This window comes from Rathayibacter sp. AC451, from assembly GCF_979253095.1.
This window is the reverse complement of record NZ_CEEDBD010000001.1, coordinates 1,025,734-1,083,404: the sequence shown is the minus strand read 5'-3', so window position 1 is coordinate 1,083,404 and position 57,671 is coordinate 1,025,734. Positions and strand designations below refer to the sequence as shown.

Below are 57,671 nucleotides of genomic sequence, written 5' to 3'. Positions count from 1 at the left end.
GGCGAGCTGCGGCTGCACGGCGCGGCGCTGCAGTGCCGCATCACGACCGAGGACCCGGCGGCCGGATTCCGGCCGGACACCGGCCGCATCACGACCTACCGCTCGCCCGGCGGCGGCGGGATCCGGCTCGACGGCGGCACGATCAATCCGGGCGCGCAGATCAGCCCGCACTTCGACTCCATGCTCGCGAAGCTCACTTGCCGCGGGCGGGACTTCGAGGCGGCCGTCGGACGCGCCAAGCGCGCCCTGGCCGAGTTCCGGATCCGCGGCGTCTCGACCAACATCCCGTTCCTGCAGGCTGTGCTCGAGGATCCGTCCTTCGCGGCCGGCGACCTCAGCACGTCCTTCATCGACGAGCGGCCGGGACTGCTGGCCGGCCGGGAGTCCCGTGACCGCGGCACGAAGCTGCTGACGTGGCTCGCAGAGGTCACGGTGAACCAGCCGCACGGCGCCCGTCCGCCCGGACTGCCGCCCGTCGACAAGCTGCCCGCCGTCGATCTCTCCGCACCCGCGCCGACGGGGTCGCGTCAGCGCCTGCTCGAACTCGGCCCGCGGGGGTTCGCCGCCGCACTGCGCGCCCAGACGGCGCTCGCGGTCACCGACACGACCTTCCGCGACGCCCACCAGTCGCTGCTCGCCACCCGGGTGCGATCGCGCGACCTCGTCGCCGCGGCACCCTCGGTCGCCCGGCTGACGCCGCAGCTGCTGTCGGTCGAAGCGTGGGGCGGGGCGACCTACGACGTCGCGCTCCGCTTCCTCGGCGAGGACCCGTGGGAGCGGCTCGACGCCCTGCGCTCCGCGCTGCCCAACGTCGCGATCCAGATGCTGCTGCGCGGGCGCAACACCGTCGGCTACACGCCCTACCCCACCGAGGTGACCGACGCCTTCGTCCAGGAGGCCGCGGCGTCGGGCATCGATGTCTTCCGCATCTTCGACGCCCTCAACGACGTCTCGCAGATGCGTCCCGCGATCGACGCCGTGCTCGCCACCGGCACCACCCTCGCCGAGGTCGCCGTCTGCTACACGGGCGACCTGCTCGACCCGGCCGAGAACCTCTACACGCTCGACTACTACCTCCGCCTGGCCGAGCAGATCGTCGAGGCGGGAGCGCACGTGCTCGCGATCAAGGACATGGCGGGTCTGCTGCGGCCCTACGCCGCCGCGCGCCTCGTCGAGGCGCTGCGCACCAGGTTCGACCTCCCGGTGCACGTGCACACGCACGACACTCCGGGCGGCCAGCTCGCGACGCTCCTCGCCGCGGCGGAGGCGGGGGCCGATGCGGTCGACGCCGCCTCGGCTCCGATGGCGGGCACCACCAGTCAGCCGTCCCTGTCGGCGCTCGTCGCCGCGCTCGCGCACACTCCTCGCGACACCGGGCTCGATCTCGGCGCCGTCTCGGACCTCGAGCCGTACTGGGAGGCCGTCCGTCGGCTCTACCGCCCGTTCGAGTCGGGCCTGCCGGGCCCCACCGGCCGCGTCTACCGCCACGAGATCCCGGGCGGTCAGCTCTCGAACCTGCGTCAGCAGGCCATCGCGCTCGGACTCGCCGACCGGTTCGAGGTCGTCGAGGACCTCTACGCCGCAGCGAACGGGATCCTGGGCCGCGTGCCGAAGGTGACCCCGTCGTCCAAGGTGGTCGGCGACCTCGCCCTGCACCTGGCCGCGGTCGACGCCGATCCTGCCGACTTCGCCGAGAACCCGCAGAACTACGACATCCCCGACTCCGTCGTGGGATTCATGGCCGGAGAGCTCGGCGAGCTCCCCGGCGGCTGGCCCGAACCCTTCCGCTCGCGGGTGCTCGAGGGGCGCGACGTCCGGATCGCAGTGGCCGACGTGTCCGAGCAGGACCGCGCGGTGCTCGGCGGCGATGACGCGGCAGCGAGGCGCGCGACGCTGAACCGTCTGCTGTTCCCCGGTCCGTCGGAGCAGTTCCTCGGCGTGCGCGAAGCGTACGGCGACGTGTCGGCGCTCGACACGGCCGACTACCTCTACGGCTTGCGCCAGGGGGAGGAGCACGTGGTCGAGATGTCGCGCGGCGTCCGGCTCTACGTCGGCCTCGAGGCCGTCGGCGACGCGGACGACCAGGGGATGCGGACCGTGATGACGACGCTCAACGGGCAGCTCCGTCCCGTGTTCGTGCGCGACAGGACGATCACGGTCGAGACCACGAGCGCCGAGAGGGCCGATCGCTCCGATCCCGGCCAGGTCGCCGCTCCCTTCGCGGGTGTCGTCACGCTCAAGGTCGCGGTCGGCGATCGCATCGCAGCCGGCGCCGCCGTCGCCACGATCGAGGCGATGAAGATGGAGGCGGCCATCACGACGCCCGTCGCGGGCACCGTCCGCAGGCTCGCCGTGCCGGCGACGCAGCAGGTCGACGCGGGCGATCTGCTCGTCGTCATGGACCCCTCCTAGCAGCCGGGGCCCGGGCACTCCAAGGCCCGGCGCCCCGGAAGGGGGCGCCGGTACACTGACCGCAAGCGGAAGGAGGCTCGTTCGCATGGATGAGCGCAACGACGAACAGCCCGACACCGGCACCGGTCCCGTTCCCCGCACCGCGCTCGACGCGGCGAGGGACTCGGCGCAGTACGTGCCGCGCGCCAGCGACACCGCGCCCACGCGGATCCCGGACGGTGTGCGGCTGGATCCGCCCGCCCCTCCGCTGCGCCGCTCGACCGCTCCGGCGCCCGTCGACGACGACTCCGTCGACGTGGGGACCTTGGGCATCCCCTCCGCGCCCGCTTCCCGCTCCGCCGGGATCCTCCCGCCGGAGCCCGCTCCGGCCGACCCGGGTGGAGCGGTTCGACCGGTCTCCGCAGGCTACGCCGCGCGCGACGAGGTGTCGGTGCTGCCCGGAGACGGCGGCGAGCGCCCTCGCGGCCGCGGCGAGGCGCCGGCGGCGGCTCCCGCCGCCGAGGCGCTCGCGAACGAGCAGAGCCGGGCGGCCACGCGCCGCGACCGCCTGCGCGCCGAGACGGCGACGTCGACCGGCACCGCCTCGACGCCCGAGTCGTCCTCCATGCTCACGCCGGACCGCCTCCTCGAGGTCAACCGGCGCACCCGCCCGGCACCCGTCGGCGGCTGGAACCGCTTCGTCTACAACGTCACCTTCCACGCCGTGAATCTGGGCGACTCCGGCAAGGTGCAGGCGTGGAAGGCCATGGACGAGCGGATCGGACGCCAGTTCGAGGGCGGGACGCGCTTCGTGCCCGTCATGACCCGCAAGGGCGGCGTCGGCAAGACGACGGTGACGACCCTGCTCGGCATGGCCCTGGCGGACTCCCGGGAGGACCGCATCATCGCCGTCGACGCGAACCCCGATCGCGGGACCCTCGCGGAGCGCGTGCCGAAGCAGACGCGCTCGACCGTCCGCGACGTCGTGAACAGCGCGTCGGGCGTCTCGGGATTCACCGACTTCTCGACGATGGTCTCCCGCGACGAGACCCGGCTGGACGTCCTCGCCTCCGACACCGACCCGATGCTCTCCGAGGCCTTCGACGAGGACGACTACAACGTGGTCGCCGATCTCGTCGAGCGCTTCTACTCGATCATGCTCACCGACTGCGGCACGGGCATCGTGCACTCGGTCATGCGCGCGACCCTCCAGCGGGCCGACACCGTCGTGATCGTCTCGGGCGGCAGCGTCGACGAGGCCCGCCTCGCGTCCGAGACGCTGACCTGGCTCGACGCGAACGGATACGGCGATCTCGTCAAGAACGCCGTCGTCGCCCTCAACACCGCGACCCAGGGCACGAGCCTGGTCAAGCTCGAGGAGATCGAGTCGCACTTCCGCTCGCGGGTGCGCGACATCGTCCGCATCCCCTACGACCCGGTGCTCGCCGCCGGCTCCGTCGTGAAGTGGGAGCAGCTGCGTCCGGGGACGAAGGAGGCGGCCCGCCTGCTGGCCGCGCTCGTCGTCGAGGGCATGCCGGTCCGGCGTGCCTGACGCGGCCGTGGAGCAGTCGTCGGAAGAGCTCGCTGCGGCGGAGGAGTTCGACCTCATCGTCATCGGTGCCGGCTCGGGCAACTCGATCGCCGGTCCCGAGTACGACGACGCCCGCGTCGCTCTCCTCGACGACGGCGAGTGGTTCGGCGGCACCTGCCTGAACGCCGGTTGCATCCCGACCAAGATGTTCGTGCACGTGGCCGACGTCGTCACCGACGTCGACGAGGGCGGGCCCCTCGGCGTGCGCGGGTCGCTCGCGCGGCCCGAGTGGGCGGCTGTGCGCGACCGGGTCTTCGGCCGCACCGACACGATCAGCCGGGCGGGCCTGGAGTACCGCGACGAGCGATCGCCGAACGTGACGGTGCTGCGCGAGAGCTTCGGCTTCGAGTCCCTGGGCGACGGTGCCCGTCCGCACGTGCTCGTGAGCGCGAGCGGCACCCGGATCAGCGCTCCCCGCGTGGTCGTCGCCGCAGGATCCCGCCCACGGCCCCTGCTCGCCGCCTACTCGCCCGACCCGCGGATCCACGACTCGTCGTCGATCATGCGGCTCGACGACCTCCCCGAGCGCCTGGTGATCCTGGGCGGAGGGGCCGTCGCGGTCGAGTTCGCGCACGTGTTCTCCGCCTTCGGCACCGCCGTGACCTTGGCGGTCCGCAGCGACCGCCTGCTCCGCTCGCTGGACGAGGACATCGCGCGCCGCTTCACCGACCTCGCCCGCGAGCGCTGGGACGTGCGCACGGAGGTGACCGCCGAGCAGGTGGACGCCGGCGACGACGGACTCGTCGTCACGTTCAGCGACGGAACCCGCGTCGAGACGGACGTCCTGCTGGTCGCCCTCGGCCGCGACCCCAACAGCGACACCCTCGCCGCGGCGGCCGTCGGCATCGATCTGCATGCCGACGGCCGCATCGCGGTCGACCCGGAGCAGCGCGTGCTCTCGGGCGGCGCTCCCGTCCCGGGCCTCTACGCGCTCGGCGACGTCTCGTCCGAGTGGCAGCTCAAGCACGTCGCCAACCACGAGGCGCGGATCGTCGCCCACAACCTCCTCCACCCGGACGAGCCGATGCGCAACACGCTGTCGCCCGTGCCCGGCGCGATCTTCGCGCATCCGCAGATCGCGCACTTCGGTCTCACCCTGGCGGACGCCGAGGAGGCCGGCCTCGCCGCGATCTCCGTGAGCCAGGAGTACCGCACGACGGCCTACGGCTGGGCGCTCGAAGACGAGTCGAGCGTCTGCGTCCTGGTCGTCGGTCTCGACGGCGCCCTGCTCGGCGCCCACCTCATGGGTCCGCAGGCGAGTATCCTCATTCAGCCGCTCGTCCAGGCCGCCAGCGTCGGACGCGGTGTCCACGGACTCGCCCGCAGCCAGTACTGGCCGCACCCGGCGGCGAGCGAAGTCGTCGAGAACGCCCTCCTGAAAGCGGAGGAGGCCCTGAGGGAGCGCACCACATGACCGAACGCCAGATCCGCATCTTCGGAGATCCCGTCCTGAAGACCCCGTCGGCCCCCATCGACGCGATCGATGACGGGATCCGCGGACTCGTCGAGGACCTCGTGGACAGCGTCCGCCCTGCCGGCCGAGCCGGCGTCGCAGCACCGCAGATCGGCGTCAACTTCCGCGCCTTCAGCTACAACGTCGACGGCGTCATCGGCTACGTCCTCAACCCCGAGATCATCGAGCTCAGCGGCGACCCGCAGCCCGTCGACGAGGGCTGCCTCTCGGTCCCGAACCTCTGGTACCCGGCGATCCGCTACCCCCACGCCAAGGTCCGCGGCACCGACCTCGACGGCAACGAGGTGATCCTGGAGGGGGACGGCCTGATGGCCCAGGCTCTCCAGCACGAGTGCGACCACCTCGACGGCCGCCTCTACCTCGACCGCCTGTCCAAGGAGGACCGCCGCGCCGCCATGAAGGACGTGCGGGAATCCCCCTGGTTCTGAGTTGATCGGACGCCCGTCCCTGCCGGGCGTCGCGCAGTCGGCTCGGTGAGGTGGTCGCGTTCTGCAGAGCGTGTTGCGTCCGCCGACGGGAAAGCGCTGAGACGCGCTTTCCCGGATACGGCTGCACCTTCGGGGAGCCGGTCCCTGCCCGGCTCCCCGCGGTCGGCTCTTCGAGGTGGTCGCGGTTCGCAGAGCGTGTTGCGTCCGCCGACGGGAAAGCGCTCGAACGCGCTTTCCCGGATACGGCTGTGCCGTTGGGGAGCCGGTCCCTGCCCGCCTCCTCGCGGTCGGCTCGGTGAGGTGGTCGCGTTCTGCAGAGCGGGTCGCGGACGCCGACGGGAAAGCGCTCGGACGCGCTTTCCCGGATACGGCTGCATTTTCGGGGAGCCGGTCCCTCTCCGACTCCGTTGGTGCTCGGGGCGCGGACGTGATTTCGCGCGTCCGGCGGACTGTGGAGGAGAGGGGGGCGCTTCGTCGAGGGGGTCCTGCCTGCTGATCGAGTAGCCCGGGCAGCGGGCGTATCGAGATCCCTGTGTCCAGGACGGGTGTGGACCGAACGTGACGGGCTCTCCGGAGGCGCCGCCGTCTCCGGCGAGGCGCGATGCAGCGTCTTCCCGTCGGCGGTCGCGACCCGCTCTGCGAATCGCGGACGCTCGCGCGAGACTACCGCGACCGCGGGCGGGCCGGCGGCCTCAGCGGAGCGAGATGCCCTCGGTGGCCGGCGCGGCGGAGTACAGCGCCGAGACGGTGGTCGCGTAGTCCGAGAGGATCACCGCGCGCTTGATGCTCATCTTGGGCGTCAGGTGGCCGCTGGCCTCGGTGAACTCGGTCGGCAGGATCACGAACTTGCGGATGGACTCCGCCCGCGAGACCGCGGTGTTCGCGTGGTCGACGGCCCTCTGGATCTCGGCGAGGACCGTCGGATTGACCGCCGCCGCGTCGAGCGTCAGCTTCGGGTCCTGACCGTTGTTGCCGAGCCAGGTCGGCAGCATCTCGCTGTCGAGCGTCACGAGGGCCGCGATGAACGGGCGCTGGTCGCCCACGACGACCACCTGACCGACGAGCGGATTCGCGCGGATCGGATCCTCCAGCGCAGCCGGCGCGACGTTCTTGCCGCCCGCCGTGACGATGATCTCCTTCTTGCGCCCGGTGACGCGCAGGTAGCCGTCCTCGTCGAGCGAGCCGAGGTCGCCGGTCCGGAACCACTCGCCGTCGAACGCCTCCGCGGTCGCCGTCTCGTTGTTCCAGTACCCGCCGAAAACGCAGATGCCCCTGACCTGGATCTCGCCGTCGGCGGCGATCCGGATGGAGGCGCCGGGCATCGCCGGTCCGACGGTCCCGATCTTGAAGAGCTCGGTGCGGTTCACGCTCGCGGGAGCGGTGGTCTCGGTGAGGCCGTAGCCCTCGAGGATCTTGATCCCGAGGCTGTGGAAGAAGTGACCGAGCCGGTCGCCGAGGGGTGCGGATCCGGAGACGGCGAATCGCACGTTCCCGCCCATCGCCGCGCGGAGCTTGGAGTACACGAGCCGGTCGAAGAGGAGGTACTGCAGCTTGAGGGCGAGCGGCACGGACCCGGCCTCGACGGCGACGGAGTGGGCCACCGCGACATCGGCCGCACGGCGGAAGATCTTCCCCTTGCCTCCTGCCTCCGCCTTCTGCTCGGCAGAGTTGTACACCTTCTCGAAGACGCGGGGCACGGCGAGCAGGAACGTCGGCTTGAACGAGGCGAGCGAGGGCAGCAGCTGCTTGGTGTCGGCCTGGTGGCCTACCTTCACGCCGCCGTGCACGCAGAGCACCGAGATGAAGCGCGCGAAGACGTGCGCGGTCGTGATGAAGAGCAGCGTCGAGGCGCCCGGCTGGTGGATCAGCTCGGTCAGCGCCACCGCGGAGTTGCGGCTGAGCTCGACGAAGTTCGAGTGGCGGATGATGCAGCCCTTGGGGCGGCCCGTCGATCCGGAGGTGTAGATGATCGTCGCGATGTCCGAGCCGGTGGCCAGCGAGCGGCGGCGCTCGATCTCGGCGTCGGGCACGTCGACCCCCGCGCTGCGAGCTTGTCGAGGTCGCCGAGGCCGATCTGCCAGGCGATCCGGACGTCCGGGACGTCGGCGCGGATCTCGTCGAGTCGCGCGAAGTGGTCGGCCGTCTCGACGATGACCGCGTGCGCCCCCGAGTCGGTGAGGTTCCACTGCACCTGGGCTGGGGAGGAGGTCTCGTAGATCGGCACGAGGATCGCGCCGGCAAACCACACGGCGAAGTCGATGAGCGTCCACTCGTAGCGGGTCTTGCAGATCAGCCCGATCTTCTCGCCGGGCTCGATGCCCGACGCCACGAGGCCCTTCGCGAGTGCCGTGACCTCGTCGAGGAACTCCTGCGCGGTGACGTCCCGCCAGCCTCCGCCCTCCGGCACGCCGAAGAGCACGCGATCGGGTGTCTCGCGGACCCGGTCCAGCAGCAGGTCCGCAGTGTTGGCCTGCGGATCGGCGGCCACCACGGCGGGCGAATCGAACTGTTCCACGGCAACTCCTTCGGTACCTGACGAACGTCGAGCCCACTCTATCGGCGGGATCGAAGCTGTGGATCCGTTCAGGGTAACGATCGGGGCCGTCCCTCCCGCGCGACTCTCCGGGCAGGCCTCCCGCCGCCCCGGTGATGCCCGCGGTCACTACACTCGATCTGGTCGCCGGAGCAGGCGGCTCCACCGGCGCCTCGCGCCGACGGCGGAGGGAAGGCGGTTCGCGTGCACGCGATCGGGATCGACATCGGCGGCACGAAGATCGCGGGAGCGCTGGTCGACGAGTTCGGCGCCATCCTCCGCGAGGACCGTCAGCCGACGCCCGCCGGGCATCCCGAGCTGATCGTCGACGTCGTCGTCGAGATGGTCGAGCGCCTGCGCGACGGACTCCCCGCCGGTGACGTCGCCGCGGTCGGAGTGGCGGCGGCCGGGTTCATCGACGCGTCGCAGTCGATCGTCTACTACGCCCCGAACATCAACTGGCGCAACGAGCCCTTCCGCGAGAAGCTCTCGGCCCGCATCGACCTCCCGATCATCATCGAGAACGACGCCAACGCGGCCGGCTGGGCCGAGTTCCGCTACGGCTCCGGGCGCCTCGTCAGCGACATGGTCATGCTGACGATCGGCACCGGGGTCGGTGGCGCGATCGTCATCAACGACCGCCTCCTGCGCGGCGGCTTCGGCGCCGCGGCCGAGGTCGGGCACATGCGCGTCGTCCCCGGCGGCCTGCCCTGTGGCTGCGGTGCGCGCGGCTGCATCGAGCAGTACGGCTCCGGACGCGCACTGCAGCGCTTCGCCGGTGAGCTGGCCGACGCCGGCGGGATCGGCCAGGGCATCGCCGACGCCCGCGCCCGCAACGGCGGCGAGCTGAACGGCCGCATCATCTCGGACCTCATCGTCTCGGGCGATCTCGGCGCCCTCGCCGCACTGCGCCAGCTCGGCCACTGGCTGGGCGAGGCGGCGGCGAGCCTGTCGGCGGTCCTCGATCCGCAGCTCTTCGTGATCGGCGGGGGAGTGGCCCAGGCCGGCGACCTGCTGCTGGATCCGATCCGCCAGGCCTACCTCGACAACCTCCCCGCGCGGGGCTACCACCCCGAGCCGGAGTTCCGCATCGCGGAGCTCGTGAACGACGCCGGAGTCGTCGGCGCGGCCGACCTCGCCCGGCTCCACGCCGAGTCGCTCTGATCCCGCCCCCACCCCTTCCCCCGTCGACCCGCCCACGCTGAGGAGCCGCACGATGTTCTACTGGTTCATGAAGCACATCGTCGCGGGACCGCTGCTGAAGACGATCTTCCGGCCCTGGGTGGTGAACGCCGATCGCGTGCCGAAGACGGGCGGAGTGATCCTCGCCAGCAACCACCTGTCCTTCATCGACTCGGTGTTCCTCCCACTGGTGATCGACCGCAACATGGTGTTCCTGGCCAAGAGCGACTACTTCACCGGCAAGGGCCTCAAGGGCTGGGCGACGAAGATGTTCTTCACCGCCACCGGCATGCTCCCCATCGACCGCTCGGGCGGCAAGGCCTCCGAGGCCTCGCTCAACACGGGTCTGCGGGTCCTGGCGCGCGGCGAAGCCCTCGGCATCTATCCCGAGGGCACGCGCAGCCCTGACGGCCGGATGTACCGCGGACGCACCGGCGTCGCGCGCATGGTCCTCGAGGCGCGCGTGCCCGTCATCCCCGTGGCGATGGTCGACACCGCGCGCATCATGCCGATCGGCAGCCGCCTGCCCAAGCTCGGCCGGATCGGCATCGTCTTCGGCGAGCCGCTCGACTTCAGCCGCTTCGAGGGCATGGAGGGCGATCGCTTCATCCTGCGCTCCATCACCGACGAGATCATGTACGAGCTCCTCGCCCTCAGCGGCCAGGAGTACCTCGACGTGTACGCGACCTCGGTCAAGGAGAAGCGCGCCGCGCTCGTCCGCTGACCGCCCGCTGTGCGCGGGACGCCGCCTCTCCGGAGGCCTCCCGCGAGGCGATATGCTCGTCAACCGCTGCCGTCCGTCCGGGCGGCACCCGCTCGCGCGCCGCTCGGCGCCCGTCAGAACCAGGAACCCCCGTGGTCATCGATCCGAACGAACCGTACGTCCTCGCCGCCCCCTCCGTGGTCGCCGGCCTGGACTATTGGCGCGAGCTCGAGATCAAGCAGCAGCCGCAGTGGCCGGACGCGGACGCGGTCAGCGCCGCCTCGGCTGAGATCGCGGCGCTGCCGCCCCTCGTCTTCGCCGGCGAGGTCGACCAGCTGCGCGAGCGCCTCGGCGCCGCCGCGCGCGGTGAGGCCTTCCTGCTTCAGGGCGGCGACTGCGCCGAGACCTTCGCGGGAGCGACCGCCGACCAGATCCGCAACCGCGTCAAGACGGTCCTGCAGATGGCCGTCGTCCTCACCTACGGCGCGAGCATGCCCGTCATCAAGATGGGTCGGATGGCCGGCCAGTTCGCCAAGCCGCGCTCGAGCGATCTCGAGACCCGCGGCGACGTCACCCTGCCGGCCTACCGCGGCGACATCGTGAACGGCTACGACTTCACTCCGGAGTCGCGCACCGCCGACCCCCGTCGGATCGTGCAGGGGTACCACACGGCCGCGTCGACGCTGAACCTCATCCGCGCCTTCACGCAGGGCGGGTTCGCCGACCTGCGCCTCGTGCACTACTGGAACAAGGGCTTCACCGAGAACCCGCAGAACCAGCGCTACGAGCAGCTCGCCCGCGAGATCGACCGCGCAGTCAAGTTCATGGTGGCGTGCGGCGCCGACTTCGAGGGCATGAAGCGCACCGAGTTCTACACGGGTCACGAGGGCCTGCTGATGGACTACGAGCGCCCGATGACGCGCATCGACTCGCGCACCGGCACCCCGTACAACACGTCGAGCCACTTCATCTGGATCGGCGAGCGCACCCGCGAGCTCGACGGAGCGCACGTCGACTTCCTGTCGCGCGTGCGCAACCCGATCGGCGTGAAGCTCGGTCCGTCGACGAGCCCCGAGACGATGCTCGAGCTCATCGACAAGCTCGACCCGGATCGCGAGCCGGGCCGTCTCACCTTCATCACCCGCATGGGTGCCGGGAAGATCCGCGACGCTCTGCCGCCGCTGCTCGAGGCGGTCAAGTCGAGCGACGCGCTGCCCCTCTGGGTCACCGACCCGATGCACGGCAACGGGCTCACCACGCCCACCGGCTACAAGACCCGTCGTTTCGACGACGTCGTCGACGAGGTCAAGGGCTTCTTCGAGGCGCACCGCGCCGCGGGGACGCACCCGGGCGGCATCCACGTCGAGCTCACCGGCGACGACGTCACCGAGTGCCTCGGCGGCTCCGAGCAGATCGACGAGGCCACCCTCGCGACCCGCTACGAGTCGGTCTGCGACCCCCGCCTCAACCACATGCAGTCCCTGGAGCTCGCCTTCCTGGTCGCCGAGGAGCTCCGGCAGCGCTGACCCGCGGGAGGGGCGCCCCGGCGCCCCTCCCGCGCGGTCGGCTCCGCACCACGGCCGGCCCTCGCGGCGTGTCTCGTTGGCTTCCGTTGGTCGAGTAGCCGCGCAGTGGCGTATCGAGACCCTTCCCCCTCCGGAGCTCTCCGATCTCGATACGCCCTCTCCGAGGGCTACTCGATCAGCAGAAGACGGTCCGCCGCCCACGCCCGCCCCGGCCCCGCTGAGGCCCGAGCCACCCGGATCGCCGCGCCCTTCGAGGCGAACGCGTGAATCGCGTTCCAGCGATTCGCGCTAGCCGTTCGCGACCCGCTCTGTGGAACGTGACCATCCCGAGCTGCCGACCGCGGCGATGGCGGCGAGGACGCCATCGCGATACGTACGGCGAACGGGTGAATCGCGTGTCAGCGATTCGCCCTAGCCGGTCGCGACCCGCTCCATGGAACACGGCCATCCCGCGAAGCCGACCGCGGCGACGGCGGCGAGGACGCCATCGCTGACAGCTACGTCGTGATGGTGATCGACAGCTGGACCGAGGTGCCGCGCTGCACGGGCTCGCCTGCGGGGTCGGACTGCGCCGTCACCTTGGTGATCTCGTTCGGTGCGGCGTCGATGAGCGCGCCGAGGGTCGAGAGGGAGTAGCTCCACGTCAGGTCGACGGCGTCGAGGGCGGCTTTCGCCTCGTCGCGGGTCATGCCCACGACGTTCGGCACGGCGACCGGCTCCGGCCCCTTCGAGACGACGACCGAGATCGTCCCGCCCGTGGTCGCCGGCGACTCGGGGTTCGCCTGGATCAGCACGACCCCGGCGGGGACGGTGTCGCTCCAGTCGTCACCGCTGCGGTCGAGTGCGAGTCCGGCCGCCTTCGCGGCGGCGGTGGCCTCGTCGACGCTCAGGCCCACCACGTTCGGGATCGCGCCCAGGCTGACGGTCATCGCGATCGTCGACTGCTCGGACAGGGTGGCGGGGAGTTCCGCGCCGTCGGGGAGCGAAGCCGAGATCACCCGTCCGGCGTCGACGTCCGAGTCGAAGACGCGGGTGGTCTCGCCGACGACGAAGGGCGCGCCGGTGATCGCGGCCGTCGCCTCCTCCTCGGTCAGGCCGGCGAGGGCGGGGACCTCGAGCTGCCGGGGACCGCTCGAGACGACGAGCGTCACGACCGAGTCCTTGTGGATCGCCTCGTCCGGCGCCGGATCGGAGCTCATCACCGTGCCGGCCGGGACCGTGAGGTCGGACGCCTGCTGCTGCTCGGCGCGCAGCCCGCTCGACTCGATCAGTGCTGCGGCCTCCTCCTGCGGGAGCCCGACGACGCTCGGGATGGTGCGCAGCGCGCCCGGTCCCTCGCCGAACCAGTACGCCGTTCCCCCGCCGATCAAAGCAAGCAGGATCACGGCGACGAGCAGCACGAGGCCGCGGCGGCGACGGACCCTCCGTTTGGAGGCGAGGCGCGCCACGGCGGTCTCGTCGTCGTCGTCCAGCTGCTCCTCGCCGGCCGCGCCGTCGAAGACGGCGGTCTGCCCGGGGGTCGCAGGGTCGAACGGAGCGGCCGTCGCCGGAGTCGTCTCGGGGAGCGGAGTGACGGCCTGCGTGTCCGCGACGCGCCGGTCGGTCGGCGTGATGCCCATGAGGCGCTCGGCCTCGAGCAGCTGCGCGAGCATCACTCCGGCGTCGCGAGGCCGCATGTCCGGGTCGCGCTCCGTCGCCCACAGCACGAGCTCGTCGAGCGAGCTCGGCACGGAGGGAACCTTGGCGCTGGGATACGGGACGGAGTCGTTGGCGTGCTGGTAGGCGATCTGCATCGGCTGCTCACCCGTGAAGGGCTGCTCACCGGTGAGCATCTCGTAGATCATGATGCCGATGGCGTAGATGTCGCTGCGGGTGTCGGCGGTGCCGCGGGTGACGAGCTCGGGGGAGAGGTACGCGATCGTCCCCAGCAGCGCCTGCCCCGACGCGGTGTTGGCGGAGGCGGCCCGGGCGAGGCCGAAGTCGCCGATCTTGATGCGACCGTCGTCGGCGAGCAGCACGTTCTCGGGCTTGAGGTCGCGGTGCAGGATCCCCGCGCGGTGAGCCGCGGCGAGGCCGGACAGGACCGAGTGCATGATGTCGACGACCTGCTGGGCCGTCAGCCTGCCGCGCTCCTTCAGGAGGTCGCGCAGGGTGATTCCAGGCAGGTACTCCATGACGAGGTACGCCATGTCCGAGTCCTGGCCCTGGTCGAAGACGCTCACGACGTTCGGGTGCGCCAGTCGGGCGGCGGATCGCGCCTCCTGGACGAAGCGGTTCTTGAAGGTGGCGTCGTCCGACAGGTGCCCGTGCATCACCTTGATGGCCACGCGGCGCTCGAGGCGCTGGTCGGTGGCGAGGTAGACCGTCGCCATGCCTCCGCGCGCGATCCTCGAGCGCACCTCGTACCGGCCGTCGACGAGACGGCCGAGGAGGGGGTCGAGCTGGCTGGTGGTCACGCGACGAGTCTAGGCAAGACCGTTCGGCGATCCCGTGTGCAACGCGGGAGCGGCCTCCCGACCTCGCCGGGACGGATGGCTTGGAGGCGCCGCACTGCCGTGGCAGTCTTGACCGGTGACCGACTCGTCCGCTCCCGCCCCCTCGACCGCCTCCGAGATCGAGTGGCTGACCGTCCCCGATCTCGTCGAGATCACCGGCCTCTCCGTCAGCCGCGTGCGCCGCCTCCTCGAGGAGCGCCATCTGCTGGGGACCCGACGCGACGGCAAGCTCGTCGTCCCGTCCCTCTTCCTCCGTGACGGGGAGCCGATGTCCGAGATCCGCGGTACGGCGATCCTGCTCTCCGACTCCGGCTTCTCGGACGACGAGGCGGTCGAGTGGCTGCTCTCGGAGGACGATGCACTGGGCACGAGCCCCGTGCTCGCCCTGCGCGCCGGTCGCAAGGCCGAGGTCCGCCGCGTCGCCCAGGCTCTCGCCTGATCGATCGCGTCCGGCCGACGTGCCGGGCCTCGAGCGGAGGCGCCGAGGCGCCTAGGCCGTGCGGACGCTGACGCGGTCCGCCAGTTCGCGCAGTTCCGCCACACCCTCCGGCCGCAGCGGAGCGCCCGGCAGCGCCGCCAGTGCCGACTCGACGTCGCGCTCGATGCGCTCCTCGAGCCGGTCGAGGGCCCCGCTTCCGGCCACGATCTCCTGAGCCAGCGCGATGTCCTCGGCGCTCGCGTCGCCGCGCCCGACGACGGCGTCGAGCTCGGCCCGGGCGGAGTCGGACGAACCGGTGCGGGCGAGGCCCAGCAGCACGGTGCGCTTGCCCTCGCGGAGGTCGTCTCCCGCGGGCTTGCCGGTCAGTGCCGGGTCGCCGAAGACGCCGAGCACGTCGTCCCTCAGCTGGAAGGCGATGCCTAGCGGTAGGCCGAAGCGGCGCAGCGCGTCGATCTGGGCGTCGTCGCCGCCCGCCAGCGAGCCGCCGATCGCGAGCGGCGCCTCGATGCTGTACTTCGCGCTCTTGTAGACGACGACCCGCTCGGCGCGCGCGAGGTGCTCGTCCTCCGCGTGCCCGGCCCAGGCGCTCTCCTCGAGGATGTCGAGGTACTGGCCCAGCGTCACCTCGGTGCGCATCAGGTTGAACTCCGCCCGGGCCCTCGCCGCGCTCGGCCGGTCCTCGAGCGCCCATTCGGCGTCCGCGAAGATCTCGTCGGACCAGACCAGCAGCAGATCGCCGAGCAGGATCGCGGAGGAGCGGCCGAACTCGTCCCCGGAGCCCGACCACCCTCCGTCGGCGTGCATCCCGGCGAAGCGGCGGTGCGCCGCCGGCGCCCCTCGCCGGGTGTCGGAGTTGTCGATCACGTCGTCGTGGACGAGGGCCGCTGCGTGGAACAGCTCGAGTCCCGCTCCGACGCGCGCGACCGGGTCCGAACCGCTCCGATGCGCCTCGCTGGAGACGGCGGAGACGGCCGTCCAGCCCGCCTCGCAGAAGCGCGCGCGGAACCGCTTGCCCCCGCTGAGAAAGTCCCGCGAAAGGTCGCCCAGGGCGGAGACGTCCTCTCCTATGGAGCGCAGAATTGGCGTGCGCCCGGCGAGGAATCCCTCGATTCGGAACTGGACGCGGTCGACCAGACGAGTGCTGTTGTTCACCCGACCAGCCTATGCATCCGAGGCGTCTAGCGCCTGTGCCGGGCTCGGTCTACACTGAAGCGCCACCCGCCCGGTCGAGCACACCGTGCCGCCAACCTGACGCCGTTCCGAAGAGGAACGGCGTCGCACCCTTGAAGGGGTCAAGATGCCGCTTTCGGAACACGAGCAACGGCTCCTCGACGAGATGGAGCGCAACCTCTATCAGAACGACGCCGATTTCGTGGCGGCCGTCAGCAAGGGGCGCGGCGGCACCAACTACCGGGCCCTGGTGCTCGGCATCCTCCTCTCCCTCGTCGGTCTCGGAGTCCTCGTCACCGGCGTCATCGTCGCCCAGCCGCTCGTCGGCGTCGGCGGGTTCGCGATCATGCTCGCGGGCGTCGTCGTCGCCATGCGCCCGGCGCCGGGTGGAGCCGAGGAGCCCGGTCTCCCTACCGTCGGCCGCACCTCCAAGCCCCGCTCCTCGAGCAGCCGGTCGGGCTCCACCTTCATGGACCGCTTGAACGAGCGATGGGACAACCGCGGCGACGGTCGCAGCTGACCGCCGCTCCGCACCACCCACAGGGTCGATCCTCACGGATCGGCCCTTTTTTCATGCCCGCGGACTCTCCGGGAGCGCACTCCTCCTCCCTTCCGCACCACGCACGGGGTCGATCCTCAAGGATCGGCCCCTTTCTGCTCCCCGCGGACCGCTGCGGAGCGATACATCCCTCCACTCCGCTCCACCCGCGTTCCTGCCCGGGAATACGCGGATGACCGGGGGTGAACGCGCTGAGCCGGCGCGCCGTGAGGGTTGTGGGTGGGGCGAAGTGGAGTACTGTGGAGGACACACCATCCTTGGCCGGAAGAAGTGGGGGGCAGTCCGTTGTTCCTCGGCACCTATTCCCCCAAGCTCGACGAGAAGGGCCGCGTGATCCTCCCCGCCAAGTTCCGAGACGAGCTCTCCTCCGGAGTCGTCGTCACGCGCGGCCAGGAGCGGTGCCTCTACGTCTTCAGCCAGAGCGAGTTCGAGACGATGCACGAGAAGATCCGTCAGGCGCCGGTCACGAGCAAGCAGGCCCGCGACTTCCTCCGCGTCTTCCTCTCGGGGGCGAGCGCCGAGACCCCCGACAAGCAGAACCGGGTCACGCTGCCCGCGCCGTTGCGCGCCTACGCGGGCCTGGACCGCGACCTCACCGTCATCGGAGCGGGCAACCGCGCCGAGATCTGGGCGCAGGACGCCTGGGACGCGTATCTGACCGAGCAGGAGTCCGTCTTCTCCGACACCCAGGAGGAGGTGATCCCCGGACTGTTCTAGCTCCTGCCGCGCGACTCCCAGCCACTCGGCGCCCGGACGCACCTTCCCCGGTGTCCGGTCGCGAGATGGATGGGGATCGGGCAGCAGGAACAGGACGGCGGGACCGCCATGGCAGACGACTCCGAGAAGAAGCAGGTGCGCCCGACCGAGGAGCGCCACCTCCCGGTGCTCCTCGAGCGCTGCGTCGAGCTCCTCGCTCCGGCGATCGAGCGCGACGGCGCGGTGCTGGTGGACGCGACGCTGGGCATGGGCGGCCACTCGCTGGCCCTGCTCGAGCGCTTCCCGGGGCTCCACCTCGTCGGCCTCGACCGCGACCCCGAGGCACTCGAGCTCGCCGGCGAGCGGCTCTCGGCCCACTCCTCCCGCATCGACCTGGTGCACGCCGTCTACGACGAGCTCCCCGACGTGCTCGACGAGCTCGGGATCGACGAGATCGACGGCGCGCTGTTCGACCTCGGCGTCTCGTCGCTGCAGCTGGACGAGACCGAGCGCGGCTTCTCCTACTCCAAGGACGCTCCGCTGGACATGCGGATGGACGCGACCGCGCCCCTGACCGCGGCGAGCATCCTCGCGGAGTACGACGAGGGCGCGCTGCGCCGCATCTTCCACGAGTACGGCGAGGAGCGCCTCGCCCAGCGCTACGCGAAGCGCATCGTCGAGGCGCGTGGCGACGCGCCGATCGAGCGCTCCGGCCGGCTGGTCGAGATCATCCAGGCGGCGACCCCGGTCGCGATCCAGCGCAACGGCCATCCGGCCAAGCGGGTCTTCCAGGCCCTGCGCATCGAGGTCAACCAGGAGCTCTCCGTGCTGGAGCGCGCGATCCCCGCCGCGCTCGACCGCGTCGCCGTCGGCGGCCGGATCGTCGTCGAGGCCTACCAGTCGCTCGAGGACCGCATCGTCAAGCGCGCGCTGCAGGCCGCGTCGTCCTCGACCGCTCCCGCGGGGCTCCCCATGGAGCTCCCCGAGCACCGACCCGAGTTCCGCCTCGTCATCCGGGGCGCCGAACTCGCCTCCGACGAGGAGAAGACCCGCAACCCCCGAGCAACACCCGTGCGTCTGCGCGCGGCCGAGAGGATCAGGAGGACCGCGTGAGCGCCACCGCCGTCATCGACCCCGCCGTCATCGAGCCCGCCCGCACCGCGAGGCCGGACGAGCAGTCGCCCCGCCCGCGCATCGAGGCGGTCCCGACCGCCGCCGGCGCGCCGCGACCCAAGCTCGTCTACGGCATCGTCGCCGTCGCCGGCCTCTTCGCGATCATCGTGATCCAGCTCCTCGTGAGCGTCGGGCTCTCGCAGGGGGCGTACCAGATCGCCGCGCTGCAGACCGAGCAGAAGACGCTCACCCGCAGCAACGCCGAGAAGCAGGACGCGGTGGACACTCTCAGCTCCCCGCAGAACCTCGCGACCGCGGCGCAGGGGCTGGGCATGGTGGCGAACACGGCTCCCGTCTACCTCCGCCTGTCCGACGGAGCGGTGCTGGGCGACCCCGCCTCGGCCGCCTCGAGCGAGGTCGGCACGGCCGGTGCCGCGGCACTCGTCCCCAACGCGCTCATCCTCCCGGCCGGTGCCGCCGCGACTCCGGTCGACGCGAGCGCGTCCTCCGCGGCTGGAGGAACCTCGGCCGTACCGTTGCAGGGCGAGCTCCCCGCGCCCCTGACGCACTGACGCCTCCCGCACGGCCCGCCTCCCGCTACGACACGACCGACGGCGGCGATCCCGCCAGGACGAAGAAGGACACCGCAGCAGTGAGACAGAACCGCTCGAGCAGACGCCGCACCGCCGTCACCTTCGTCGTCATCGCCGCGGTCGTGGGACTGTTCATCGGCAAGCTGGTCGACATCCAGATCGTGCGGGCCAACGAGCTGACGGACGCCGCGGCGCTCAGCCAGTCCAGCAGCAGCGTCACCTACGGCACGCGCGGATCGATCGTCGACCGCTCGGGAGCCGTCCTCGCCGACACGACGACCCGGTACCGCCTGACGACGTCGCCCCGCAACGTGGGGGAGTTCCTCCGCGAGATGCCCGACGGCCAGGACGTCGTCGTGAGCGTCGACCAGGCCGCGTCCGAGATCGGCGCGATCACCGGCCAGAGCGTCGAGCAGATCAGGACGCTCGTCGACGCCGCGCTCGCGAAGGACGCGAAGGCCAACTACCTGATCCTCTCCGAGGGCCTCGACCTCGAGGCGTACCAGAAGCTGCTCGCGCTGGAAATCCCGTGGACCTTCTTCGAGACGCAGCAGGGCCGCACGTACCCCAACGGGGCCGTCGCCGGGAACCTGATCGGCTACGTGGGGGCGGACGGCGCCGCTCAGGAGGGCGTCGAGTACACCGAGAACGCCTGCCTCGCCGGGAAGAACGGCTCCGAGAGCTTCGAGCGCAGCGCCGACTTCGTCCGGATCCCCGGCAGCACCGTGGCCGAGACCCCCGCGGTCGACGGCGGGCAGGTGCAGCTGACGATCGACTCCGACCTGCAGTACTACGCGCAGCAGGTGCTGTCGCAGCGCGTCGCCGAGGTCGGCGGCAGCTACGGGATCGTCGTGGTGCAGGAGGTCGAGACGGGCAAGCTGCTCACCGTGGCCGAGACCCCCACGGTCGACCCCAACGACGTCTCGGCGAGCGCCCCCGCCGACCGCGGGTCGCGCGCCTTCCAGAGTCCGTTCGAGCCCGGTTCGACGTTCAAGCCGATGACCGCGGCCATGCTGATCGACAAGGGACTCGCGACGCCCACGACCCACGTCGTCACTCCGGACACGTTCGAGAAGAACGGCGCCTCGTTCAGCGACGACTTCGCGCACACCCCGACGAACTACACCCTGACGGGGATCCTCAAGGACTCCTCGAACGTCGGCATCGCGACCATCGGCTCGAAGCTGTCCGCGCAGGACCGCTACGACTACATGCTCAAGTTCGGACTCAAGGCGCCCACCGCGGTCGGGTACCCCGGCGAGTCCGGCGGACTGCTCAGCGACTACCAGGTCTGGGACAACCAGACGAACTACACCACCATGTTCGGCCAGGGAGTGTCCGCCACCGCGATCCAGGTCGCCGGCATCTACCAGACGCTGGGCAACGGCGGGGTGCGCCTGCCGGCGCAGCTGGTCGCCGGCTGCACGACCGCCGACGGCACTGTCATCGACGTCCCCGACACGACCGGCACCCAGGTCGTCTCCGCCGGTGCGGCGCAGGACGTCGTCGACATGCTGCAGACGCACTACACCGACGGCTGGCTGGCCGACTACATCCACGTGGACGGCTACAACATCGCGACGAAGACCGGAACGGCTCAGCAGCCGGACGGCGACGGAGGGTACTCCTCCAGCTACACCGTCTCGCTCGCCGGGCTCGCTCCGGCGGAGGACCCGAAGTACGTCGTGACGGTCACCATCGCCGATCCGGTTAAGATGAACACGTCCCAGGCGACCGCCCCCGTCTTCCAGCAGGTCATGACCCAGGTGCTGAAGACGAACCGGGTGGAGCCGTCGACGGTCCCCGCCGTGAACTACCCCACGACGTGGTGATCGCACCACCACGAGAGAAAGAGCGGGCATTGCACGTCACTCGCCCGCAGTCCTCCCTCCGACCGGAGCACCCGGTCCCGCGGTCGCTGTCGCAGCTCGTGGCCGAGTTCTCGCTCGGCACGGTGCCGGGAGTCGACGGGGTCGAGGTCAGCGGCGTCACGCTCGACTCCCGGCAGGTCGAGGCGGGCGACCTGTACGTCGGCATCGCGGGGCGCAAGGTCCACGGCGCGGCCTTCGCCGCCGACGCCGCCGCCTCCGGAGCCGTCGCTGTGCTCACCGACCCCGAGGGCGCCGAGGCCGCGTCGGCGAGCGGACTCCCCGTCCTCGTCACGCCCGATCCCCGCGCAGCCCTCGGCGACGTCGCGTCCTGGATCCACCGCACCCGCGAGGACGTGCCGACGCTCTTCGGAGTCACGGGCACGAACGGCAAGACCAGCGTCGTGTACCTGCTCGACGCCCTGCTCCGGCGCCTCGGCGTCGTCTCGGGCCTCAGCTCCACCGCGGAGCGCCGCATCGGCGACGTCGCGGTCGCGAGCTCGCTGACCACCCCCGAGGCGACCGAGCTGCACGGACTCCTCGCGCGGATGCGCGAGTCGGCCGTCCGCGCCGTCTCGATCGAGGTCTCGGCCCAGGCGTTGACCCGGCACCGCATCGACGGCGTCGTGTTCGACGTGGTCGGCTTCACGAACCTCAGCCACGACCACCTCGACGACTACACCGACATGGCGCAGTACTTCGAGGCCAAGGCCGACCTGTTCCAGCCCGATCGGGCCCGACGCGGAGTCGTCACCGTCGACAGCGCCTGGGGCCGGGAGCTCGCCGAGCGCTCCCGGATCCCGATCGCGACACTCGCGAGCTCCCCGGTCGTCGGCGAGGCTCCGGCCGTACCGGCCGACTGGGCGATGACCGTCCTCGAGAGCACCGCCGACCGCACCGTGTTCCGTCTGGACGGTCCGGACCACCGCTCGGTCGAGGTCGCCGTCCCGCTGATCGGCTGGTACATGGCGGCGAACGCCGCGCTGGCGATCGTGATGCTGGTCGAGTCCGGCTTCGACCTCGAGGCCATCGCCCACGTCCTCGAGGACGGCCGTCTCGACGTATACATTCCCGGTCGCGCCGAGCGCGTCTCGGGAGACCGCGGCCCCCGGGTCTACGTGGACTACGGGCACACGCCGGACGCGTTCCAGAACGCACTCGAGGCGCTGCGGGCGCTGACGCCCGGCCGCCTCGTCATGGTCTTCGGCGCCGACGGCGACCGCGACGCGACGAAGCGCGCCGACATGGGCGCCATCGCCGCCCGGCTGTCCGACGTCGTCGTCGTCACCGACTTCCACCCGCGCTGGGAGGACCCGGCCGCGATCCGCGCCGTGCTCGTCGGCGCGGCGCGGGAGGCGGTGCCCGACAGGGAGATCCACGAGATCCCCGACCCGCGCGCCGCCGTGCGCGCCGCCCTCGCGCTCGCGCGCGAGGGGGATTCGATCCTCTACGCCGGACCCGGACACGAGGACTACCAGGAGGTTGCAGGAGTGCACATGCCGTATTCGGCCAGGGACGACGTCCGTCAGGCTCTGCGCGAGGCGGGCTGGCTCTAGATGATCGCCCTCACTCTCACCGAGGTCGCCGAGGCCGTCTCCGGGCGCCTCCACCTCGCCGGCCCCTCCTCGACCGCCGCGACAGCGGTCGACGGCGCGACCGAGACCGACTCCCGCGAGATCCGTCCGGGCGGGATCTTCGTCGCCAAGCGCGGCGAGCACACCGACGGGCACCTGTTCGCGCCGGCGGCCGTCGAGAACGGCGCGGCCCTCCTGATCGTCGAGCGCCCGCTCGACCTCGACGTGCCGCAGGTGCTGGTCGACGACTCCGTCCAGGCGCTCGGCGCCCTCGCGACCGAGGTCGTCCGGCGCGTCCGCGCACTAGGCGGCCTGACGGTCCTCGGCGTGACCGGCTCGAACGGCAAGACGACGACCAAGAACCTCCTCCGGACGATCCTCGAGCGCGTCGGCGAGACCGTCGCCCCCCGCGGATCCTTCAACAACGAGGTCGGCGCGCCGATCACGATGCTGCAGGTGTCGGAGTCGACGCGCTTCCTCGTCGCCGAGATGGGCGCCAGCGCCGTCGGCGAGATCCGCCGCCTCGTGCGCATGGCGAAGCCCGACGTCGGCATCGTCCTCGCGGTGGGCCTCGCGCACGCCGGCGAGTTCGGCGGCATCGAGCGGACCCTCGAGGCCAAGACCGAGATGGTGGCCGACCTCACCGCCGACGACATCGCCGTGCTGAACTCCGACGACGGCCGCGTGGCGACCATGGCCGGCCGCACCGCGGCCCGCGTGCTGTGGTTCGGTCGCGGCGAGCGCGCCGACGTGCGCGCGGTCGACGTCGAGCCCTCCGCCGAGGGCACCCGCTTCGCCATCGAGGTGCGGGAGGGCGAGGGCCGCGAGGCCGGGCGCGCCGAGCTGCTCCTCAGGGTCCTCGGCGAGCACCACGTGATGAACGCCCTGGCCGCCACTGCCGCCGCCCTCTCGGTCGGCGTCCCGCTGCCCGCGATCGTCGAGGCGCTCTCGACCGTCACCCTCGCGGAGCGCTGGCGGATGCAGGTGCTCGGCGGTCAGGACGTGGTCGTCGTGAACGACGCGTACAACGCGAGCCCCGACTCCACCGCCGCGGCACTGCGCACTCTCGCCCAGATCGCGAAGCCGGGAGGCCGCACCGTCGCCGTCCTCGGCGAGATGAGCGAGCTGGGGGAGTGGGCCGACGAGGAGCACGAGCGCGTCGGCCTGCAGGCCGTGCGCCTGAACGTCTCGCAGATCGTCGTCGTCGGCGCCCGCGCCCGGCGCATCCACGTGGCCGCCGAGCGCGAGGGCTCGTGGAGCGGCGAGTCCGTCTTCGTCGACACGGCCGACGACGCGTACGCGTTCCTCGACGGCTATCTGCAGACCGGCGACACCGTCCTGGTGAAGTCCTCGAACTCGGCGGGGCTTCGATTCCTCGGCGACCGACTGGGGGAGCGACACCGATGAGAGCACTCCTGATGGCGGGCGCCTTCTCCGGCGCCTTCACCCTCCTGCTGACGCCCCTGTTCATCCGGCTCTTCCACCGGCTGCAGTGGGGCCAGTTCATCCGCGAGGACGGGCCGCAGTCCCACCACGTGAAGCACGGCACCGCCACGATGGGCGGCATCGTCATCATCATCGCGACGGTGGCGGGCTACTTCCTCGGCATGCTGTTCGGCAACCGCGCCGTGGCCCCCTCGGCGCTCCTGGTGCTGTTCATGATGGTCGGACTGGGCTTCGTCGGGTTCATCGACGACTTCCTCAAGACCCGCAACCAGCGCAGCCTCGGCCTCGGCGGCTGGGCGAAGATCGCGGGACAGGTGATCGTCGCCGCGGCCTTCGCCGTGATCGCCATCCTGGTGCGCGACCAGAACGGTCTGACGCCCGCGTCGACGTCGATCTCCTTCATCCGAGACCTGCCGTTCGACTTCGCCGCTCTCGGCTGGATCGGCATCGGGCTCTTCGTGCTCTGGATCTGCGTGATCGTCACCAGCACCTCGAACGGAGTCAACGTCGCCGACGGCCTCGACGGCCTCGCCACGGGATCCTCGATCCTCGCGATCGGCTCCTACGTGATCATCGGCTTCTGGCAGTCGAACCAGTGGTGCTACGACGCCCAGCTCAATCCCGAGGTGGCCGACAAGTGCTACCAGGTGAGCGATCCGTTCGACCTGGCGATCATCGCCGCGGCGATCTCGGGCGCGCTCGTCGGGTTCCTCTGGTGGAACACCTCGCCGGCGCAGATCTTCATGGGCGACACCGGCTCGCTCGGCCTCGGCGGCGCACTCGCCGCCCTCGCGATCCTGACCCGCACCGAGCTGCTCGTCATCCTCATCGGCGGCCTCTTCGTCATCGTCACCGGCTCGGTGATCGTGCAGCGGATCTACTTCAAACTGACCCGGGGCAAGCGCATCTTCCTGATGAGCCCGCTCCACCACCACTTCGAGCTCAAGGGGTGGGCCGAGATCACCGTCGTGGTCCGCTTCTGGATCATCGCGGGCATCTTCGTGGCCGCCGGTGTCGGGCTCTTCTACCTCGAATGGCTCTCCCTGGCATGACCAATCCCGCACGCGCCGAACGGCTCGACTCCCTCCGCAGCTGGAACTCGGACTGGCGCGGGCTCCGCGTCGCGGTCCTGGGGCTCGGGGTGACCGGCTTCTCCGTCGCCGACACGCTGACCGAGCTCGGCTCCGACGTCCTGGTCCTCACCGACCGGGCCGACGAGGAGCGCGAGCGCCTGCTCGAGGTGATCGGAGCCCGGCTGCACCGCGCGGACGGCCTCGACACCGTGCCCGACGAGCTGATCGACTTCGACCCCGAGCTCGTCATCGTGTCGCCGGGCTTCCGGCCGACGCACCCGATCGTCGAGTGGACGCTCGCGAGGGGGACCGGTCTCTGGGGCGACGTCGAGCTCGCCTGGCGCGTGCGCGACAAGGTCGTCCGGGCCGACGGGACGCCCGCGGACTGGGTGCTCGTGACCGGCACGAACGGCAAGACGACGACCGTGCAGCTGACGGCGACCATGCTGGTCGCTGGCGGCCTCCGCGCGGCTCCGTGCGGCAACATCGGGATCCCGGTGCTCGACGCGGTGCGCGATCCGCAGGGCTTCGACGTCCTGGTGGTCGAGCTCTCGAGCTACCAGCTGCACTACCTCGGCGCGATCGAGCCGATCGCGTCGACCTGCCTCAACATCGCCGAGGACCACCTCGACTGGCACGGCACCTTCGAGGCGTACCGCGATGCGAAGGCCAAGGTCTACACGGGCACGCGGGTCGCCTGCGTCTACAACCGGGCCGACGCGGCCACCGAGCAGATGGTGCTCGACGCGGAGGTCGTCGAGGGGGCCCGGGCGATCGGCTTCGGTCTGGGAGTCCCCGGGCCGAGCGACTTCGGCATCGTGGACGGGATCCTCTGCGACCGGGCGTTCCTCGAGGACCGGCGCACGAGCGCGATCGAGATCGCGACCGTCGACGAGCTGGCCGCGCGCCACCTCGCGGCACCGCACATCGTGCAGAACGTCCTCGCGGCCGCCGCGCTGTCCCGCGCGTGCGGCATCGAGCCCGGCGCGATCCGCCGCGCGCTCGCGGTCTTCGAGCTCGACGCCCACCGCATCCAGGTCGTGGCCGTGCGGTCGGGGGTCACCTGGATCGACGACTCGAAGGCCACCAACCCGCACGCGGCCGACGCGTCGCTGCGCGCGTATCCGTCGGTCGTCTGGCTGGTCGGCGGTCTGCTCAAGGGCGTCGATGTGGACGCTCTCGTGGCCTCGCACACGACGCGACTGCGCGGTGCCGTGGTCATCGGAGTCGACCGCGTCGCGGTCCTCGAGGCATTCCGACGACACGCCCCCGAACTCCCCGTGACCGAGGTGGTCCCGGATGACACTGAGTCGGTGATGCAGGCGGCCGTCGAGGCCGCGGCGGGCTTCGCCCGAACCGGCGATGTCGTCCTGCTCGCACCCGCCGCAGCATCCATGGACCAGTTCCGCGACTACGCGGAACGGGGCCGGTCGTTCGCTGCGGCCGTCGAGAAGCACCTGGGAGGAGAGGCCGATGACCGCTCCGACGACGAGCCGGATGCCGGGCCGCTCGCGCGCTGACGCCGGGAAGCCGAAGGACCGGGAGCGGACCGGCGCGCGCACCGCGCGCATCGTCCTCTCGAAGGTCTTCGCCTCCGAATCGCCGAACTTCTACCTCCTGTTCGGCACCACCCTCTTCCTCGTGCTCTTCGGGCTGACGATGGTGCTCTCCTCCTCGTCGGTGACGTCGTTCCGATCGAGCTCCGACTCGTTCGGCGGCTTCCTCCGGCAGGGCATCTTCGCCGTGCTCGGCGTGCCGCTCATGCTCCTCGTGTCGCGCTTCCCGATCGCACTGTGGAAGCGCGTGACGTGGCCGATGCTCATCGTCGGCTGCATCCTGCAGATGCTGGTGCTCTTCACGCCTCTGGGATACGCAGTGGGAGGCAACAAGAACTGGCTGTACCTCGGCGGCTTCACCATGCAGCCCTCCGAGGTGCTCAAGCTCGCCCTCGTGCTGTGGCTGGGCCTCGTGCTCGAGAGGCGGCTGCGCTTCAAGCAGGACTGGCAGCACGCTCTCATCCCGGTGCTCCCCATCGGCGGCTTCGCCCTGTTCCTCGTGCTGCTCGGCGGCGACCTCGGAACCGTGATGATCATGGCGGGGATCCTGCTGGCGGCGCTCTTCTACTCCAACGTCCGGCTGCGGATCATCCTGCCGATCGTGCTGATCGGAGCGGTCGTCGCAGTGCTGTTCGCCATCTCGACCGAGAACCGCCGCACCCGCATCTTCTCCTTCCTCACCGACTGCTCCGGCCCCGGGCAGTACGAGACGTCCTGCTGGCAGCCCCTGCACGGCACCTGGGCGATGGCGTCCGGCGGCGTCTTCGGCGTGGGGCTCGGCAACTCCAAGGCGAAGTGGTCGTGGCTGCCGGCCGCCGACAACGACTACATCTTCGCGATCATCGGCGAGGAGCTCGGGCTGATCGGGGCGGTCGTCGTCCTCGCGCTGTTCGTCGTGCTCGCCGTCGCCTTCTTCCGCATCATCCATGCCGCGACCGACCCGTTCGTGCGGGTCACGACGGCGGCGGTGATGGTCTGGCTCATCGGCCAGGCCTTCGTCAACATCGGCGTGGTGCTCGGGGTCCTGCCGGTCCTCGGCGTCCCCCTGCCGCTCATCTCCTCCGGAGGCACCGCCCTGCTCAGCTCACTGCTCGCCATCGGCGTCGTCCTCTCCTTCGCGAGGACCCAGACCACCGGATTGCCGCACCTCGGCGCCGCCCGCCGCGCAGGCAAGGCGGAGGCGGAGTGACCCGCTACCTGCTCGCGGGCGGCGGCACCGCCGGGCACGTGAACCCGCTGCTCGCGACCGCCGACGAGATCCGGGCCCGCGACTCGGGCGACGAGGTGCTCGTGCTCGGCACCGCGGAGGGGCTCGAGGCGCGCCTCGTCCCGCTGCGCGGCTACGAGCTGTCCGTGATCCCGCGGCTGCCGTTCCCGCGTCGCCCCGGCGCCGCGGCGCTGCGCTTCCCGGGCGCCTTCCGCGGGGCGCTGGACGGCGTGGTGCGCACGATCCGCGAGCGCAGGATCGACGCGGTGGTGGGATTCGGCGGGTACGCGTCCGCTCCCGCGTACCTCGCGGCGCGGCGAGCCGGCGTGCCGTACGTCGTGCACGAGGCGAACGCCCGCCCCGGCCTCGCCAACCGCCTCGGCGCCCGCGGCACGCGCTCCGTCGGAGTCGCCTTCGAGGGCACCCCGCTGCCGCACGCGACGACGGTCGGCATGCCGCTGCGCCGCGAGATCGCCGATCTCGACCGCCCTGCCCGACGCCACGAGGGCGTCGCCGCGTTCGGGCTCGACCCGGCCCGGCCCACGCTGCTCGTCACGGGCGGCTCCCTCGGTGCGCGGCGGATCAACGCGACCGTGCACGCCGCGGCCGCGTCGGTCCTGGCGACCGGCTTCCAGATCCTGCACATCACGGGTGACCGCTCCGAGATCACCGACCCCGGCCTCGACGGCTACCACCTGATCCCGTACTGCGACCGGATGGATCTCGCGCTCTCGGCCGCCGACCTCGTGGTCTCGCGCGCGGGCGCCGCCACCGTGAGCGAGCTCAGCGCGCTGGGGCTCCCCGCCGTCTACATCCCGTACCCGGTGGGCAACGGCGAGCAGCGCTTCAACGCCCGCGGCGTCGTGGACGCCGGGGGCGCGGTGCTCGTCGAGGATGCGGCCTTCCTCCCCGGCTGGGTGCAGGGGGAGCTCGTGCCCCTCCTCGAGGACGCCGGGCGCCGCGACGAGATGGGCCGTCGCGCCGCGACGGTCGGCGTCCGCGACGGTGCGGAGCGCCTCGTCGACCTCATCGGATCGGCGCTCCGCGCACCCCGCTGACCCTTCTCCGCCGGGCTCCGAGGAGCCCTCCCGCACACCGTCTACACTGATCCGGCGCCCTGCCCGCGGCCCTCGGCCCGGGTGCCACCGAGACGCCGAAGACCCGAAAGCGAGACCCCCGTGATCAAGCCCGACCTCGGCATCACCGTCCCCGACCAGCTCGGATCGGTGCACTTCATCGGCATCGGCGGATCCGGCATGAGCGGCATCGCGCGCCTCTTCCACCACGCCGGCCACCGCGTCACCGGATCGGACGTGCGCGAGTCGCACCCGATCGAGCAGCTGCGCGAGCTCGGCATCCCGGTCGCGATCGGACACGACGCGGCGAACCTGGGCGATGCCGAGGCGGTCGTGGTCACCTCGGCCCTCTGGCCCGAGAACCCCGAGTACGTGCTCGCCCAGGAGCGGGGGATCCCCGTGCTGCACCGCTCGCAGGCGCTCGCCTGGCTCGTCCGCGGGCACCGCCTCGTCGCGGTCGCGGGCGCGCACGGCAAGACGACGTCGACCGGCATGATCGTCACGGGTCTACTGGGTCTGGACGCCGATCCGAGCTTCGTCAACGGCGGCATCATCGAGAGCCTCGGCACCTCGTCGGCGGCGGGCTCGGGCGATCTGTTCGTCGTCGAGGCGGACGAGTCGGACGGGAGCTTCCTGCTCTACGACACCGCCGTCACCCTGATCACGAACGTCGACCCCGACCACCTCGACCACTACGGCTCGCTGCAGGCCTTCGAGGACGCCTTCGTCACCTTCGCCTCGAACGCCGGCGAGCTCGTCGTCATCTCGTCGGACGACCCGGGTGCCGTCAAGGTGTCCGAGAAGCTCGAGGGCAAGCGGGTCCTCACCTTCGGCGAGGCCGAGGGAGCGGACGTGCGCGTCGTCGACCTCGAGCTCGTGGGCCCGGTCGGCTTCACCGTCGAGTTCGAGGGGCGCCGCTACTCCGCGCGGCTGCGCATCCCCGGCCGCCACAACGCGGTGAACGCCGCGGGCGCCTTCGCCGTGCTCGTCGGTCTCGGCTTCGATCCCGCCGCGTCGCTCGAGGCGGTCTCGGCCTTCGGAGGGACCGAGCGCCGGTTCGAGCTGCACGGCTCGGTCCGCGGCGTCAGCGTCTACGACGACTACGCGCACCACCCCACGGAGGTGGCCGCCGCCTCTCTGCCGCGCGCACCGTCGTGGGGGAGGGGCGCATCATCGCCGTGCACCAGCCGCACCTGTACAGCCGCACCCGCCTCTTCGCGAAGGAGTTCGCCGAGACGCTCGAGCGCTACGCCGACGAGACGATCGTGCTCGACGTCTACGGCGCCCGCGAGGACCCGGAGCCGGGAGTGACCGGCGAGCTGGTCAGCGGCAAGTTCGCCGACGCCTCGCGCGTCTCGTTCGTCCCGGACTGGCAGGAGGCCGCCGAGCGGACCGCTCTGATCGCCCGTGAGGGCGACTTCGTCATCACCCTCGGCTGCGGCGACGTGTACCGGATCATCCCGCAGGTGCTCGAGTCGCTTCGCACCGGCGAGGACGCCGCGGTCGCCCGATGACCACGACGCCCTTCCCGGCCCCCCGGGGGCGACGGGCGTGAAGCGGCCGGAGGGGGTCCGCCGGCCGGCACCCGTTCGCGCGGAGCCCCGCGAGAAGACGCCCGCGCCGGCGTCGAGCGGCGAGCCGACGGAGCCGATCCGCATCGTCGCCGCGCCGCCCGCCGCGCGCCTCCCGCGTCCCGAGGCCCGTCCGCAGAAGGGGGCCTCCGGCTCGGACGACGAGTCCGCCGTGCCCGTCGTCGCGACGGAGCTGCGTCGTCCCGCGGCGGCGGCCGGACCGAGGGGTCGGCCCGCCGCTCTCCTGAGCCGTCTGCGCGTGCCGGGGTCCGAGCAGCGCACAGTAGCCCGCGCCGCCCGCGAGCGGCGGCGCTTCGAGCGCGGAGAGGTGCGGCGCTTCACCAAGCGGGCCCGGCGACGGCGCCTCACAACCCTCGCGATCGCGGGTTCGCTCGTGCTGCTGGCGATCGTCGTCGCCGTCGCCGCGTACTCGCCGCTCATGGCGGTGCGGACGATCGAGATCTCGGGCACGTCCCGCGTCGACTCGGGCGCGCTCCAGGAGTCCCTGTCCGATCAGCTCGGCGTGCCGCTGACTCTCGTGGACCGCGAGGCGGTCGGCGAGGAGCTCGGCGCCTACCCGCTGATCCAGAGCTACTCCCTGCAGACGCGGCCCCCGAGCACCCTCGCCGTGTCGATCGTCGAGCGCACCCCCGTCGGCGTCCTGCAGAACGGGACCCGCTTCGATCTCGTCGACTCGGCGGGCGTCGTGATCGAGACCGCCGACGCGGCGCAGGCCGGGTACCCCGCGCTGACCACGCCGTCCGGAGGCGCGACCGGCTCGGCGTTCCACTCCCTCGCCCGCGTGCTGCTCACGCTCCCCGCAGGCCTCGACGGGCAGGTGACCGCGGCGACGGCCACGACGGGCGACGACGTGACCCTGACCCTCTCCAACGGCGCCGTCGTGATGTGGGGAGGCCCGGACCGCTCGGCTCTCAAGGCTGTGGTCCTCGAGAAGCTGATGGCCGCGACCGACCCGGCGACCGTGACCTCCTACGACGTCTCGTCGCCCGCCGCGGCGGTCGTCGCCCAGCGCTGATGCGCCCCTCGCACCGATCCGCCGGGCGGTTTGCCGAATGCGGGCGTGTCTGTCGCGAGGCGGAGCGGACTCCGCCTACCGTCGAACCACAACCCCAAATGCATACTCAGCATAACTTTAAGCCTCAACTACAGGTTTAAGGTTCAGCCCGGAGGCCGGACACGTGACTTCAAACCAGAACTACCTCGCCGTGATCAAGGTCGTCGGCATCGGCGGCGGCGGCGTCAACGCCGTGAACCGCATGATCGAGCTCGGCCTCCGCGGAGTCGAGTTCATCGCCATCAACACGGATGCGCAGGCCCTGCTGCTCAGCGACGCCGACGTCAAGCTCGACGTGGGCCGCGAGCTCACCCGCGGGCTCGGTGCGGGCGCCGACCCCGAGGTCGGCCGTCGTGCCGCCGAGGACCACGCGGAGGAGATCGAGGAGGTGCTCGCGGGCGCCGACATGGTCTTCGTCACCGCGGGCGAGGGCGGCGGAACCGGCACCGGCGGCGCTCCCGTCGTGGCGCGCATCGCCAAGTCGATCGGAGCCCTGACCATCGGCGTCGTGACGAAGCCCTTCGGCTTCGAGGGCCGTCGCCGCCAGACGCAGGCCGAGGCGGGTGTCGCGACGCTCAAGAACGAGGTCGACACGCTCATCGTCGTCCCCAACGACCGCCTCCTCGAGATCAGCGACCGCGGCATCTCGATGCTCGAGGCGTTCGCGACCGCCGACCAGGTCCTCCTCGCGGGTGTCCAGGGCATCACCGACCTCATCACCACCCCGGGTCTGATCAACCTCGACTTCGCCGACGTCAAGTCGGTCATGCAGGGCGCGGGATCCGCGCTCATGGGCATCGGGTCCTCGCGCGGTGCGGACCGCGCCATCAAGGCGGCGGAGCTCGCCGTGGCGTCCCCGCTGCTCGAGGCCAGCATCGACGGCGCGCACGGCGTGCTGCTCTCGATCCAGGGCGGCTCCAACCTCGGCATCTTCGAGATCAACGACGCGGCCCGTCTGGTCCAGGAGGCGGTGCACGCCGAGGCGAACATCATCTTCGGCGCCGTCATCGACGACACCCTCGGCGACGAGGTGCGCGTCACGGTCATCGCGGCCGGCTTCGACGGCGGGGAGCCCGGCGGCCAGGCCCCCGCGGCCATCGCCCAGCCCCGCGCCCAGCAGAGCGCGCCGGCCGAGTCGTCCTCGGAGCCCGCTCCGGTCGCCGCCGCCGCTCCCGCCGCCGGGTCGATCTGGTCGAGCACCCCCGTCGCCGCCCCCGCCCCGGTCGCCGACCCGTCGTTCGACGACGACGACAGCGACCTGGACATCCCCGACTTCCTCAAGTAGTCGCCGTGTCCGATCCCGAGCTGGCCGAGCGCTGGTCCTCGGTGTCCGAGCGGGTCGTCGACGCGGCCCGCTCGGCCGGTCGCGATCCCGGTGAGATCACGACCATCGTGGTCACGAAGTTCCACCCGGTGCGGCTTATCCGCGACCTCCTCGAGCTGGGCGTCGTCGACTTCGGCGAGAACCGGCACCAGGAGGCGCAGGAGAAGGCGGCCGAGCTCGCCGGCACTCCCGCGCGCTGGCACTTCCTCGGGCAGCTGCAGAGCAAGAAGGCCCGGCAGGCTCGCCGCTACGCCTCATCGGTCCACTCCGTCGACCGGCTCGCGCTGGTCCCGCTGCTGGATGCGGGAGAGGACCCGCTCGACGTCTTCCTCCAGGTCAACCTGACCGACGATCACGAGCGCGGAGGAGCGGCACCGGACGACGTCGAGCCGCTCGCCGAGGCGCTCTCCGCGGCCCCGCACCTCGTCCTGCGGGGCGTGATGGCGGTCGCTCCGCTCGGCGAGGACCCACGCCCCGCGTTCGCTCGGCTGCGCGGCCTGTCCGAGCGCGTGCGCGCCGTCGAGCCCTCCGCCACCGCGGTGTCGGCGGGCATGTCGAACGACTTCGCGGAGGCGATCGCGGAGGGCGCGACACACCTGCGAATCGGATCGGCAATCACCGGCAATCGCCCCGCCCGCACGTAATCTCGTCGTGACCCACTAGTGGGAGCAGACACGACACGGAGGACACAGATGGCCAACCCGCTGAAGAAGACGATGGTCTACCTCGGACTCGCCGATGAAGAGGTCGAGTACGAGCGTGCCGACACCGTCGAGGCGGCTCCGACCACGGCCCACCGCGCCCCGGTCTCCCCGGTCCAGCCGGTCCCCCCGGTCGAGCCGACCCCGCAGCAGCCCCGCGCGACGGTCACCCCGCTCCGCAAGCCCACCCCCCAGACCCCGAAGGCGACGGCCCACGCCGAGATGAACGAGATCCTCACCGTCCACCCGAAGCAGTACCGCGACGCGCAGGTCATCGCGGAGAACTTCCGCGACGGCATCCCCGTGATCATCAACCTCTCGCAGATGAGCGACGCGGACGCCCGCCGCCTCATCGACTTCGCGAGCGGCCTCTCCCAGGGCTTGTACGGCCGGATCGAGCGCGTGACGAGCAAGGTCTTCCTGCTCTCGCCGTCGCACATCACGGTCGCCGGCGATTCGGCCTCCGCCGAGAGCGACGCCGACGCGTCGTTCTTCGCGAAGTCCTGACTCCAGGGAGCCCTGGCCCGCGGTGAACTCCGTCCTCTCGCTCCTCGGGAGCGTCCTCTACTTCGTCCTGCTCCTGTACTTCTTCGCCATGTGGGCGAGGTTCGTGCTCGACCTGGTCCGGGTCATCCGACGAGACTGGCGCCCCCGCGGAGCCGGTCTCGTCGCCGCGGAGACCGTCTACACGGTCACCGACCCGCCGATCGCGTTCTTCCGCAGGCTCATCAAGCCCGTGTCGATCGGCCCCATCGCGCTCGACTTCGGCTGGAGCCTCACCATGCTCTGCGTCATCGTCGGCATGTACATCGCGACCTGGCTCCAGGCCGCCTGACGCCCTCGGCGGATCCGCCCCTGCGGCGGATCCGCCTTCTGCACATCCTGGGCGGTGCCTGGATCAGCGCTGGTCCCTGTATCGTTGGCGGCGACCGGACGTTCTCCGCGGTGCTCGCACTGCGCCGCGTTCACGAAGTTGCTAGCTTTAGTCGAACGTTGATAAACGTGTACCTACTTGAAATCGAAGGTGGAAAGCCATGGCGCTCACTCCCGAAGATGTTGTCAATAAGCGGTTCCAGCCGACCAAGTTCCGCGAGGGCTACGACCAGGACGAGGTCGACGACTTCCTCGACGAGGTCGTCGTGGAGCTGCGTCGCCTGAACCAGGAGAACGAGGAGCTGCGCCAGAGCCTCGCCTCCGGCGGTTCCGACGCTCCGCGCGACGCGGCCCCCCGTGAGGCCGCTCCGGCTCCTGTCGTCGACGAGACGCCCGCTCCCGAGCCGGAGCCCGAGCCCACCCCGGCTCCCGCGCCGGTCGCTGCTCCCGCCGCCTCCCAGTCGGCCCCGGTCGACGAGGCCGAGAGCTCCAGCGGTCTGCTGCAGCTCGCGCGCCGCCTCCACGAGGAGCACGTCCGCGAAGGCGCCGAGAAGCGCGACGCCCTCGTGGCCGAGGGCCGCGCCACCGCCGCGCGCCTCGTCGCCGAGGCCGAGGCGAAGCAGCGCCAGCAGCTCGCGAAGCTCGACGAGGAGCGCGCGACCGTGGAGCACCGCATCGACGAGCTCCGCACCTTCGAGCGCGAGTACCGCCAGAAGCTGAAGAGCTACATCGAGGGTCAGCTCCGCGAGCTCGACGTCCAGCCGGTCTCGGCGGAGTCGTCCTCGTTCCCCGGCTTTGGGGCGTAGCACCACCGCAGCGAACGTCAGGCCGAGGGTGCTCGTCACCCTCGGCCTCGTTGCGCTCGCGGTGTTCGCGATCGATCAGATCGCGAAGCACCTGGTCACGACGAACCTCACCCTCGGCGAGGACGTCCGCGTCCTCGGAGACGTGCTGATCCTCCACTACGTCAAGAACCCCGGCGCCGCGTTCTCGCTGGCCAGCGGCTCGACCTGGATCTTCTCGATCATCGCGGCATGCGTGGTCGTCGCCGTCATCTGGTTCGCCCGCCGCATCCGCTCCTCCGCGTGGGCCCTGTTCTTCGGCCTCCTGCTCGGCGGGACGCTGGGCAACCTGTTCGACCGGCTGTTCCGCGAACCGTCCTTCGGCCTCGGGCACGTCGTCGACTTCCTGTACACGCCGTGGCTCCTGCCGGCGATCTACAACATCGCCGACATCGCGATCTGCTCGGCGATGGCGATCTTCGTCGTCCTGAGCCTGCGCGGGGTGAACGTCGACGGCACGCGCACGACGAAGGCGAGCGAGGCGGCGGCGAACGCCGAGGCCGCGGAGCCCGCCGTGCACGACTCCGAGCCGCGGACCGGCGCCTGATGGTGCAGTCCCGCTCGCTGCCCGTCCCCGACGGGCTCGACGGCCTGCGCACGGACGCGGCCGTCGCCAAGCTCCTCGGCTTCTCCCGCACCTTCGCGGCCGACGTCGCCGAGGCCGGGGGAGTGAGCGCCGACGGCCGCGTGCTCGACAAGAGCGACCGCGTCGTCGCCGGCTCCTGGCTCACGGTCGAGTGGTCTCCCCGTGAGGAGCCGCGCATCGTCCCGATCGCCGTGCCCGACCTCGGCATCGTCCACGACGACGACGACATCGTCGTCATCGACAAGCCGGTCGGAGTGGCCGCGCATCCCGCCGTCGGCTGGGAGGGGCCCACAGTGCTCGGCGCCCTCGCCGCAGCGGGCTTCACGGTCTCCACCTCCGGAGCCGCCGAGCGCGCGGGCATCGTGCACCGCCTCGATGCCGGCACCAGCGGTCTCATGGTGGTCGCGAAGTCCGAGCGGGCGTACACGCACCTCAAGCGCGCCTTCCACGACCGCACGGTCGAGAAGGTGTACCACGCGGTCGTGCAGGGCCACCCGGATCCGCTGGCCGGCACGATCGACGCCCCCCTGGGGCGTCATCCCTCGTCGGACTGGAAGTTCGCGGTCCGGTCCGACGGCAAGCCCTCCGTGACCCACTACGAGACCATCGAGGCCTTCCCATTCGCCTCCCTGCTCGAGATCCATCTCGAGACCGGTCGCACCCACCAGATCCGGGTGCACATGGCCGCTCAGCGCCACCCCTGCGTCGGCGACGCGATGTACGGCGCCGATCCGACGCTGTCGGCTCGGCTGGGTCTCACCCGGCAGTGGCTCGACGCGGTGCGCCTCGGCTTCGCCCATCCGGGCACGGGGGAGTGGGTCGAGTTCGAGGCGTCCTACCCGGACGACCTCGCCCACGCGCTCGCGGTGCTGCGCGGCGAGTGAGCGGAGGGAGCGATCCGTCGCTCCCCGCCGTCCTGCCGCGCTCGCGCGGTTAGACTTTTCCACCGCGGTCGTTCACGACCCTCCCCGGGTCCCCGGTCCCCTCGCTCGCAGTCCGTCGGAGGCGCATCCTTGCCGAGTAACGATTCCTTCGTCCACCTCCACGTGCACAGCGAGTACTCGATGCTCGACGGTGCCGCGCGGGTGAAACCGCTCATCGACGCCGCCGTCGAGGAGGGGATGCCCGCGATCGCCGTCACCGACCACGGCAACGTGTTCGGTGCCTTCGACTTCTGGCGCACGGCGACGGCCGCGGGGATCAAGCCGATCATCGGCACGGAGGCGTACCTGACGCCGGGCACGCACCGCTCGGACAAGACCCGGATCCGCTGGGGCGACGGCGGCGGCGACGACGTGTCCGGCTCGGGTGCCTACACGCACATGACGCTCCTCAGCTCGACGACCACGGGCATGCACAACCTGTTCCGGCTGTCGTCGAGGGCGTCGATCGAGGGCTACTACTTCAAGCCGCGCATGGACCGCGAGATCCTCTCGCAGTACTCCGAGGGCCTCATCGGCACGACCGGCTGCCCGAGCGGCGAGGTGCAGACGCGCCTGCGGCTGGGGCAGTACAAGGAAGCCCGCCAGGCGGCCGCCGACTACCGCGACATCTTCGGCAAGGAGAACTTCTTCGCCGAGATCATGGACCACGGTCTCGACATCGAGCGCCGCGTCATCGGCGACGTGATCAGGCTCGCGAAGGACCTCGACCTGCCCCTCGTCGCCACGAACGACCTGCACTACACCCACGCGCACGACGCGACCTCGCACGCGGCGCTGCTCTGCGTGCAGTCGGGCACGACGCTGGACGACCCCAAGCGCTTCAAGTTCGACGCCGACGAGTTCTACCTCAAGTCGCCGCGCGAGATGCGCCAGGTCTTCCGCGACCACCCGGAGGCGTGCGACAACACCCTCCTGATCGCCGAGCGCTGCGACGTGCAGTTCGACACCAGCGCGAACTACATGCCGCGCTTCCCGGTGCCGGAGGGCGAGACCGAGGACACCTGGTTCGTGAAGGAGGTCGAGGCGGGGCTGCGCGAGCGCTACCCCGACGGGATCTCGGACGAGGTGCGCGCGCGGGCCGACTACGAGACGCAGGTCATCCTGCAGATGGGCTTCCCGGGCTACTTCCTCGTCGTCGCCGACTTCATCAACTGGTCCAAGCGCAACGGGATCCGCGTGGGCCCCGGCCGTGGATCCGGCGCGGGCTCGATGGCCGCGTACGCGATGAAGATCACCGACCTCGATCCGCTGCGCCACGGCCTCATCTTCGAGCGGTTCCTGAACCCGGACCGCGTCTCCATGCCCGACTTCGACGTCGACTTCGACGACCGTCGACGCGGCGAGGTCATCCGGTACGTCACCGAGAAGTACGGCGACGAGCGCGTGGCGCAGATCGTCACCTACGGCACGATCAAGGCCAAGCAGGCCCTGAAGGACGCCTCCCGCGTCCTCGGCTTCCCCTTCGGGATGGGCGAGAAGCTGACCAAGGCGATGCCGCCGGCGATCATGGGCAAGGACATCCCGCTCAGCGGGATCAACGACCCCGAGCACGCCCGGTACAAGGAGGCGCTCGACGTCCGGAACGTCATCGCCGAGGACCCGCAGGCGAAGCTCGTCTTCGAGACGGCGCTCGGGCTCGAGAACCTGAAGCGCCAGTGGGGCGTGCACGCGGCCGGCGTCATCATGTCGAGCGACCCGCTGCTCGACATCATCCCGATCATGAAGCGGGAGCAGGACGGCCAGATCGTCACGCAGTTCGACTACCCCGCGTGCGAGTCGCTCGGCCTGATCAAGATGGACTTCCTGGGGCTGCGCAACCTCACGATCATCGACGACGCGCTCGACAACATCCGCGCCAACCGCGGGCAGGACCTCGTGCTCGAGGACCTCGAGCTCGACGACCCGGCGGCGTACGAACTGCTCGCCCGGGGCGACACCCTCGGCGTGTTCCAGCTCGACGGCGGGCCGATGCGCGGGCTCCTGCGCCTGATGAAGCCCGACAACTTCGAGGACATCTCGGCCGTCCTCGCCCTGTACCGGCCGGGCCCGATGGGCGCGGACTCCCACACGAACTACGCACTGCGCAAGAACGGCGTGCAGCCGATCACGCCGATCCACCCCGAGCTGGAGGAGCCGCTGGCCGAGGTGCTCGGCGGCACGTACGGACTGATCGTGTACCAGGAGCAGGTGATGTCGATCGCGCAGAAGCTCGCCGGCTTCACGCTCGCTCAGGCGGACCTGCTCCGACGCGCGATGGGCAAGAAGAAGAAGTCCGAGCTGGACAAGCAGTTCGAGGGCTTCTCGGGCGGGATGATCGCCAACGGCTACTCGATGGAGGCCGTCAAGACGCTGTGGGACATCCTGCTGCCGTTCTCGGACTACGCCTTCAACAAGGCGCACTCGGCGGCGTACGGGGTGGTCTCGTACTGGACGGCCTACCTCAAGGCGCACTACCCCGCGGAGTACATGGCGGCGCTGCTCACGAGCGTCGGCGACTCCAAGGACAAGATGGCCGCCTACCTGAACGAGTGCCGGCGGATGGGCATCAAGGTGCTCCCGCCGGACGTCAACGAGTCGATCGGCTTCTTCACCGCCGTCGGGACGGACATCCGATTCGGGCTCGGCGCCGTCCGCAACGTCGGCACGAACGTGGTCGAGGGCATCCGCGCGGCCCGGGAGGAGAAGGGCCGGTTCGAGACCTTCCACGACTTCCTCCGCAAGGTGCCGATGCAGGCGACCAACAAGCGCACCATCGAGTCGCTGATCAAGGCCGGCGCGTTCGACTCGCTCGGGTCCACCCGTCGTGCGCTCGTCGAGATCCACGAGGACGCCGTCGAGGCCGCAGTGGGGGAGAAGCGGAACGAGGCGAACGGCCAGGTCGGCTTCGACTTCGACAGCCTCTGGGACGAGCCGCAGGCCGCGATCCAGGTGCCGGAGCGGCCCGAGTGGGCCAAGCGCGACAAGCTCGCCTTCGAGCGCGACATGCTCGGCCTCTACGTCTCTGACCACCCGCTCGCCGGCCTCGAGACGGAGCTCGCGAAGCACTACAGCACCACGATCGCCGACCTCCTCGTCTCGGAGACGATCGGCGACGGCGAGACCGTCGTCGTGGCCGGTTTGGTCACCAGCGTCCAGCACCGCATGGCGAAGACCTCGGGCAACCAGTACGGCATGATCCAGGTCGAGGACTTCGGCGGCGAGATCACCTGCATGTTCATGGGCAAGGCGTACCAGGAGTTCGCGCCCGCCCTCACCAACGACTCCATCGTGGTCGTGCGGGGACGGGTGAGCATGCGCGACGACGGCATGAACCTGCACGCGTTCAGCCTCTTCGCCCCCGAGATGAGCCAGGACGGCGACTCCGGACCCCTGACCGTCTCGATGCCCGAGGCCCGGGCGACGACGGACACGGTCTCGCAGCTCAGCGACGTGCTCATCCGCCACTCCGGGGCGACCGAGGTGCGACTGAAGCTGATCAAGGGCGACACGGCGCGCGTGTTCGAGGTGCCGTTCCCGGTGCGGATCACGCCCGACCTCTTCGGCGAGCTCAAGTCGCTGCTCGGGCCGAACTGCTTGTATTGAATACGAAGCCGGTCCTCGCCCGGCTTCGCGCGGTCGGCTTCGCGACGGGGTGCGGTCCGGGGAGCGGGGTGCGTTCGGCTACGGCGATCCGCTGGGACGCGGATCGGCGGTTCGCCTCGGAGAGGGCGCCAGGAGGGGAGGCGCGCCTGCGGCGGCGCGGGTTCCCTCACCGACCCTGGGGTGGAGACAGCGGCTCCCTTCTGGGGTAGTGGCGGCTCTCTGCTGGTCGAGTAGCCGCGGAGCGGCGTATCGAGACCCCTGCACCCGCGGAGCGGATCCGGTGTAGCCCGCCAGATGGCGGAGCAGGCTCGGAGCGAACCACAATCGACGGGACATCGGCCGGCGACGCACGTCGGCCGCGATGGCGATCGAGTTCCGCTCCTGGCCGAGGTGCTGCGTTTGACGTCCCGGGCGGCGGGCCGCGGTCCTCGGAGCGCTCCCGCACGCCGGCGGCGCCGGAGGGCGGGGAGGGCGGCCGGTAGACTGGGGCGGCCATGATCCAGACTCTCGACCTCCGCGGCCGTCGTCCCTCCGCCGCCGAGCTGCTCGCCCTCGTGCCGCGCAACCCGGGCACCTCCGCCGACGTCGGTCCGGTCGTCGCCGATCTGATAGCCGACGTCCGGGCGCGCGGCGCTGAGGCGCTCCTCGACCAGTCCGAGCGCCTCGACGGAGTCCGTCCACCGCACCTGCGCGTGCCGGCAGAGCAGATCGCGGCCGCCGTCCGCGACCTCGATCCCGCGATCCGCTCCGCCCTCGACGAGGCGATCTCGCGCGTGCGCCGGGCGAGCGCGGCGCAGATCCCGCCCGAGCGCACCACCGTCCTCGACGACGGGGCGACCGTCGTCCAGCGCTGGACCCCGATCGCCCGCGCAGGCCTCTACGTCCCCGGCGGCAAGGCGGTGTACCCGTCGAGCGTCGTCATGAACGCCGTGCCCGCGCAGATCGCGGGCGTCGAGTCCATCGCTATCGTCTCTCCGCCGCAGAAGGCGTTCGGCGGAGCGGTCCACCCGACGATCCTCGCGGCCGCGGGCCTGCTGGGCATCGACGAGGTGTACGCCGCAGGAGGCGCGGGCGCGGTCGCCGCCCTGGCCTACGGCGTCGAGTCGATCGGCCTCGAGCCGGTGGGCATGATCACCGGCCCCGGCAACATCTGGGTCACGACCGCGAAGCGGCAGGTGCTCGGACAGGTCGGGATCGACTCCGAGGCCGGTCCGACGGAGATCCTCGTCATCGCCGACTCCACGGCGGATCCCCGCCTGATCGCCGCCGACCTGGTCAGCCAGGCCGAGCACGACGAGGCCGCCTCGGCCGTCCTGGTCACCGACGACGCCGAGCTGGCCCGCGCGGTCGGCGCGGAGATCGAGCGGCAGTCGGCGTCGACCACGCACTCCGCGCGCGTGGCGATCGCCCTCGACGGGCCTCAATCGGCCCTCGTGATCGTCGACGACCTCGAGACCGCCTGCGCCTTCAGCGACGCCTACGGCCCCGAGCACCTCGAGCTGCACACCGCCGACCCCGCCGCCACCGCCGTCCGCATCCGCGACGCGGGCGCGATCTTCCTCGGGCCGACCTCGCCGGTCAGCCTCGGCGACTACCTGGCCGGGTCGAACCACGTGCTGCCGACCCTGGGTCAGGCGCGCTTCTCCTCCGGGCTCGGCGCCTACACGTTCCTGCGCCCGCAGCAGCTCATCAGCTACGACCGCGCCGCTCTCGAGCGCGTCGCCCCGCACATCCGCGCGCTCAGCGACGCCGAGGCGCTCCCCGCGCACGGCGACGCCGTCGACGCGCGCTTCGCCTGACCGAGAGGCACCTCCCGATGTTCTGCCCGTTCTGCCGGCACCCCGACTCCCGGGTGATCGACTCCCGCACCAGCGACGACGGCCTCTCGATCCGGCGCCGCCGGCAGTGCCCTTCCTGTGGCCGCCGCTTCTCGACGACCGAGACCGCCAGCCTCGTCGTGATCAAGCGCAGCGGAGTCGTGGAGCCGTTCAGCCGCGAGAAGATCGTCAGCGGAGTGCGCAAGGCCTGCCAGGGCCGCCCCGTGACGGACTCCGACCTCGCGGTGCTCGCTCAGCGCGTGGAGGAGAGCATCCGCTCGACGGGAGCGTCGCAGATCGACGCGAACGACATCGGCCTCGCGATCCTGGCGCCGCTGCGCGAGCTCGACGAGGTGGCCTACCTCCGCTTCGCGAGCGTCTACCAGGCGTTCGACTCGCTCGACGACTTCGAATCGGCCATCACCCTCCTGCGTGCCGAGCGCACCGAGGCCGTGCAGGGAGGCGAGCTCTGATGCCCGCGATCTACCCGGTCCTGTTCAGGACCGTCCTGCGCCGCCTCGACCCCGAGCGCGCGCACCACCTCGCCTTCCCGGTCATCCGGGCGCTGGGGATCGTCGCCCCCGTCGTCCGGCGCTTCACGCTGCCGAAGGAGGACCGCTCGGTCGAGACGCTCGGACTGCGGTTCGCCACCCCGTTCGGAGTGGCCGCAGGCTTCGACAAGGACGCGACCGCCGTCCTCGGGCTCGGAGCCCTCGGATTCGGGCACGTCGAGGTCGGCACGCTGACCGCGCGTCCGCAGCCGGGCAACGACCGGCCGCGCCTGTTCCGCCTCGTCGCGGATCGCGCGCTGATCAACCGTATGGGCTTCAACAACAGCGGAGCGCGCGCGGCCGCCGGTCGGCTCGCCCGCCTCCGAGGCGTGGGCGGACGCCCCGTCATCGGCGTCAACATCGGCAAGAGCCGCGTGGTCAGCGTCGACGACGCCGTCGAGGACTACCTGGTCAGTGCGCGGATGCTCGCGCCGCTGGCCGACTACCTGGTCGTCAACGTCAGCTCGCCCAACACCCCCGGGCTCCGCGGCCTGCAGGAGATCGACAAGCTCGAACCCCTGCTCGCCGCGGTGAAGGACGCGGCCGACGCGACTCCGCTGCTCGTGAAGATCGCCCCGGACCTGTCCGATGACGAGGTCGTCCGCGTCGCGGAGCTGGCCGTGCGCCTCGGGCTCGACGGCCTCATCGCCACGAACACGACGCTTTCGCGGGACGGCCTCGAGACGACCGCCTCCGTCGTCGACGCCGCCGGTGCGGGCGGCCTGTCGGGCGCGCCACTGGCCGCGCGCTCGCTCGCCGTCCTCCGAGTGATCCGAGGAGTCGTCCCCGAATCGTTCTGCGTCATCTCGGTCGGCGGCGTCGAAACCGCAGCCGACGTGCGGGAGCGCCTCGCCGCCGGCGCCACGCTGGTCCAGGGCTACACGGCCTTCATCTACGAGGGCCCCCTCTGGGCCCGGGCGATCAATCGGTCCTGAGCCGCGATTGCGGGGTGTGCTCGCGTTCGGCTGCGACGATCCGCTCGCACGCGAATCAACGGTTCGCCTCGAGGGCATCACCGGGCCGGGAGGCCGAGCACCGGACCTGCGGCGGCGGCTCCGCAGCGTTCCGGCTGGGCGTGTGCTCGACCCGGCGGGTCGTCGCGGGGTGAGAGGCGCTCGCCTTGCTCCGCAGCGGGACGCTCTCCGGGACGCGCCCTGGAGCACCCGAGCCGCGGGCGGTAGCTCGGCGAACCCGTTCCGGCAAGGAGATGCCTGAGGGGCGTAGGACGCCGTTTTGATCTGCGGAGATCGCCGACGCGAGGGACGTCCCGAGCGTCGGCGGGCCGACCGGCCGGGCGCGGAGCGACGAACGGTCGATCCGTGTGTCAGCGGATCGACCTGGTCGGACGCAGGTCGCTCCATCAGACGCGACTTCCTACTCAGCCGACCGCGACGAGGCCGGAGGCCGAGCGATCGAGCACAGGACCGCGCTACGCGCTCACTCCGGGAACGCCCCGCGCTTCACCTGGGGCTTGGGGAGGCGCATGACGCGCAGCTGGAGGGCGCGCATCGCGGCGTACCAGCGGATGCCCTTCTCGACCTTGTCGGTGCCGAAGCGCTCGCCCAGCTTCTTGCGCAGGCGCAGGCCCAGCAGGAGGCAGTCGATGACCGCCACGACGAAGAAAGCCCAGAGCACGATCAGGGTCACGTACTGAAGCTCGGGCTGCGGGAAGAAGCTGAGCAGCAGCACCACGACCATCACGGGGATGAGGAACTCGCCGAGGCTGTAGCGCGCGTCCACGTAGTCGCGGACGAACTTGCGCTGCGGACCCTTGTCGCGCAGCGGGAGGTAGCGCTGGTCTCCCGCGGCAAGTCCGATGCGGGCCTGCTCGCGGGCCACGGCGGCCTTCTCGCGGGCGTCGCGCGCGGCCTGCTTGCGGTCGGTCGTCACGAGCGGCCGCTGGTTGGCGAGCTCCCGCTCGCGCCGGGTGGGCGTCGGCCGCCCCTTGCCGGTCGCCGGCGCGGAGTCGGCGTCGTCTGGCGTGTCGGTTGCGATCGGGTGCTTGGCCACGGTGAACGTCCTTGGAATCGAGGGTCTCTTGAAGATTACCCGCATGGCTCACGACGCTCCGACTCCGACGTCCACTCTCCCAGCAGCCGAGGATGCGGTCCTGGCCGCGGTCCGCGACGACCTGCCCCGCTCGCTCGCCGAGCTCGGCCGCCTGGTGCGCATCCCCTCCGTCTCGTGGGACGGCTTCGACGCGACGCGGGTGGCCGCGAGCGCCGAGGCGATCGCCGAGCTCGCCCGGGAGACCGGCGCCTTCGAGGACGTCTCCATCCGCCGCTCCACCATCGGCGACTCCGGCGTCCTCGGGCAGCCGGCGGTGCTCGCGACGCGCGCCGCCCGCAACGGCGCTCCGACCGTCCTCCTCTACGCGCACCACGACGTGCAGCCCCAGGGCGCGGAGTCGGCGTGGCAGACGCCGCCCTTCGAGCCGACCGTCCGCGGCGACCGGCTCTACGGGCGCGGTGCCGCCGACGACAAGGCCGGAGTGGTGTCGCACCTCGCCGCCGTGCGCGCGCTGCGCGAGGTGGCGGGCGACGGCCACGACCTCGGCCTCGTGCTCTTCATCGAGGGCGAGGAGGAGTTCGGCTCCCGCTCGTTCCCGACGTTCCTCCGCGAGCACCACGACGCCCTGCGCGCGGACGTGATCGTGGTCGCCGACAGCGACAACTGGGACGTCGACACTCCGTCGCTGACCGTCGGCCTCCGCGGGAACGTCACTTTCACGCTCACCGTGAGCACACTCGAGCACGCCTCGCACTCCGGGATGCTCGGCGGCGCCGTCCCGGACGCGATGCTCGCGACGGTGCGCCTGCTGTCCACGCTCTGGAACGAGGACGGCTCCGTCGCCGTCGAGGGGCTGCGCGAGCACGACGGCGCCGTCCCCGAGATCAGCGAGGACGAGCTCCGGCGCGATGCGGGCCTGCTCGACGGCGTCTCGCCGATCGGCTGCGGACCCTTCCTCTCGCGGATCTGGTCGAAGCCGTCGATCACCGTGACCGGCATCGACGCGCCGAGCGTCGTCGACGCGTCGAACACCCTGAGCCCGTCGGTGCGCGTGAAGATCAGCGCCAGGATCGCGCCCGGACAGGAGGCGCCGGAGGGCTTCACGGCGCTCGAGCGGCACCTGCGCGCCCACGCCCCGTTCGGTGCGCACCTCGCCATCGAGGACGTCGACACGGGGGAGCCCTTCCTCGTCGACACCTCGGGCTGGGCGGTGGGCCTGGTCAAGGAGGCGATGGCCGACGCGTGGGGCCGTGCGGCGCTCGAGACCAGCGCGGGAGGCAGCATCCCCTTCATCGCCGACCTCGTGCGCGAGTTCCCCGCCGCCCAGATCCTGGTGACCGGCGTCGAGGACCCGGACTCCCGCGCGCACAGTCCGAACGAGTCGCTGCACCTCGGCGTCTTCAAGCGCGCGGCTCAGACGGAGGCGCTCTTCCTCCTGCGCGCCGCCGCCCACCGGGACTGACCGCGGGTGGATCCGGAATACCCGGCCGCACCTAGCGGTTGCCCCCGTAGAATCGACAGGCATCACGCCGTCCATCACGCACCGACCTCTCGAGGAGTGACATGTCCGACACGACACTGACCGTCGACCAGACGACCGCGGCGCACGGCGTCTCGATGACCCCCGTCGCCGCCGCCAAGGTGAAGAGCCTCCTCGAGCAGGAGGGTCGCGACGACCTGCGCCTGCGCGTCGCCGTGCAGCCCGGCGGCTGCTCCGGCCTCATCTACCAGCTCTACTTCGACGAGCGCACCCTCGAGGGCGACGCGGCGGTCGAGTTCGAGGGAGTCGGCCTCGTCGTCGACAAGATGAGCGTCCCCTACCTCGATGGCGCCTCCATCGACTTCGAGGACACCATCCAGAAGCAGGGCTTCACCATCGACAACCCCAACGCGGGCGGCAGCTGCGCCTGCGGCGACAGCTTCCACTGACGCTCGAGCGGCGACACGCCGCTCCCGCTCCTCCGGACGGCGTCCGACGGCTTGCATCTGCGGCTCGTCGGGCGCCGTTCGTCGTCCGTCGCACCGTCGGGCCCGGAGGTCAAGAGCGGTGTCCCGTGCACTCCGGCCGCCGGGGGGAAGGTAGGCTGGAGCCGGTCTAATACAGTTTCGTGTGAACTGGTCCCCAGTCTTCCGAAAGGTCACCGGTGCGCTTCAATCGCCGAATCCGCAGATGGGTCGCTGCACCCGTTGCAGGAGCCCTCGCCCTCGTTCTCGCGGGCTGCACGCAGGAGCAGCTCCAAGGCTGGCTCCCCACCGAACCCGGGACGACGAACCACGTCGACCGGGTCATCGGACTCTGGGTCACCTCCTGGATCGTCCTCCTCGCCGTCGGCGTCGTCACGTGGGGGCTCACGATCTGGGCCGTCGTCGTGTACCGCCGCCGCAAGGGCCAGACGGGCCTCCCGGTGCAGCTGCGCTACAACATGCCGATCGAGATCTTCTACACGATCGTGCCGCTGATCCTGGTGATCGGCTTCTTCGCCTTCACGGCGCGCGACCAGGCCGCGATCGAGGAGCCCTACGAGAACCCCGACGAGACCATCCAGGTCTACGGCAAGCAGTGGGCGTGGGACTTCAACTACGTCGACGAGGACGTCTACTCGGCGGGCATCCAGGGCCAGTACGAGGGTGCCGACGGCGACGCGAACGGCTCGCTCGTCGAGTCCGAGGTGCCGACGCTGTACCTGCCCGTGGGCGAGAAGATCAAGATCCAGCTCGACGCGCGCGACGTGATCCACTCGTTCTGGGTCGTGGACTTCCTCTACAAGAAGGACATGATCCCCGGCAAGACGAACTACATGTACGTCACGCCGCTCAAGGAGGGCACGTACGCCGGCAAGTGCGCCGAGCTCTGCGGCGAGTACCACTCCGCGATGCTCTTCAACGTCGAGGTCGTTGATCGCGACACCTACGACGACTACATCCAGTCGCTCCGCGACGCGGGCCAGACCGGCCAGCTGGGCGCCGAGTACGACCGCAACAGCAACCTTCCCGGAACCGGTGCGCCGGTCCGCACCGAGAACGAGGAGTAGGGGAGCATGAGCACCGCCACCGCACCCGCCCCGTCGTCCCGCACCTTCGGAACACCCCCCGTCGAGCGCAAGGCGAACGTCCTCGTTCGCTGGATGACGTCCACCGACCACAAGGTCATCGGGTACATGTACCTGATCACCTCGTTCATCTACTTCTGCATCGCGGGAGTGATGGCCCTCGTCATCCGCGCCCAGCTGTTCGAGCCGGGTCTGGCCGTCGTCGAGACGCGCGAGCAGTACAACCAGCTCTTCACGATGCACGGCACGATCATGCTGCTGATGTTCGCGACGCCGCTCTTCGCCGGCTTCGCCAACGTCCTCATGCCGCTGCAGATCGGCGCACCCGACGTCGCGTTCCCGCGGCTCAACGCGTTCGCCTACTGGCTCTACAGCTTCGGCTCGCTGATCGCCGTCGCCGGCTTCGTCACCCCCCAGGGCGCCGCGTCGTTCGGATGGTTCGCCTACGCGCCACTCTCGAGCACGACGTTCTCGCCAGGGCTCGGCGGCAATCTGTGGGTCTTCGGACTCGGCCTCTCCGGCTTCGGCACGATCCTCGGCGCGGTGAACTTCATCACGACGATCATCACGATGCGCGCACCGGGCATGACCATGTTCCGCATGCCGATCTTCACGTGGAACATCCTCGTGACGTCGATCCTCGTGCTGCTGGCCTTCCCTGTCCTCGCCGCGGCCATGTTCGCGCTCGGCGCCGACCGCGTGTTCGACGCGCACATCTACGACGCGGCCAACGGCGGCGTCCTGCTCTGGCAGCACCTCTTCTGGTTCTTCGGCCACCCCGAGGTGTACATCATCGCGCTGCCGTTCTTCGGCATCGTCTCCGAGGTCTTCCCGGTGTTCAGCCGCAAGCCGATCTTCGGCTACAAGACGCTGATCTACGCGACCATCGCGATCGCAGCGCTGTCCGTGACCGTATGGGCGCACCACATGTACGTCACCGGCTCCGTCCTGCTGCCGTTCTTCTCGCTGATGACGATGCTCATCGCGGTTCCGACCGGCGTGAAGATCTTCAACTGGATCGGCACCATGTGGCGCGGGTCGGTCACCTTCGAGACCCCGATGATCTGGGCGATCGGCTTCCTGATCACCTTCACCTTCGGCGGGCTCACGGGCGTCATCCTGGCCTCGCCTCCGCTCGACTTCCACGTCTCGGACTCGTACTTCGTCGTGGCGCACTTCCACTACGTGGTGTTCGGCACCGTCGTCTTCGCGATGTTCTCGGGCTTCTACTTCTGGTGGCCCAAGTGGACCGGCAAGATGCTCAACGAGACGCTGGGCAAGTGGCACTTCTGGCTGCTGTTCATCGGCTTCCACACCACCTTCCTCATCCAGCACTGGCTCGGCGTCGTGGGCATGCCCCGCCGCTACGCGAGCTACCTCCCCGAGGACGGCTTCACCTGGATGAACCAGTTGTCGACGGTCGGAGCGATGATCCTCGCGGTCTCGCTGATCCCGTTCTTCCTCAACGTGTACATCACGGCTCGCAAGGCGCCGAAGGTCACCGTGAACGACCCGTGGGGCTTCTCGCGGTCACTCGAGTGGGCGACCTCCTGCCCGCCGCCCCGTCACAACTTCACGTCCATCCCGCGCATCCGCAGCGAGGCTCCGGCCTTCGACCTGAACCACCCCGAGGCCGGCATCCCCGTCGGAATCGGTCCGGCGAAGGACGCTCCGGACGCCCCCACATACGACAAGTCCGAAGGCACGGTGAAGTAGGGCCATGCGCGCCAACGTCAATCTGTTCTGGCTCCTGGCCGGCTTCTTCCTCCTCGCGGGCGTCGCCTACACGACGTGGTCCCTCATCGACACCGAGCAGGTGGAGTGGGTCGGCACCGTCGGCATCTTCCTCTCGGCCGTGCTGGGCGCGTTCATCGCGTTCTACGTCGGCCGGGTGCACAAGGCGCAGGGCGCCGAGCTGCCCGAGGACCGCCTCGACGCCGACATCGACGACGGGGACCCCGAGCTGGGCTTCTTCAGCCCCTGGAGCTGGTGGCCGTTGATCCTGGCCGGCGCTGCGGCGCTCGCCTTCCTCGGCCTCGCCGTCGGCATCTGGATCACCTACATCGCGGCCGGGATCTTCCTGATCTCGATCACGGGCTGGGTGTACGAGTACTACCGCGGATACTTCGCGCGCTAGGCGGAGGACTCCGGCAGAGGGCCGGGTGCGGTGGGCGACAGCCCACGGCACCCGGCCCTCTGCTGCGCTGAGCGTCGTCTGCGCGCGTTCCAGGGCGGCCTGCGGCGTGCGATCACCACTGCGTACGAGCGCGGGCTGTCGGTCGCAGCACGACGGGGAGGGGCGGCCCCGGACGCAGGGGGCCACAGCCCGAGGAACGGCTCCTGTGGCGCCTCGACGGCCGCCGTGTGCGGGTGCGGTCGGGTGGGGCGAAGGGACGTCCGACAGGCTTCAGTTGCCTTCGAGGGCCCGATACGAAGCGGGGCGATCCGTTGCACTTGACGGCGGCGTCCTCGAAGCCCCGGACCGGATCGGAAATGCAGGACCCGGAGTCGGGAGAGCTCGACTCAGCGCCTGCCTTCCTGAGCAGACTCGTCGTCCCGGCCCTGACTTCGCTCGACGGCCGCGACCAAGGCTCCGACGTCGATCTCTCGCGCGTTTCCCCGTTCTCGCTGCGAACGGCTCGGACGAGCACGACCCTGCTGTCGGCCGGCGGCAGGGCGGCTCGGAACCCGCTCCGGCGCGAGGGCGACGTCGCTGATCTGATGGGTCTTCACGTGAGCCGGACTCTCCGCTCGTGCCTGTCGGAGGTGTCGTGGCAGGACCAGCCGGTTCGTGACCGCGAGGATCCGGAGTAGCTGCAGCGAAGCTGCACTCGTTCCAGTGCATGACCGTCTTCGGTGACGGGTCGCACGGGAAGGCGCCGGGGGAGATGCGAGGGGGCGAGGGGCCCGAACTGCGCAGCCCGTTCCTCCTCCCGTCGCGCACTCCGACCTCGAGCTGCGCGTCGACTGCGCCGACGTCGACATCGTCGACACGCGGGGCGCTCGGCCGCCGCTGCCGCCTCGGCGCGGCCCGACGACGTGAGAACGGGGGCCGCGGTCCTCCTCACGAACCCGTCGCGTCCTCGCAGGACGGAACCGGCGCCGTGACGAGGAGGATGCGCCGCTCGTTCTGGGGTCGATCGTGACCAGGCAGCGGTGAGCGCGGAGGACCAGCCCGGGGACGACGAAGGGCCCGGACGACGGATCGTCCGGGCCCTTCGGGGAAGGAGGTCAGTGCTCGCTGTGCGAGCTCTCGAGCTCCTTCTGGGTGACGGGGGTGATGCGGTCCTCGAAGAACCAGCGGGAGAGGCCGGCACGGACGCGCTGCGGGGCGGTGATGCGACCACGCGAGTCCGGGCGGATCATCAGCGGCTCGTACTCGTCCTGGCTGACCAGCTTCCAGCGCTCGTACTCGTCGAGCTGCTGGTGCACCTCGATGAACTCACCGCCGGGGAGGCGGACGATGCGGCCGGACTCGAAGCCGTGCAGAGCGATCTCGCGGTCCTTCTTCTGCAGGGCGAGGCAGATGCGCTTCGTGATGAAGTACGCGATGAAGGGGCCGGCGATCAGGCTGAACTGCAGGGCGTGGATGACGCCTTCCATCGTGAGGTGGAAGTGCGTGGCGATGATGTCGGAGGACGCCGCGGCCCAGAGGACGGCGTAGAACGTGACTCCGGCGGCGCCGATCGCGGTGCGGGTGGCGGCGTTGCGCGGGCGGTCGAGCAGGTGGTGCTCGCGCTTGTCACCGGTGATCCAGGCCTCGAGGAACGGGTACAGCATGACCGCGACGATGAACAGACCCAGGCCGACGAGCGGGATGAGGATGTTGAACGACAGCGTGCCGATGCCCGGGATGGCCCACTCGAGTCCCGGCGGAACGAGGCGCAGCGCGCCGTCCGCGAAGCCGATGTACCAGTCGGGCTGGGTGCCTGCGGACACGGGCGAGGGGTCGTAGGGGCCGTAGTTCCAGATCGGGTTGATCGTGAACAGCGACGCGATGAGGACGACGACACCGAAGACGATGAAGAAGAACCCACCGGCCTTGGCGGCGTACACCGGGAGGACCGGGTAGCCGACGACGTTCTGCTCGGTCTTGCCCGCACCGGGGAACTGGGTGTGCTTGTGGACGACCACGAACACGAGGTGCAGCGCGATGAACGCGAGCACCAGCGCCGGCAGGAGCAGGATGTGCAGGGTGTACAGGCGGCCGACGATGTCGGTGCCCGGGAACTCGCCGCCGAAGAGCAGGAACGAGATCCAGGTGCCCACGATCGGGATGCCCTTGACCATGCCGTCGATGATGCGGAGGCCGTTGCCCGAGAGCAGGTCGTCGGGGAGCGAGTAACCGGTGAAGCCCTCGGCCATCGCGAGGATGAAGAGGACGAAGCCGATGACCCAGTTGAGCTCGCGCGGCTTGCGGAACGCACCGGTGAAGAAGATGCGGAGCATGTGCAGGCCGATCGAGGCCACGAACAGCAGTGCCGCCCAGTGGTGGATCTGGCGCATCAGCAGGCCGCCGCGGATGTCGAACGAGATGTCGAGCGACGAGGCCATCGCCGCGGACATCTCGATGCCCTTCATCGGCAGGTAGCTGCCCTCATAGTGCGTCTCGACCATGGAGGCCTGGAAGAAGAACGTGAGGAAGGTGCCCGACAGCAGGATGATGACGAAGCTGTAGAGCGCGACCTCGCCGAGGAGGAAGGACCAGTGGTCGGGGAAGATCTTGCGGCCGAACTCCTTGACGACGGCCGAGATGCTCGTGCGCTCGTCGATGTAGTTCGATGCGGCTCCGACGTAGCCCTTCTGAAGCTTGCCGCTGCCGAGGATGACGCCGTTGCCGTCGCCCTGGGGCGACGACGCGGGTCGTGACGGTGTGGTGGTGGACATGTGAGTCATCGCTCCCAGAAGGACGGTCCGACGGGCTCCGTGAAGTCGCTCTGCGCGACCAGGTAGCCCTCGTCGTCGATGGTGATGGGCAGCTGCGGAAGCGGGCGCTTCGCCGGGCCGAAGATGACGGCAGCCTCGTGCTTGATGTCGAACTGCGACTGGTGGCACGGGCACAGCAGGTGGTGGGTCTGCTGCTCGTACAGCGCCACAGGGCAGCCGACGTGCGTGCAGATCTTCGAATAGGCGACGATTCCGTCGTAGTTCCAGGTCTCGCGACCCTCACTGACGACGAGGTCCTCGGGCTTCAGGCGCATCAGGAGGACGGAGGCCTTGGCCTTCTCCTCGAGCTTGCCCTCGACCTGGTCGAGGCCTTCGGGGATCACGTGGAAGGCGGAGCCCAGGGTGACGTCCGACGCGAGGATCGGGGCACCGGAGGGGTCCAGCGTGAGCCGGGTGCCCTCCTTCCACATGGTGGTCTTGAGGAGTGCGACGGGGTTCTGGTCCTGCGGGCCGAGGCCGCGGAACAGGATGACCGCGGGCAGCGGGAACACGACGAGCGACGCGATCAGGCTGTTGCGGATGACCGAGCGCCGACCGAAGCCGGACTCCTTGTCGGACTGGTCGAAGATCTCGAGCGCACGCGCGCGGGTGTCCTCGGAGGAGCGGACCGGGTGGCGGATGTCGATGCCCTCGTGGTCCGACATCAGCTGCTTGCCCCAGTGGACAGCCGCGATGCCGATCGCGAGGAGGGCGAGGGACATGCCCAGTCCGATGAACAGCGTGTTCAGGCGGACGGACTCGATCTCCTCCGTGATGGGGAAGGCCATGTACGCGGCGACCGCGAACAGGGATCCCGCGAAGGAGAGGTAGAAGAGCGTGTACACCGTGCGCTCGGCACGCTTCTCGACCTTGGGGTCGAGATCGGTCATCCGGGGGCGGTGCGGCGGGAGGCCCGGGTCCTGGACCCGGCCCCGCGTGACGACCGCGGTGCCGGCCGGAGCCGAACCGTGCCCGGTGGCCGACGAGGTGGCGAGGTCCGTGCCACCCTCATCGTGCTCTGCCATGGTTCTCCTTTTCACGCCTATCGGCTCCGTACGGGGCCGTGGGGGTTGTCACGCCCGTCAGGGCGCTGATGTCTACTAGTTCGAGCGGGCGGTGATCCACACCGTGAGCGCGACGATCGCGCCGAGGCCGAAGATCCAGAGGAAGAGGCCCTCCGCGACCGGCCCGAGGGAGCCGAGCGCGAATCCGCCCGGGGACGGGTTCGCCTCGAGGTACTTGAGGTACGAGATGATGTCGCGCTTGTCCTCGGGCGAGATGTTCAGGTCGTTGAAGACCGGCATGTTCTGCGGGCCGGTGACCATCGCCTCGTAGATGTGCGCCTCGGTGACGCCGCCGAGCGGGGGAGCGAACTTGCCCTCGGTCAGCGCACCGCCGGCTCCGGCGACGTTGTGGCACATGGCGCAGTTGATGCGGAAGAGCTCGGCGCCGTTGGCGGTGTCGCCCTGGCCGTCGAGGACCTCGCCGGTCGGGATGGCGGGTCCGGGAGCGAGGGACGCGACGTACGCGGCCAGCTCGGCGACTTGCTCGTCGGTGAACTGGACAGGCTTCTCGAGCGCCTGCGGGCCGTGCATCTGCATCGGCATGCGGCCGGTGCCGACCTGGAAGTCGACGGAGGCGGCTCCGACGCCGATGAGCGACGGAGCGTTGTCGGTGCCGGCGGCGTCGAGGCCGTGGCAGGTGGCGCAGTTCGCGGCGAAGAGCTTCGAGCCCTCGTCGATCGTCTGCTGGCTGTTCGCCGAGGTCTCGGCGGAGGCCGAGGTGGCGACTCCGACGGCCGCGTAGGTGCCGCCGGTGAGACCGAGGCCGATGGCGATCAGGGCCAGCGTGGCGAGAGGGTGACGGCGACCCTTCTTGGCACGGCTCTTCGTCTTCGGGGAGGCCATCGAGGCAACCTTCCTGCGGGGGTCGGGGGTGGAGGAGTTCATCGGAGCGGCACGCATCACTTCAGGAAGTAGATGACCACGAAGAGGCCGACCCAGACGACGTCGACGAAGTGCCAGTAGTACGAGACGACGATGGCGCTCGTCGCCTCCTTGTGACCGAAGTTCTTGACCGCGAACGCGCGGCCGATGACGAGGAGGAAGGCGATGAGCCCGCCGGTGACGTGCAGGGCGTGGAAGCCGGTGGTCAGGTAGAACGCGGAGCCGTAGGCGTTGCTCGAGAGGCTGACGCCCTCGGAGACGAGGGTCGCGTACTCGAAGACCTGGCCGCAGACGAAGATCGCGCCGAGGGCGTAGGTGAGGAAGAACCACTCGACCATGCCCCACTTGAACGGGCTGAGCCCGGTGGAGCGCGCCTGCAGTCGCTCGGCCGCGAACACGCCGAACTGGCACGTGAACGAGGAGGCGACCAGGATCACCGTGTTGACGCTCGCGAACGGCACGTTGAGGATGCTCGTCTCGGCCTCCCACAGCTCCGGGGAGGTGCTGCGCAGGGTGAAGTAGATCGCGAACAGGCCCGCGAAGAACATGACCTCGCTGCCCAGCCAGACGATCGTTCCGACCGCGACCGGGTTGGGTCGGTTCACTACGGGCGCGGTGGCCGTGGGGGTAAGAGTGCTGCTCGTCACACAGACCATTATGGACGATGGCCGGAGGGGTGATTCGCACTTCCCGTACGGCGTTCCTACCCGGATAATCTGAGTGCCATGTCGGAAACCCTGTCCTGGCCGCGTCTTCTCAGCTCTCTGCTCGACTCCTCCGATCTGAGCGTCTCGGAGGCGACGTGGGCGATGGAGCGGGTGATGCAGGGCGAGGCGACCCCGGCGCAGCTCGCCGGGCTGCTGATCGCGCTGCGGGCGAAGGGCGAGACCGTCGACGAGATCGTGGGCTTCCGCGACGCGATCCTCGAGCACGCGGTGCCCCTGGACGTGGATCCGATGGCGCTGGACATCGTCGGGACGGGCGGCGACCGCTTCGGCACCGTGAACATCTCCTCCACCGCGTCGATCATCGCCGCGGCGGCGGGCACTCCCGTGATCAAGCACGGCAACAAGGCCGCGTCCTCCTCGTCCGGGTCCTCGGACGTCCTGGCCGCGCTGGGCGTGGATCTGACGCTGCCGCCCGAGCGCGTCGCCGAGGTGTTCCGGCGCACCGGCATCGCCTTCGTCTTCGCCGCGATGTTCCACCCCGGCTTCCGCCACGCGGGGGCGGTGCGGGCCGAGCTCGGAGTGCCGACCGTCTTCAACTTCCTCGGCCCGCTGTGCAACCCGGCGCGTCCCGAGGCCTCGGCGGTGGGGGTCGCCCACCTGGATCGCGTGCCGCTGTTCGTCGGCGTGTTCCGGACCCGCGGCGCGACGGCGCTCGTCTTCCGCGGCGACGACGGGCTCGACGAGCTGACGACCACGGGCCACAGCCACATCTGGGAGGTGTCGCGCGGCCTGGTCGTCGAGCACGACCTCGACCCCCGCGACCTCGGGCTGCGCCGGGCGAGCATCGACCAGCTCCGCGGCAAGGACGCCGCGTACAACGCGCAGGTGGTGCGCTCGGTCCTGGCGGGGGACGGCGGACCCGTCCGGGACATCGTGCTGCTCAACGCGGCCGCGGGGCTCATCGCCTACGACCTGGCCCGCGACCCGTCCCTCATCCAGACCGCGATCCTGGAGCGCTTCCGCTCCGCGATGGAGCGAGCGGCCGAGGCCGTCGACTCCGGAGCGGCCGCGGCGAAGCTCGACGCGTGGGTCGCCGAGACGCAGCGGGAGGACTGAGCGTCCCCGACCCGCGTCGAGGAGCCTGCGCCTCCGCGGTGCCAGGGCGTAACGTGGCAGTGCTGTCCGCGACGGAGCGGGCCGTGATCCACCCCGAGCCGGATCGCCCCGGACGTCGAGCGGTGGTCGGACCCTGGAGGAGACCTCGATGAAGAAGCTCATCAACGACCCCAAGAACGTCGTCGCGGAGTCCGTGGCCGGTTTCGGCCTCGCGCACGCCGATCTCGTCCGGGTCGAGACGGACCCGCTGTTCGTCGTGCGCGTCGACGCACCGCGCTCGGGCAAGGTCGGGATCGTCAGCGGTGGAGGGAGCGGCCACGAGCCGCTGCACGCCGGTTTCGTCGGTCACGGGATGCTGGACGCGGCGGTGCCGGGGCCGGTGTTCACCTCGCCCACCCCGGATCCGATCGTCGCGGCCACGCAGGCCGTCGACGGCGGAGCGGGTGTGCTCCACCTCGTGAAGAACTACACGGGGGACGTGCTCAACTTCGAGACCGCCGCCGATCTCGCCGAGGCCGAGGGCATCGAGGTCCGCTCCGTCGTCATCGACGACGACGTCGCGGTCAAGGACTCGCTCTACACGGCAGGGCGCCGCGGGGTGGCGGGGACGGTGCTCGTCGAGAAGATCGTGGGAGCGGCCGCCGAGCGCGGCGACTCCCTCGACGCGGTCGCCGCGATCGCCGAGGCGGTGAACGCGAACGTCCGCTCGATGGGCGTCGCGCTCTCGCCGTCGATCGTCCCTCACGCGGGGGAGCCCAGCTTCGAGCTCGGCGACGACGAGATCGAGATCGGCATCGGGATCCACGGCGAGCCCGGCCGCGAGAAGATCGCCCTCGAGCCGGCGGACCGGATCGTCGACCGCATCCTCGGCCCGATCCTCGAGGACCTGCCGTTCTCCTCCGGCGACAGCGTGCTGCTCTTCGTCAACGGCATGGGCGGAACGCCCCTGGTCGAGCTCTACATCGCCTACCGCCGCGCCGCGGAGGTGCTCGCCGAGAAGGGCATCGAGGTCACCCGCAGCCTGGTCGGGAACTACGTCACCTCGCTCGAGATGCAGGGCTTCTCGCTGAGCGTGCTGAAGCTGGATGCGGCGATGACCGAGCTCTGGGACGCGCCGGTCGAGACCGCCGCGCTGCGCTGGGGACGCTAATCGACGCGCACGGCGCCCGGGACGCAGACGACACGACGGCCGCGGGAGCGGTCGCAGGAGAGGGAACGATGCAGGACGGACGGACGGCGCTCGACGCCGAGTGGGCGACCCGGTGGGTGCGGGCGGCGGCGCAGTCGATCGCGGAGCACCGGGTGGAGCTCATCACCCTGGACCGGGCGATCGGCGACGGCGACCACGGCGAGAACATGGACCGCGGCTTCCAGGCCGTCGTCGCGAAGCTCGAGG

The 57,671-nt window shown here is 70.7% G+C and carries 46 protein-coding genes and 2 pseudogenes (2 of these 48 only partly in view); 40 read left to right on the top strand and 8 right to left on the bottom strand.

Annotation, left to right across the window (positions count from 1 at the left end; genetic code table 11):
* The 4 genes from AC0CID_RS05100 to def form a co-directional block, all read left to right on the top strand.
* A protein-coding gene (locus AC0CID_RS05100; protein WP_465225975.1) for a pyruvate carboxylase crosses the window boundary here: on the top strand, positions 1 to 2,412 show its 3' portion. The gene continues 996 nt to the left of window position 1, outside the view; 2,412 of the gene's 3,408 nt are visible here — the last part of the coding sequence; its start codon lies off the left edge, out of view; the stop codon is at positions 2,410 to 2,412.
* Positions 2,413 to 2,497: 85 nt separating this feature from the next.
* Positions 2,498 to 3,943, top strand: a complete 1,446-nt coding sequence (locus AC0CID_RS05095) for a MinD/ParA family ATP-binding protein (RefSeq protein WP_207406326.1) — start codon at positions 2,498 to 2,500, stop codon at positions 3,941 to 3,943.
* Entirely contained in the window at positions 3,936 to 5,396 is a 1,461-nt protein-coding gene (locus AC0CID_RS05090) for a mycothione reductase (RefSeq protein ID WP_465225974.1), read from the top strand. Before AC0CID_RS05095 ends, AC0CID_RS05090 begins: the two co-directional genes overlap by 8 nt.
* Positions 5,393 to 5,884: a peptide deformylase gene (gene def / locus AC0CID_RS05085; protein WP_465225973.1), complete on the top strand. Its 492-nt coding sequence runs from the start codon at positions 5,393 to 5,395 to the stop codon at positions 5,882 to 5,884. The genes AC0CID_RS05090 and def overlap by 4 nt, the downstream gene beginning before the upstream one ends.
* 692 nt (positions 5,885 to 6,576) lie before the next feature.
* Here def and AC0CID_RS05080 read toward each other — a convergent pair.
* Positions 6,577 to 8,399: pseudogene (locus AC0CID_RS05080) on the bottom strand (AMP-dependent synthetase/ligase).
* A gap of 222 nt (positions 8,400 to 8,621) precedes the next feature.
* Here AC0CID_RS05080 and AC0CID_RS05075 point away from each other — a divergent pair.
* The 3 genes from AC0CID_RS05075 (at position 8,622) to AC0CID_RS05065 (ending at position 11,828) form a co-directional block, all read left to right on the top strand.
* Positions 8,622 to 9,581, top strand: a complete 960-nt coding sequence (locus AC0CID_RS05075; protein WP_207408104.1) for an ROK family glucokinase — start codon at positions 8,622 to 8,624, stop codon at positions 9,579 to 9,581.
* Positions 9,582 to 9,633: 52 nt separating this feature from the next.
* Positions 9,634 to 10,323, top strand: coding sequence for a lysophospholipid acyltransferase family protein (locus AC0CID_RS05070; protein ID WP_251946203.1), 690 nt, complete (start codon positions 9,634 to 9,636; stop codon positions 10,321 to 10,323).
* Between the two features lie 176 nt (positions 10,324 to 10,499).
* Positions 10,500 to 11,828 carry a class II 3-deoxy-7-phosphoheptulonate synthase gene (locus tag AC0CID_RS05065; protein ID WP_251946205.1) on the top strand — a complete coding sequence of 443 codons (1,329 nt, stop codon included), beginning with the start codon at positions 10,500 to 10,502 and terminating at the stop codon, positions 11,826 to 11,828.
* A 497-nt stretch (positions 11,829 to 12,325) separates the two neighbouring features.
* Here the strand turns inward: AC0CID_RS05065 and pknB are convergent, their stop codons facing one another.
* The gene (gene pknB / locus AC0CID_RS05060) at positions 12,326 to 14,284 is read right to left on the bottom strand and encodes a Stk1 family PASTA domain-containing Ser/Thr kinase (protein WP_465225972.1); all 1,959 of its coding nucleotides are present in this window, start codon (positions 14,282 to 14,284) and stop codon (positions 12,326 to 12,328) included.
* A 115-nt stretch (positions 14,285 to 14,399) separates the two neighbouring features.
* On the opposite strand from pknB, the gene AC0CID_RS05055 reads away from it, so the two are divergent.
* Positions 14,400 to 14,762, top strand: a complete 363-nt coding sequence (locus AC0CID_RS05055) for an Rv2175c family DNA-binding protein (protein WP_465225971.1) — start codon at positions 14,400 to 14,402, stop codon at positions 14,760 to 14,762.
* A gap of 51 nt (positions 14,763 to 14,813) precedes the next feature.
* Here AC0CID_RS05055 and AC0CID_RS05050 read toward each other — a convergent pair whose 3' ends face one another.
* On the bottom strand, positions 14,814 to 15,914 hold the full coding sequence (locus AC0CID_RS05050) for a polyprenyl synthetase family protein (RefSeq protein ID WP_465225970.1): 1,101 nt from the start codon (positions 15,912 to 15,914) through the stop codon (positions 14,814 to 14,816).
* A 145-nt stretch (positions 15,915 to 16,059) separates the two neighbouring features.
* Between AC0CID_RS05050 and AC0CID_RS05045 the strand changes: the two genes are divergently transcribed.
* From AC0CID_RS05045 to AC0CID_RS04930, 24 genes and pseudogenes are all read left to right on the top strand, one after another.
* Entirely contained in the window at positions 16,060 to 16,452 is a 393-nt protein-coding gene (locus tag AC0CID_RS05045; RefSeq protein WP_465225969.1) for a DUF3040 domain-containing protein, read from the top strand.
* Between the two features lie 324 nt (positions 16,453 to 16,776).
* The gene (gene mraZ / locus AC0CID_RS05040) at positions 16,777 to 17,208 is read left to right on the top strand and encodes a division/cell wall cluster transcriptional repressor MraZ (protein ID WP_055794943.1); all 432 of its coding nucleotides are present in this window, start codon (positions 16,777 to 16,779) and stop codon (positions 17,206 to 17,208) included.
* A gap of 108 nt (positions 17,209 to 17,316) precedes the next feature.
* Positions 17,317 to 18,300, top strand: coding sequence for a 16S rRNA (cytosine(1402)-N(4))-methyltransferase RsmH (rsmH, locus tag AC0CID_RS05035; protein WP_465225968.1), 984 nt, complete (start codon positions 17,317 to 17,319; stop codon positions 18,298 to 18,300).
* The gene (gene ftsL / locus AC0CID_RS05030) at positions 18,297 to 18,872 is read left to right on the top strand and encodes a cell division protein FtsL (protein WP_465225967.1); all 576 of its coding nucleotides are present in this window, start codon (positions 18,297 to 18,299) and stop codon (positions 18,870 to 18,872) included. Before rsmH ends, ftsL begins: the two co-directional genes overlap by 4 nt.
* A gap of 80 nt (positions 18,873 to 18,952) precedes the next feature.
* Positions 18,953 to 20,725: a peptidoglycan D,D-transpeptidase FtsI family protein gene (locus AC0CID_RS05025; RefSeq protein WP_465225966.1), complete on the top strand. Its 1,773-nt coding sequence runs from the start codon at positions 18,953 to 18,955 to the stop codon at positions 20,723 to 20,725.
* A gap of 29 nt (positions 20,726 to 20,754) precedes the next feature.
* Positions 20,755 to 22,317 (top strand): Mur ligase family protein, encoded by a 1,563-nt coding sequence (locus tag AC0CID_RS05020; RefSeq protein WP_465225965.1) that lies wholly within the window; start codon positions 20,755 to 20,757, stop codon positions 22,315 to 22,317.
* Entirely contained in the window at positions 22,318 to 23,742 is a 1,425-nt protein-coding gene (locus AC0CID_RS05015; RefSeq protein WP_465225964.1) for a UDP-N-acetylmuramoyl-tripeptide--D-alanyl-D-alanine ligase, read from the top strand.
* The gene (gene mraY / locus AC0CID_RS05010; RefSeq protein WP_465225963.1) at positions 23,739 to 24,833 is read left to right on the top strand and encodes a phospho-N-acetylmuramoyl-pentapeptide-transferase; all 1,095 of its coding nucleotides are present in this window, start codon (positions 23,739 to 23,741) and stop codon (positions 24,831 to 24,833) included. Before AC0CID_RS05015 ends, mraY begins: the two co-directional genes overlap by 4 nt.
* Positions 24,830 to 26,374 carry a UDP-N-acetylmuramoyl-L-alanine--D-glutamate ligase gene (gene murD, locus AC0CID_RS05005; protein WP_465225962.1) on the top strand — a complete coding sequence of 515 codons (1,545 nt, stop codon included), beginning with the start codon at positions 24,830 to 24,832 and terminating at the stop codon, positions 26,372 to 26,374. Before mraY ends, murD begins: the two co-directional genes overlap by 4 nt.
* Positions 26,328 to 27,599, top strand: coding sequence for a putative lipid II flippase FtsW (gene ftsW / locus AC0CID_RS05000; RefSeq protein WP_207407269.1), 1,272 nt, complete (start codon positions 26,328 to 26,330; stop codon positions 27,597 to 27,599). The genes murD and ftsW overlap by 47 nt, the downstream gene beginning before the upstream one ends.
* A complete protein-coding gene (locus AC0CID_RS04995) occupies positions 27,596 to 28,675 on the top strand; it encodes a UDP-N-acetylglucosamine--N-acetylmuramyl-(pentapeptide) pyrophosphoryl-undecaprenol N-acetylglucosamine transferase (protein WP_465225961.1) in 1,080 nt (359 codons plus the stop codon). The genes ftsW and AC0CID_RS04995 overlap by 4 nt, the downstream gene beginning before the upstream one ends.
* Before the next feature lie 120 nt (positions 28,676 to 28,795).
* Positions 28,796 to 30,207, top strand: a pseudogene (murC, locus tag AC0CID_RS04990) (UDP-N-acetylmuramate--L-alanine ligase).
* Between the two features lie 37 nt (positions 30,208 to 30,244).
* Complete coding sequence (locus AC0CID_RS04985; RefSeq protein ID WP_207407265.1) at positions 30,245 to 31,300, top strand: cell division protein FtsQ/DivIB; 1,056 nt, start codon at positions 30,245 to 30,247, stop codon at positions 31,298 to 31,300.
* Positions 31,301 to 31,463: 163 nt separating this feature from the next.
* Positions 31,464 to 32,624, top strand: coding sequence for a cell division protein FtsZ (gene ftsZ / locus AC0CID_RS04980; RefSeq protein ID WP_207407263.1), 1,161 nt, complete (start codon positions 31,464 to 31,466; stop codon positions 32,622 to 32,624).
* A gap of 5 nt (positions 32,625 to 32,629) precedes the next feature.
* On the top strand, positions 32,630 to 33,307 hold the full coding sequence (locus tag AC0CID_RS04975) for a YggS family pyridoxal phosphate-dependent enzyme (RefSeq protein ID WP_465225960.1): 678 nt from the start codon (positions 32,630 to 32,632) through the stop codon (positions 33,305 to 33,307).
* Between the two features lie 48 nt (positions 33,308 to 33,355).
* Complete coding sequence (locus tag AC0CID_RS04970) at positions 33,356 to 33,871, top strand: cell division protein SepF (protein ID WP_251946198.1); 516 nt, start codon at positions 33,356 to 33,358, stop codon at positions 33,869 to 33,871.
* A 22-nt stretch (positions 33,872 to 33,893) separates the two neighbouring features.
* Positions 33,894 to 34,199, top strand: a complete 306-nt coding sequence (locus AC0CID_RS04965) for a YggT family protein (RefSeq protein ID WP_307786137.1) — start codon at positions 33,894 to 33,896, stop codon at positions 34,197 to 34,199.
* A gap of 199 nt (positions 34,200 to 34,398) precedes the next feature.
* Positions 34,399 to 35,043, top strand: a complete 645-nt coding sequence (locus tag AC0CID_RS04960; protein WP_207405049.1) for a DivIVA domain-containing protein — start codon at positions 34,399 to 34,401, stop codon at positions 35,041 to 35,043.
* A 28-nt stretch (positions 35,044 to 35,071) separates the two neighbouring features.
* Positions 35,072 to 35,626, top strand: a complete 555-nt coding sequence (gene lspA, locus AC0CID_RS04955; protein ID WP_465225959.1) for a signal peptidase II — start codon at positions 35,072 to 35,074, stop codon at positions 35,624 to 35,626.
* A 2-nt stretch (positions 35,627 to 35,628) separates the two neighbouring features.
* Positions 35,629 to 36,549 (top strand): RluA family pseudouridine synthase, encoded by a 921-nt coding sequence (locus AC0CID_RS04950; RefSeq protein WP_465228051.1) that lies wholly within the window; start codon positions 35,629 to 35,631, stop codon positions 36,547 to 36,549.
* A 180-nt stretch (positions 36,550 to 36,729) separates the two neighbouring features.
* Complete coding sequence (gene dnaE / locus AC0CID_RS04945) at positions 36,730 to 40,191, top strand: DNA polymerase III subunit alpha (protein ID WP_251948340.1); 3,462 nt, start codon at positions 36,730 to 36,732, stop codon at positions 40,189 to 40,191.
* 494 nt (positions 40,192 to 40,685) lie between these two features.
* Positions 40,686 to 41,990: a histidinol dehydrogenase gene (gene hisD, locus AC0CID_RS04940; RefSeq protein ID WP_465225958.1), complete on the top strand. Its 1,305-nt coding sequence runs from the start codon at positions 40,686 to 40,688 to the stop codon at positions 41,988 to 41,990.
* A 17-nt stretch (positions 41,991 to 42,007) separates the two neighbouring features.
* Complete coding sequence (gene nrdR / locus AC0CID_RS04935; protein WP_207405041.1) at positions 42,008 to 42,481, top strand: transcriptional regulator NrdR; 474 nt, start codon at positions 42,008 to 42,010, stop codon at positions 42,479 to 42,481.
* 8 nt (positions 42,482 to 42,489) lie between these two features.
* A complete protein-coding gene (locus AC0CID_RS04930) occupies positions 42,490 to 43,494 on the top strand; it encodes a quinone-dependent dihydroorotate dehydrogenase (RefSeq protein ID WP_465228050.1) in 1,005 nt (334 codons plus the stop codon).
* A 502-nt stretch (positions 43,495 to 43,996) separates the two neighbouring features.
* On the opposite strand, the gene AC0CID_RS04925 is transcribed toward AC0CID_RS04930, so the two are convergent.
* Positions 43,997 to 44,569, bottom strand: coding sequence for a DUF3043 domain-containing protein (locus tag AC0CID_RS04925; protein WP_465225957.1), 573 nt, complete (start codon positions 44,567 to 44,569; stop codon positions 43,997 to 43,999).
* A 43-nt stretch (positions 44,570 to 44,612) separates the two neighbouring features.
* Here AC0CID_RS04925 and AC0CID_RS04920 point away from each other — a divergent pair, with 43 nt between their 5' ends.
* The 5 genes from AC0CID_RS04920 (at position 44,613) to AC0CID_RS04900 (ending at position 49,756) form a co-directional block, all read left to right on the top strand.
* On the top strand, positions 44,613 to 46,031 hold the full coding sequence (locus AC0CID_RS04920) for a M20/M25/M40 family metallo-hydrolase (RefSeq protein WP_465225956.1): 1,419 nt from the start codon (positions 44,613 to 44,615) through the stop codon (positions 46,029 to 46,031).
* A gap of 101 nt (positions 46,032 to 46,132) precedes the next feature.
* The gene (gene erpA / locus AC0CID_RS04915) at positions 46,133 to 46,498 is read left to right on the top strand and encodes an iron-sulfur cluster insertion protein ErpA (protein WP_207405037.1); all 366 of its coding nucleotides are present in this window, start codon (positions 46,133 to 46,135) and stop codon (positions 46,496 to 46,498) included.
* Positions 46,499 to 46,713: 215 nt separating this feature from the next.
* On the top strand, positions 46,714 to 47,601 hold the full coding sequence (ctaC, locus tag AC0CID_RS04910) for an aa3-type cytochrome oxidase subunit II (protein WP_207405035.1): 888 nt from the start codon (positions 46,714 to 46,716) through the stop codon (positions 47,599 to 47,601).
* Positions 47,602 to 47,607: 6 nt separating this feature from the next.
* On the top strand, positions 47,608 to 49,335 hold the full coding sequence (gene ctaD / locus AC0CID_RS04905) for an aa3-type cytochrome oxidase subunit I (RefSeq protein WP_207405033.1): 1,728 nt from the start codon (positions 47,608 to 47,610) through the stop codon (positions 49,333 to 49,335).
* 4 nt (positions 49,336 to 49,339) lie between these two features.
* Complete coding sequence (locus AC0CID_RS04900; protein ID WP_207405031.1) at positions 49,340 to 49,756, top strand: cytochrome c oxidase subunit 4; 417 nt, start codon at positions 49,340 to 49,342, stop codon at positions 49,754 to 49,756.
* A 1,094-nt stretch (positions 49,757 to 50,850) separates the two neighbouring features.
* Here the strand turns inward: AC0CID_RS04900 and qcrB are convergent.
* The 4 genes from qcrB to ctaE all read right to left on the bottom strand — a co-directional run bounded on the left by qcrB (position 50,851) and on the right by ctaE (position 55,147).
* On the bottom strand, positions 50,851 to 52,506 hold the full coding sequence (gene qcrB, locus AC0CID_RS04895; protein ID WP_465225955.1) for a cytochrome bc1 complex cytochrome b subunit: 1,656 nt from the start codon (positions 52,504 to 52,506) through the stop codon (positions 50,851 to 50,853).
* A 5-nt stretch (positions 52,507 to 52,511) separates the two neighbouring features.
* Complete coding sequence (qcrA, locus tag AC0CID_RS04890; protein ID WP_207405026.1) at positions 52,512 to 53,570, bottom strand: cytochrome bc1 complex Rieske iron-sulfur subunit; 1,059 nt, start codon at positions 53,568 to 53,570, stop codon at positions 52,512 to 52,514.
* Between the two features lie 75 nt (positions 53,571 to 53,645).
* On the bottom strand, positions 53,646 to 54,452 hold the full coding sequence (gene qcrC / locus AC0CID_RS04885; protein ID WP_207405023.1) for a cytochrome bc1 complex diheme cytochrome c subunit: 807 nt from the start codon (positions 54,450 to 54,452) through the stop codon (positions 53,646 to 53,648).
* Between the two features lie 56 nt (positions 54,453 to 54,508).
* Positions 54,509 to 55,147 carry an aa3-type cytochrome oxidase subunit III gene (ctaE, locus tag AC0CID_RS04880; protein ID WP_251942728.1) on the bottom strand — a complete coding sequence of 213 codons (639 nt, stop codon included), beginning with the start codon at positions 55,145 to 55,147 and terminating at the stop codon, positions 54,509 to 54,511.
* Between the two features lie 69 nt (positions 55,148 to 55,216).
* On the opposite strand from ctaE, the gene trpD reads away from it, so the two are divergent.
* The 3 genes from trpD to dhaL form a co-directional block, all read left to right on the top strand.
* Entirely contained in the window at positions 55,217 to 56,275 is a 1,059-nt protein-coding gene (gene trpD, locus AC0CID_RS04875) for an anthranilate phosphoribosyltransferase (RefSeq protein WP_465225954.1), read from the top strand.
* Between the two features lie 148 nt (positions 56,276 to 56,423).
* Complete coding sequence (dhaK, locus tag AC0CID_RS04870) at positions 56,424 to 57,425, top strand: dihydroxyacetone kinase subunit DhaK (RefSeq protein ID WP_465225953.1); 1,002 nt, start codon at positions 56,424 to 56,426, stop codon at positions 57,423 to 57,425.
* A 68-nt stretch (positions 57,426 to 57,493) separates the two neighbouring features.
* Positions 57,494 to 57,671 carry the 5' portion of a dihydroxyacetone kinase subunit DhaL gene (gene dhaL, locus AC0CID_RS04865; protein ID WP_207405015.1) on the top strand. 470 nt of this gene lie beyond the right edge of the window, so 178 of the gene's 648 nt are visible here — the first part of the coding sequence; its start codon is at positions 57,494 to 57,496; its stop codon lies off the right edge, out of view.

Excerpts from the sequence above, each read along its gene's own strand:
- AC0CID_RS05095 (WP_207406326.1), top strand. The coding sequence starts at position 2,498 with ATGGATGAGCGCAACGACGAACAGCCCGACACCGGCACCGGTCCCGTT.
- def (WP_465225973.1), top strand. The coding sequence starts at position 5,393 with ATGACCGAACGCCAGATCCGCATCTTCGGAGATCCCGTCCTGAAGACC.
- AC0CID_RS05070 (WP_251946203.1), top strand. The coding sequence starts at position 9,634 with ATGTTCTACTGGTTCATGAAGCACATCGTCGCGGGACCGCTGCTGAAG.
- AC0CID_RS05045 (WP_465225969.1), top strand. The coding sequence starts at position 16,060 with ATGCCGCTTTCGGAACACGAGCAACGGCTCCTCGACGAGATGGAGCGC.
- rsmH (WP_465225968.1), top strand. The coding sequence starts at position 17,317 with ATGGCAGACGACTCCGAGAAGAAGCAGGTGCGCCCGACCGAGGAGCGC.
- AC0CID_RS05015 (WP_465225964.1), top strand. The coding sequence starts at position 22,318 with ATGATCGCCCTCACTCTCACCGAGGTCGCCGAGGCCGTCTCCGGGCGC.
- mraY (WP_465225963.1), top strand. The coding sequence starts at position 23,739 with ATGAGAGCACTCCTGATGGCGGGCGCCTTCTCCGGCGCCTTCACCCTC.
- murD (WP_465225962.1), top strand. The coding sequence starts at position 24,830 with ATGACCAATCCCGCACGCGCCGAACGGCTCGACTCCCTCCGCAGCTGG.
- ftsW (WP_207407269.1), top strand. The coding sequence starts at position 26,328 with ATGACCGCTCCGACGACGAGCCGGATGCCGGGCCGCTCGCGCGCTGAC.
- AC0CID_RS04970 (WP_251946198.1), top strand. The coding sequence starts at position 33,356 with ATGGCCAACCCGCTGAAGAAGACGATGGTCTACCTCGGACTCGCCGAT.
- AC0CID_RS04960 (WP_207405049.1), top strand. The coding sequence starts at position 34,399 with ATGGCGCTCACTCCCGAAGATGTTGTCAATAAGCGGTTCCAGCCGACC.
- dnaE (WP_251948340.1), top strand. The coding sequence starts at position 36,730 with ATGCTCGACGGTGCCGCGCGGGTGAAACCGCTCATCGACGCCGCCGTC.
- hisD (WP_465225958.1), top strand. The coding sequence starts at position 40,686 with ATGATCCAGACTCTCGACCTCCGCGGCCGTCGTCCCTCCGCCGCCGAG.
- nrdR (WP_207405041.1), top strand. The coding sequence starts at position 42,008 with ATGTTCTGCCCGTTCTGCCGGCACCCCGACTCCCGGGTGATCGACTCC.
- AC0CID_RS04920 (WP_465225956.1), top strand. The coding sequence starts at position 44,613 with ATGGCTCACGACGCTCCGACTCCGACGTCCACTCTCCCAGCAGCCGAG.
- erpA (WP_207405037.1), top strand. The coding sequence starts at position 46,133 with ATGTCCGACACGACACTGACCGTCGACCAGACGACCGCGGCGCACGGC.
- ctaD (WP_207405033.1), top strand. The coding sequence starts at position 47,608 with ATGAGCACCGCCACCGCACCCGCCCCGTCGTCCCGCACCTTCGGAACA.
- AC0CID_RS04900 (WP_207405031.1), top strand. The coding sequence starts at position 49,340 with ATGCGCGCCAACGTCAATCTGTTCTGGCTCCTGGCCGGCTTCTTCCTC.
- qcrB (WP_465225955.1), bottom strand. The coding sequence starts at position 52,506 with ATGTCCACCACCACACCGTCACGACCCGCGTCGTCGCCCCAGGGCGAC.
- qcrA (WP_207405026.1), bottom strand. The coding sequence starts at position 53,570 with ATGGCAGAGCACGATGAGGGTGGCACGGACCTCGCCACCTCGTCGGCC.
- qcrC (WP_207405023.1), bottom strand. The coding sequence starts at position 54,452 with ATGGCCTCCCCGAAGACGAAGAGCCGTGCCAAGAAGGGTCGCCGTCAC.
- ctaE (WP_251942728.1), bottom strand. The coding sequence starts at position 55,147 with ATGGTCTGTGTGACGAGCAGCACTCTTACCCCCACGGCCACCGCGCCC.
- trpD (WP_465225954.1), top strand. The coding sequence starts at position 55,217 with ATGTCGGAAACCCTGTCCTGGCCGCGTCTTCTCAGCTCTCTGCTCGAC.
- dhaK (WP_465225953.1), top strand. The coding sequence starts at position 56,424 with ATGAAGAAGCTCATCAACGACCCCAAGAACGTCGTCGCGGAGTCCGTG.